Origin of the sequence: Vibrio sp. Of7-15 (assembly GCF_022347565.1) — a bacterium.
Classification (GTDB): Bacteria; Pseudomonadota; Gammaproteobacteria; order Enterobacterales; family Vibrionaceae; genus NORP241.
In genome coordinates this window covers 1-57,671 of record NZ_JAKRGH010000029.1, presented here as the reverse complement: position 1 = coordinate 57,671, position 57,671 = coordinate 1, and the positions used below count along the sequence as shown (strand labels likewise).

The following is a 57,671-nucleotide window of genomic DNA, read 5'->3' as shown; positions in this document are numbered from 1 at the left end:
ACTTGGTAAAGAAGAAACGCCAGAGAGCATTATTCACAAAGTAACAGCCTTTGAACGTCAAGATCGTGGTGAAGCACCAACGTCAGCTAAATGGCAGGGGACTTCCCGTCGTGTTGGCGTGGGCTCACAAATTTTGGCGGATCTGGGCGTAAAAGACATGCGTTTACTTTCTTCTAGCTCAAAGCGTTATCATGCCTTATCGGGGTTTGGCCTCAACGTTGTTGAATACGTTTGCGAATAAGTAAACCACTCATATATGAGAAAGCCGCTCATGCCTTGTTAATGAACGGCTTTTTCGATTTCAAAAAGAAAAGCAAGAAACTTCGGAATCCACTTAGCGATTTTTAACAAAAGTGTGATAGAATCCGTCGGTTTCTCACTCTGGAATAACATAGTTACAGGAAGGACCATGAAAGTAATCGAAGGCGCCATCGCGGCACCAAATGCTAAAATTGCTATCGTTATCTCTCGTTTCAATAGCTTCATCAATGAAAGCCTACTTTCAGGTGCTATTGATACTTTAAAACGCCATGGCCAAGTTGCCGATGAAGACATCACGGTATTTCGTTGCCCAGGCGCTGTAGAGCTTCCGCTTGTAGCTCAACGTGTTGCAAAAACTGGCAAATTTGATGCGATTGTTTCTTTAGGCTCTGTCATTCGTGGCGGAACACCGCATTTTGACTATGTTTGTAGTGAGTGTAACAAAGGTCTTGCTCAGGTTTCATTGGAATATAGCATTCCTGTGGCATTTGGCGTATTGACTGTTGATACCATAGATCAAGCGATCGAGCGCGCGGGTACCAAGGCTGGTAATAAAGGGGCAGAGGCTGCACTAAGCGCGCTTGAAATGATTAATGTACTGTCTCAAATCGAATCCTAATGGGGGTTAGTGTGAAACCAGCCGCGCGTCGTAATGCACGTCAATTCGCTGTACAAGCAATTTATTCATGGCAAATCAGCAAAGATAACATTGCTGATATTGAGCAACATTTCCTATCAGATGAAAAGTACGGTGAAGAAGAACACCATGCTGATGAGCCCCTACTAAAGGCTCCAGAGACTGATGTGGCTTATTTCCGTGATTTGTTCTCTGGTGTGGTATTAAACCACATGGAACTGGATAGCAAAATGCGCCCATATCTATCTCGTCCGTTACAGGACTTAGATCTGATGGAACTGGCTCTACTTCGTTTAGCTATGTATGAAATGACTAAGCGTGAAGATGTTCCTTACAAAGTTGTTATCAATGAAGCCATTGAGTTAGCAAAAGTATTTGCGGCAGAAGATAGCCACAAATTTGTTAATGGTGTACTTGATAAGGCTGCTCCACACGTTCGTAAAAAGTAATCTCGAACCGAGTAGTAGATATTAAGTTATTAGATTAAAGAGGTCAGCAATGCTGGCCTTTTTGTTATTTATCGTCTGAGTATTTAAGTGAGAACTATTATGGCTAACAGTGAATTTAGTCTGATAAGGCAATATTTCTCTCGACAGCAAGTCCAGCGGCGAGATGTTGCTCTTGCCATTGGTGATGATTGTGCGTTAGTGCAAGCGCCAGTGAATAGCCAAATTGCCATCAGCACTGACAGTTTAGTTGCAGGTACCCATTTTCTCGCTGATGCCGATCCTAAAAAAGTGGCGTATAAGGCGCTGGCTTCTAACATCAGTGATTTGGCTGCGATGGGAGCAACCCCAAGCTGGGTCTCTTTAGCGTTAACAATGCCAAAGCCTAATGAAGCTTGGTTAGCACAGTTTTGTGATGGTTTTTTTGAATTAGCGGATCGTCACCAGATTCAGTTAATTGGTGGAGATACAACAAAGGGGCCCCTTAGTATTACTCTAACGATTCAAGGAACCGTGCCACAGGGCAAAGCGTTATTACGTAGCGGCGCTAAGGTTGGAGACTGGCTCTTTGTAACGGGAAACTTGGGGGACAGTGCCGCTGGGTTGGAAGTGATTCTTAGTGAACGTTGCTCTGAATCTGCATTAGAAAAGACATTGGAAAACAGACATTACTTTTCTGAGCCTCGTGTTTTAGTTGGTCAAGCCCTACGTGGCGTTGCTTCTTCGGCATTAGATATTTCAGATGGCTTGATAGCCGACCTGGGTCATATTCTCGAAAGTTCTAACGTCAGTGCGGCCATTGATGTGAATAAGTTGCCTTTATCAGCTGAGCTGCTTGATTTTTGTCATGATAAAGAGACTGCGCAACAGATGGCATTAAGTAGCGGTGAAGAGTACGAATTGTGTTTTACGGTATCTGAAGAGAATAAGCAGCACATTGAAGATGCGTTAGCTCATACCGACACAAAAGTAACATGCATTGGCCAGATCCAAGCAGGAAAAGGGATCACATTATGTGATGGTGACACCGAGCTTGACTGGCATCTTAGTGGTTTTGATCATTTTCGGAGTGGATCATGAGTAATCCTCTGGCTCTTATTAGTTTAAAAAATCCATGGCATTTATTAGCAACAGGCTTTGGTAGTGGATTAGCACCATTTGTTCCCGGTACAATTGGCACATTAGCGTCGGTTCCATTCTATTTTTTATTGGTGCAATTACCTACGCCACTCTATTTATTCGCGGTTTTAGCTGCATGTGTGATTGGAATTAAGATTTGTGATCAAACTTCAAAAGACATGGGGGTGCATGATCATGGCTCTATTGTTTGGGATGAGTTCGCAGGTTTTTGGATCACCATGTCCATTGTACCATTATTGCATTTAGCGCCTTTCGACTGGCGTTGGCCTGTGGCTGGTTTTGTTCTATTTCGTTTTTTTGATATGGTAAAACCTTGGCCGATTAGCTGGCTTGATAAACAGGTACACGGTGGCTTCGGCATTATGCTGGATGATATTGTCGCCGGGCTTATGGCTTTAGGATGCCTATGGGCTTTAGGTTATTATTTAGGCTGGCTTTAAACTAGTTGATATCGGGTAAAGAAAAGGGCCGTTGATAACCATCAACGGCCCTTTAAATTGTTGAGTATTACAAGATTATTTTTCTACATACTCACGGATTTGGCGCTCGATACCTTCTGCATCTAAACCAAGTTCTGCATGCATTTCCGCTTGCGTACCTTGAGAGATAAACTTATCTGGTAGGCCTAAGTTTAAGACAGGTTTAATGATCTTTTCTTGCATCATAAACTCAATCACACCAGCACCGGCACCGCCAGCAATCGCGTTCTCTTCCAGTGTGATCAGTACATTATGAGAGGCTGCTAACTCTTTGATCAGTTCTTCATCAAGTGGCTTAACAAAGCGCATATCAGCCACAGTGGCGTTTAGGTTCTCAGCTGCTGTTAATGCATCTGGTAGGAAAGTACCAAAGTTTAAAATGGCAATCTTCTCACCTTGTCGGCGCACGATACCTTTACCAATTTCAAGTTCAGTCATTGTCTCTTGAATTTCAGCACCACAACCTGAGCCTCTCGGGTAACGAACGGCACTCGGCCCTTGGTGTTTATGGCCAGTGTAGAGCATTTGGCGACACTCATTTTCATCGCTTGGTGCCATGATGGTCATGTTAGGGATACAACGCATGAAGCTTAAATCAAAAGCTCCTTGGTGAGTTTGCCCATCTGCGCCTACAAGGCCACCACGGTCAATGGCAAACATGACTGGCAGATCCATAACAGCTACATCATGGATTAATTGATCGTAACCCCGCTGTAAGAACGTTGAGTAGATCGCAACCACCGGGTTATAGCCCGCAATGGCCATGCCCGTACCGAGAGTCACTGCATGTTGCTCTGCGATGGCGACATCAAAATATTGATCAGGGTATTCTTTCGAAAAACGTACCATACCAGAGCCTTCACGCATGGCAGGAGTGATGGCCAGTAGCTTTTCATCTTGGCTTGCCATGTCACACAGCCAGTCTCCAAAGACGTTAGAGAAAGTGGGCTTTCCACCAGAGCTTTTTGGTAAAGAGGCATGATTTGGATCGAATTTAGGTACACCATGATAACCAATTGGATCTTTTTCAGCTGGCTCGTAGCCTTTGCCTTTTTTGGTCATAATGTGAAGAAATTGCGGGCCTTTTAGGTTACGCATATTCTTCAATGTTTTGACTAGCTCTTCTACATCGTGGCCATCAATAGGGCCAATGTAATTAAAGCCGAGTTCTTCAAACATAGTACCGGGTACAACCATGCCTTTTAGGTGTTCTTCGGCACGTTTTACAAGCTCTTTGATTGGTGGTGCACCGGATAGGACTTTTTTGCCACCTTCGCGGATAGAGGTATATAGGTTGCCAGAAAGAATACGAGCTAAGTGATTATTCAATGCGCCTACATTTTCTGAAATAGACATCTCATTGTCATTTAGAATCACCAGCATGTCTTGGTGAACATCACCTGCGTGGTTCATGGCTTCAAATGCCATGCCTGCTGTAATTGCACCATCACCGATGACGCTCACTACTTTGCGGTTTTTCCCTTCTTTTTCGGCACAAATTGCCATGCCTAAACCGGCACTAATGGAAGTTGAAGAGTGGCCAACAGACAGCACGTCATATTCACTTTCTTCGCGCCATGGGAAAGGGTGTAGCCCATCTTTTTGGCGAATGGTTGGCAACTGTTCACGGCGGCCAGTTAAGATTTTATGTGGGTAGGCTTGGTGGCCAACATCCCAAATTAATTGATCGAAAGGGGTGTTATAAACGTAGTGTAAGGCAACGGTTAGCTCAACAGTACCAAGGCCTGAAGCAAGATGACCACTTGATTTACTTACTGAGTTTAATAGGTAAGTTCGCAGTTCATCACACAGTGTAGAAAGGCTATCTCGTGGTAATAGTCGTAATTCATCAGGCGTGTCAGCCAAAGCCAGTGTTGGGTATTTCGAAATATCAAGTGTCATAGTGGTTCAGCGCTTTTATTCTGTTCTATTTATTGCGCTCGATGACATATCGGGCGAATAGTTCTAACTGAGTAGTATTATATGGGATTGCTTCCAAAGCGAGTAATGCTTCTTGATGCAGTTCTTTCGCTTTTTGTATTGCGCCCTCTAAGCCTAGTAGAGCTGGGTAAGTGCTTTTTTCTAATTCCTGATCCGAGCCTTGGGGCTTTCCTAAGGTTTCAGTATCGCTTATCACATCAAGAATGTCGTCTTGTACTTGGAAAGCAAGGCCAATGGCATCGGCATAGCGATCCAGTTGCGGCATAATCTCAAGGCCTTTTTCACCTGCACTTAATGCACCAAGTCGAATGGCACATTTAATGAGCGCGCCAGTCTTGTGTTTATGAATGGCTTCTAAATGCTCAAGCGTGATGGATTTTCCTTCCGCTTCTAAGTCAAGGGCTTGCCCCATACACATACCAGACGCACCAGAAGCAGCGGCTAACTCTCGGATCATATGAATGCGGTAGGCTTCAGCATGCTTGGAAAGTGGCCCATTTGCTAAAATATCAAATGCTAAGGTTTGTAGTGCATCACCAGTTAGGATTGCACTTGCCTCATCAAATTCGATGTGGCAGGTTGGCTGGCCACGGCGTAAGTTATCATCATCCATGGCGGGCAAATCGTCGTGGATTAAGGAATACGCATGAATACATTCTACTGCGGCCGCTGCTGTATCCATCGCTTGGGGTTCGCTTTGAAGCATCTCACCAGTAATGTAGGTTAGATAAGGTCTGGCTCTTTTTCCACCTAATAATAGGCCGTAACTCATTGCTTGCGTAAGCTTTTGATCTTGATAAGCTATTTTATCAAGCCAAAGTTTTAGTTGCTGGTTGTTACGTTCTTGGTAGGCAGTTAATGTCGCTGCGAGTGAATTAGTCATTATTCTTAGTGTCAAATGAAGTTAATGCGGCGTTATCATCAGCTTGAAGTAAAATTTCTACTCGCTGTTCTGCTTGAGTCAGCTTGTGTTGTCCTGAGCGTGCAAGAGCAATTCCGCGTTCAAACTTTTTCAGGGCGTCTTCGAGAGCTAAGTCGCCACTTTCTAATTGATTGACAAGGGTGTCTAATTCATCTAACGCTGCTTCAAACGTCATGTTATCTGGTTTTTTTGCGGCCATAATTGTCTTGCTTTAGGTAGAATGCTGGAAAAGTTACCCCACGAAAGGGGCTTGGTCAAATTTGCTGGCTATATTATGTGTTACTGGCACTAAATTTAAACTTTTGACTTAAATAATTAAACCTTATGGAGATGATGCCGATAAGGTTTGAGTCCGTTATTATATTGAATACAGAATCAACGCAAACACAAAAGGGGAATGCTCTGTGGATTTGGCAACGTTAATAGGCTTAGTTGGTGGTTTTGCCTTCATAATTATGGCAATGCTGCTGGGTGGAAGCATGAGTATGTTTGTCGATGTGACTTCCGTACTTATTGTAATCGGCGGTTCTTCATTTGTGGTGTTGATGAAGTTTACTATTGGTCAATTTTTTGGTGCCGCAAAAATTGCTGCTAAGGCATTTATTTTTAAAACCGATAACCCAGAAGATCTGATCGCTAAAATTGTTGAAATGGCTGATGCGGCTCGTAAAGGTGGTTTTCTTGCATTAGAAGAGATGGAAATTACCAACTCTTTTATGCGTAAGGGCATTGATTTATTGGTGGATGGCCATGATGCCGAAGTCGTAAAAAGTACGTTGAAAAAAGACATCGTCTTAACCAATGAGCGCCATGATCGCGGCGTAGGTATTTTCAGTGCTTTTGGCGATGTAGCCCCTGCGATGGGTATGATTGGTACACTGATTGGTCTGGTTGCCATGTTGTCAAACATGGATGATCCTAAGTCGATTGGTCCTGCGATGGCGGTAGCACTTTTAACAACTTTGTATGGTGCGATCATTGCGAATATGATCGCCATTCCTATTGCTGATAAGTTGGGTATGCGTAAAGAGCAAGAAAAATTGAACCGCAGTTTAATTCTTGATGGTGTATTGGCAATTCAAGATGGTCAGAATCCACGAGTGATTGATAGCTACTTGAAAAACTACCTGAATGAGAAAAAACGTTCAGTAGATGTTGATGATGAGTAATAGGAGAGTCGATCGTGGATGATCAAGATGAAGAAGAGTGCAAATGCCCTCCTGGTGCCCCCTTGTGGATGGCAACCTTTGCGGATTTGGCAACACTGCTTATGTGTTTTTTCGTATTACTCCTTTCATTCTCGGAAATGGATGTACTGAAATTCAAACAAATCGCAGGTTCAATGAAGTTTGCATTTGGTGTTCAGAATATGTTGGAAGTAAAAGACATACCTAAGGGCACCAGTGTGATAGCACAAGAGTTTCGACCTGGACGACCAGAGCCGACACCAATTGAAGTTATCATGCAACAAACTATTGATATTACCCAAGAAACACTGGATTTTCATGAAGGTGATTCAGATCGAGCTGGTGGTACTAAGCGTGATGCAGGCCAGTTAACGGGTGGGCAATCAACCAGCACATCAACTCGGATGAATCAGAGCTCTGAATCGGAGCAAACTGAAACTCAGCAGAAGTTGATGGAAAGCATACAAAAAGCTCTGGATAAAGAAATTAAAGAAGGGGCAATTGAGGTTGAGAACTTAGGTCAGCAGCTTGTTATTCGAATTAAAGAAAAAGGTGCATTCCCAGCGGGATCTGCGTTTTTACAGCCTAAATTTAGGCCTTTAGTTCGACAAGTAGCAGAGTTGGTGAAAGACGTTCCGGGTATTATTCGAGTGTCAGGCCATACGGACAATCGTAAACTAGATTCGGAGTTATACCGTTCTAATTGGGATTTATCAGCGCAACGTGCTGTGTCTGTGGCTCAAATTATGGAGTCTGTAAAAGGCTTTGAACACACTCGTTTACGGGTTCGTGGTATGGCTGATACTGAACCAAGAGTTGGAAATGCAACTGCGGCTCAACGTTCGGAAAACCGCCGTGTTGAAATCTCTATTATGCAAGGTAAGGCACATTTCAGTGGTGAAGTCAGCGCTGAACCTTCGCCATAGCTGAGTCTGTTCAAATCAATTTTTATACCAAAGGCAGGGTTTTTACTCTGCCTTTTTCACATCTTAGTTTCAGCTCTACTATCATTGATGTATAATTTTGCGCCTTAAGTTTGGCCCAGTGTAGCGAAGTATACCTATGAGATTTATTGTAAAACCCCATCCTGAAATTTTTGTAAAGAGTGACTCTGTACGTAAGCGCTTTACTCGAATTTTAGAATGCAACATCCGCATTATTGTTCAGCGTGTTTCGGAATCTGTTGCTGTATATAATCGCCGTGATCATATCGAAGTGACTGCAAAAACGGATGAATTTCGTGAGCAGGTTCTTGCGGTATTGACTCAAACACCGGGTATTCACCATGTACTTGAGGTTTATCAAACGCCATTTAAAGACATGCACGATATCTATGAGCAATGCTTAGAGTTGAGCCGCGATAAGATTGAAGGAAAGTCTTTTTGTGTGCGTGTTAAGCGCCGCGGTAAACATGATTTTACTTCCATTGAGCTTGAGCGCTATGTTGGTGGTGGTTTAAATCAAGCGGTTGAGTCAGCAAGTGTGAGACTTCGTGACCCGGAAGTGACGGTGAAGTTGGAAGTGGCTAATGAGCTATTGAACCAAGTTCTTGCGCGCCATAAAGGTTTAGGCGGTTTCCCTCTTGGTACTCAAGAAGATGTACTTAGCTTAATCTCTGGTGGTTTTGACTCTGGTGTTTCAAGTTACCTACATATTAAGCGTGGTAGTAAAACACATTACTGCTTCTTTAATTTGGGTGGTCCTGCTCACGAGATTGGTGTTAAGCAAGTTTCTCATTTCTTATGGAATAAATACGGTTCATCTGCCAAGGTGAAGTTTATTTCTGTTGATTTTGAGCCAGTTGTCGCTGAAATCCTAGAAAAAGTGGATGACGGCCAAATGGGTGTGATCTTGAAGCGTATGTTCATGCGTGCAGCAGGTGCGGTTGCTGATAAATTTGGCATTCAAGCGCTTGTAACGGGTGAAGCATTAGGGCAAGTTTCAAGTCAAACGCTAACTAACTTGCGTCATATTGATGGTGTGACGGAATCTTTGATTCTGCGTCCTCTCATTAACTGGGATAAAGAAGACATTATCGATTTAGCGCGTGAAATCGGTACTGAAGATTTCGCGAAAACCATGCCTGAGTTCTGTGGTGTGATTTCGAAAAGTCCAACCGTTAAAGCAGTACGTGAGAAGCTAGAAAAAGAAGAAGCGAAATTCGATTTTGAAATCCTTGATCGCGTTGTAGCTGAAGCTCGTGTGATGGACATTCGTGACATTGAAAAGCAAAGCATGGAACAAGCACCAGAAGTGGAGTTGGTTTCAGAGTTAGACAGCAACAGCGCTATTGTGTTAGATATTCGTAGCCCTGATGAAGAAGATGAAAACCCTCTTGAGATCGAAACGGTAGAAGTGAAGCACATTCCTTTCTACAAGCTAGCGACTCAGTTTGGTGACTTAGATCAGAGCAAAGAATACCTTCTGTACTGTGACCGTGGTGTTATGAGCCGTCTTCAAGCGCTATACCTACAAGAAAACGGCTTTAATAACGTAAAAGTTTACCGTCCGTAGTAATTAATAGTCATCGTAATGTAGGTTAGGCAATACGACCATAGGGGCAGCGACTTTCGCTGCCTTTTCTTTACCTGATAATTGAATCACAATCTCCATAGCAAACTCTAACGCAGAGCCTGGGCCTTGACTGGTGATGAGGTTGTTTAGCACATCGGTAACCACTCGTTTTACTCTACGTTTTTCTTCTGGAATGTTTTCCATAAACGCGGGGTGGCAGGTCATGATGGCTTCTGGGTAAATGTTGTGATGTTGCAATACAAGTGCAGGCGCGGCACAAATAGCGGCAACGAGTTTGCCATCGTATTTTTGTTGTTTCACTGTTTCGACCAGCAGCGGGCTATCACGGAAACATTCAGAACCTTCTAATCCGCCAGGTAAAACAATACAGTCAAACTCATCATCGGCCACGTCAACAAGCTTTTTGTCAGCAGTAAGAATAACGCCTCTTGATGCTTTCATGGTTAATGCACCATCAGAAGCAACGCTGGCTGTGATAACCTCATATCCTGCTCTAACTAGAATATCGATTGCCGTAATTGCTTCCATTTCTTCTGTACCAGGTGCGATACAGACGAGTATTTTATGTGTCATTATGAACTAGCCTTATTGTTCTTGTTGTTTAATTTGCTGAAAAAGCTCGTAGTTTGTTGGTGTCTCAAGCTGGAATTGCTGAGCCTTATTGAGCAAATAACCTGTAATATAGTCTATCTCTGTTTTGCGTTGATAGTGAATGTCTTGGTGCATAGAAGAGTAATTGTTTGCTGTCGATTGAATAACAGCATGCACTGTGGCCTCTAGTTCTTTTAAAGGCCATGTAATCCCCGCATGGTGCATGACTTGATGCACTTCTTGGCAGACTTTTGTAATGGTATGTTGGTATTTTTGCTCTGCTAATGAACCGTTTGAGCATTGATGAATTGCTGTTAAGGGGTTAATGGCACAGTTAATCGCAAGCTTTTTCCAAAGCGCAGTTCGAATCTCTTCTAGCCACTCCACTTGGGGCAAAGCGTGATTCAGTACATCGGTAATGAATTGGCACTGTTGGCCTAAAGGATTGGCCGCCCCAACTACAGTGGTTCCGAGACCTGTGTGTTTTACGTCTGTTTTACTCGGTTTAAAAGCCGCTTGTGTCGTGGTTGAGAGTAAAACGGGGAAAGCTGCAAGTTGATGCTCAAGCTCTTCATAGGCACCCATGCCATTGTGCATTAGCATAATTATGGTGTCCGTATGAAGATTTTTTAACAATGGTGGTAGAGCATCTTTGACTTGCCATGCTTTTACAGTAACCAGAAGCAAATCACAGTGAGCCAATTCGTTTTGGTCATTACTCGGAAAGGAGTACGACTGCTCTGAAAGAGTAAGAGGCTGGATGTCAGATGGTTTTCGTTGCCACAGTGAGACACGATGGCCAGCCTTAGAAAGATGACAAGCCCATAAAGATCCAATGGCTCCAGGGCCAAGAATAGTAATGTTCACCGGATATACTCACGTCATAAATATTGAGGTTATCCTAATCGTATTACCAGAAAAAACAAAGGTGCGATGAAAAGCACCTTTGCTGTATCTGAGATCACTTCTTAAATTAGAAGTTGTATTGTACGCGGTAGATCAGTAGATCGCCGTAGTCGTCACGACCTAGTTTGTTGTGTGTGAAACGGTATAACACACCCGTAGACCAGTCTTCTGTTACGTTCCACATTGCGTTAAAGCTACCGTTTAGGCCTTCTTTGCCACCTTGAGCCGCAGCGTACTCATCGTTGCGGTTGAACTCGTATTCACCCCAAGTCGAGAACGTGAAGTTTTGGCCAGCAAAATCTGTGTTGTAAAAACCAACCCAGCCTAACATGCCGCCATTGCTACCGCTGATGCCGCCAACTGTGTTGATTTGGTGTGCGCCTACAAATGGAGTAAATGCCCAGCCATCACCTTTTAGGCCAGTGTAACCTAAGCCAAGAACACGGTTTTGTTCGTGGAAACCTGAGTCTGTGTCTGTGTTGTAAACTTGTGCGTATAAGCTCACACCAGATTCAGTTAGGTTGTAGTGGATAGTACCTTTGGTTGATGCACCGCGATCATCACCTGAGCGATCCACACCTTCGTAGTCGTAGAAGCCGTAGATTTGTCCCCAATCAAAGCCTGCACCACCTTCAATACCTAGTACAAGCTGGTTACGGTCAGAAATACTTTTACCGTTCTCGAAACCTTGATCCCACATTTGTTGGTCTACATACATGCTACCAAAACCGTATAGGTATTCAGCTTGTGCTGGGATTGCTGTCGCAGCGGTTAAAACGCTCAGTGCTAAAAGTGATTTGCGCATTTGGAGGCTCTCTTATCTAAAGTAAAACTGGATCTATAAAATAAGCGGTGTTTATGAATTGAGCGCAGTCTACGCTTTTAAATCACAGCTGTGAATGCAAGGTATGTAATCGAAATGTTTCTATTTGATCTTGATCTCCAAAAAGTTCAATTAACTATCCCTAAAGGTGATCTAAATCACTAATGGTAAACGTTTGCGCTGTAGTGTTTTATCAATTAAAGGTGATGCGCATCCCAAATTTTGAGATACGCACTGTATGGAAAGTCAGTTCCTCTTGACTATTTATTTAGAATGTTACGAAAGTGGTTTCTTAAGGAGTAAAGCATCAGTAAGCTTGGAATTACCATCACTGATGTCAATATAAAGAAGATAGGCCAGCTGTTGAGTACATCTGCTAATTCACCACTGAATGAGGCGAGTGTCGTGCGTCCGAAGTTGCCTAAAGAAGCGAGTAGGGCATATTGTGTTGCAGAAAAAGCTTGCCCGGTTAATACCGTTAAGAAAGACACAAAGGCAACCGTAGAGAAGGCCGTAGTAAAGTTATCAACCAAAATTGTGGCGAGGAAGAGGTCTTCGTTGGGACCAACAGCTGCTATCCATGCAAACATTAAGTTACTTCCAGCCATTGCTATGCCACCAATCATTAGGCCGCGTACAATGCCAAATTTCACATTAAACATACTACCAACAAGAGTGAAGAACACGGTTGCTCCCCAACCAATAAGCTTGGAGTAGTAGCCTATTTGTTCATTAGAAAAGCCAACTTCTTTGTAGAAGATAATCGACATACGGCCAAGAAAGGCTTCACCAATTTTAAACAAGAAAACAAACAGTAAGAGAGTCAGTGCCGTTTTTACGCCATTACGTTTAAAGAAGTCCCAGAATGGTTCAATAATGGTAACTGTAAACCAAGCGGCAACTTTAGATCTTACGACTTTTGAGTGGCGCTCTTCAGCTTGGTGTTGGAGTTCATCTCGGTTTGTCTGTGGTTCGCCTACTAATAAGGTGAATACCATTAATAAAGCAACAATGGCGGCCATGCCATAATAAACGCCATTCCATCCGATGCTGTCGGCATTGATAAAGGCCAAATAGCCAGGTAATGAATAACCTGTCCACCAACCTACGACAGCCATGGCTGAGCCTTGTGGCATTTTATGAGATTCGGCTTTACTGAATGTATCGATACGAAAGGCGTCAATCGCAATATCTTGTGTTGCTGAAGCGATTGCGATTAAGAGAGCAAACATGGAAGTCAGCATTAGATTTTGAGTCGGATCTAACCCTGCAATTTTCAAGGTACACAGCAAAACGAGGGATTGACATAATAAGATCCAACTTCGTCGCTGGCCTAGTGCTTTCCCCAGCAGAGGGAGTTTGACACGATCGACTAAAGGTGCCCATAAAAAGTTAATAGCATAGACAGCAAAAACTGAACCAAAGTAGCCAATTGCAGCACGGGTTAGGCCTGCGTCTTTTAGCCAGCCAGACATGTTAGAGCCGATTAAAACCCACGGAAAGCCACTAGAGCAGCCAAGCATGAAAACCCACAGCAAGCGTTTATCAAGGTAACTTTGGAATGTGTGTTTCCATGACATACCATTAGTCATATCAACACTCCTTGTTTATTTTTATTAGGAAATAGAGAGAGGGAAAAGAAAGGCTAAGTTGATTACTTAGCCTTTAATACGAAGGTATTTTATTGTTCTAATGTGACGCTGTTGATCACGATCGGCGTTTTAGGCACATCACGCATACCTTGTTTTACCACGGTAGGTTTTGTTGCCATTGCTTTGATCACATCAAAACCACTAGTAACTTTACCAAATACGGCATAACCCGGTGGGCGCTGTGCTGCATCAAGAAAGTTATTGTCTTTTAGGTTGATGAAAAATTGACGAGTGGCAGAGTTTGGGTCGTTCGTTCTTGCCATAGCAATGGTCGCGGTATTATTGGGCAGCCCGTTTGATGCTTCGTTTTTAATTGGAGCATAGCTTGGTAAGCGAGTCATTTTTTCATCAAAGCCACCACCTTGTGCCATAAATCCAGGGATAACACGGTGAAATTGAGCACCCTTGTAGCTACCATCTTTTACATAACGCAAGAAGTTTTCGACAGTTACTGGCGCTTTTTCTTCGTTTAACTCAACCGTAAAAGCACCAAGAGTGGTGTCGATTGTCACTGTTGGTGCAGCAAAAGCCGATACAGAGGTCAGCATCGCCAGTGCTAAAGTGAACTTACGCATTCACGTTCTCCTTAAGGTAGGTTAGTAGCTCTTCGTCAGCGGCAATGTCAGCCAGTACTGCTGTCATTAGGTCGTTTAGCACGAGTTCCATATCTGTTGCTGAAGCGCTCATTGAACCTGTTTTTTTCGATTTACCTGTGTAGCGTTTAACAAACTTACCTTTTGGCGTTTCAGCAACCAGTTGGAATTGAACTTTACCGTTCATTTCATTGCTCATGATGCTGTGTTGAACGTTAACAATCGCTTCTAAAATGTCTAAACGCAGAGTACTTTCACTATCAACTGTTAAGTTAAAGCCTTGAGAACGAAGCTGGGTTGAAATCGCTTTTTCCAACGTCACACGTAAATTTTGTTTTGCGTGTAAAGGTTGAACGCTTTGGCGGCCACTATCAACAACAGCCACGTATTGTGCTGTGCGTAGATCGCGACTTTCCAATGTTAGTGCTAAGCCATTTACCGACATTTGTGAGCTGGTGGAGGCTTGAGGGGCTAGATTTAATTGAGGTTCAGACGGCGCAGAACAAGCAGCTAATACCAAAACGGAAGCAGCCAACAATGCTTTTTTCATCATATTAATATCCTTTTTTCTTTCGATCCGAATCTTTAGTTGCCTGTAAAATAACAAATTTGGAGTTCCTAGCAACTGTCTTAACGTTTTCTTCACCAAATAAGCGACGTAGCTTATGGTGGTAGCCTAAATGCGAGTTACCCACCACCATTAAATGCCCGCCATGACCTAACGCGTCTTTCGCGTCACAGAACATTTGCCAAGCGATGTGATCCGTAATGGCTTGTTGCTGATGGAAAGGAGGGTTGCAGAGCACAAGGAAGCTACTGGTGTCTTTGAAACCATCTAAGCAATTATTAGCGATGCATTGAACATTACGATCTGGACCTAGGTTTTCGGCTAGGTTCATCTTGGCTGACTCAACGGCCATGAAACTTTCATCAACACAGGTTAATCGTGCCTGTGGGTTTAATTGACCAGCCTTAATTGCTAATACGCCATTACCACATCCTAAATCGATGATGTGTCTTAATTCATCATCCTGTGGAATGTGCTTGAGCATAAAGCGCGAACCTTGGTCTAAGCTTTCTCCAGAATATACGTTCGCGTGATTTTTTAGGGTGATGTTTTCATCATCAACCTGCCACTCTTTGACAGTATCTACATTATGTATGTGCTCTGAATCTGGCGTAGAGAAAACCAGTCGATGCTTTTTCCACGCGAGGGAAGTTGTCGTTGTCCCTAAGAACTTTTCAAATAGGTTCAGAGTCGATGTATGGATCTCTTTGGCTTTATTCACACCAATAACGCGACAGCCTTTAGGCAGCTTTTTTCTTAGCAGGGTGAGCTGCCAAGTTAAAAGGCGATTACTTTTTGGCAGCTGTAGTAACACAATATCTATGTCGTCTGGCAATTCATCTAAGCAATTAAGGAAAGTGATTTGCTCACATTTGTTACGTTGTAGGTTTTTTAACGTACCGCGATGAGAAATATAGGAGTCACTCATCATCGTGACCTGGTGACGAGCAGAAAACCAACATGACAACGCACCAAAGCTGTCATTTAGAATTAAAATATTCTGGTTATCAGGTAGATCAAGTTCTTCGAGATGGTTGATAAGGTATTCATCTCCGGCATCCCAAGCTTGCAGTGTTTCTTGGTTTCTTCTTGGGTAGCGCAGCAGGGTAAGCGAACGATCGAATAAAGATAATTCTGTTTTCATTGCTATGTAAGCTCTGTGTTTATGAATGGTGGTCAACTGTCCATTGTCTCAAAAGGCGTATAAACTGGGAACTAGAATATAGACTTCCAAGACGATTATTGCGAAAAGCAGTTATTTGGTTCTAAATTGTCTTTATATGGGTGAATGAATTTCTATTTAAGTATGCAGTGCAGGAGCTAGGATAGGGCATATGATACAAGAAACAATTGAACAAAAATTACATAATGAGTTAGCGCCTGTTCACTTACAGGTGATTAATGAAAGTTACATGCATAATGTTCCTGCGGGGGCGGAGAGCCACTTTAAGGTTATTGTGGTTAGTGAGCTGTTTGAGGGAAAACGACTGCTTGCTCGACATCGATTGGTAAATACGGCATTGGCAGATGAACTGAGTAATATGATTCATGCATTGGCAATTCATACTTACACAGAAACAGAGTGGCGTAGTCAGCATGCTGGTGCCCCAACATCTCCTCCTTGCCGTGGAGGTAGTGTGGCATAGCTTCCAAAATATGAAAATTCAAACGACAATAGGCCGAAATATTCGGCCTATTGTCGTATGAAGTGTCAAAAAATAAAAAATATTAAGTTAAATGAAAGAAATTGCTCTAGCTTATATTAAGAGTGCGAGATTACTGGGTAAACATTGGCGTAATTTATACAAGATTCGTTAAACCGAACAACAATACAGCAACATTTTAAACACGAGGATGTTAAAAACACTGCTTATGAGCTTAAAGTCATTAGAAGTGGTTGTTAAATATCCAATCTGTATTGTAAATGTGCGTCACTTCAAACTTATCCATGTCGGCGTGCTAAATGTGCGTAAAGATAACAAAAATAAGATCGGATTCCGGCGAATGGTCATAGTAACCGGACTGGAAAAAATGCTAGAATCTCGGCCTTAAAAATTACTCCTACTGTTTTTATGTAACGAGTAGATTAATAGGATGTTGCGGTGTTGGCTACGGATGATGTCAGCACCGGACACAGGACTGTCGTGTCTTAATTGCGTAAGATTAAATCTTTTTCCCATTAATGTAGTGCAAGTGCGTATGATTACAATAAAAAAGGGTCTGGATCTTCCTATAGCTGGAGTTCCAACTCAGGTGATTAATGATGGTAAATCCATCACTAAAGTCGCCTTGCTTGGCGAAGAGTACGTGGGCATGCGCCCAACAATGCATGTTCGTGTAGATGACGTAGTGAAAAAAGGCCAAGTTCTTTTTGAAGATAAAAAGAACCCAGGTGTTAAATTCACTGCGCCTGCAAGTGGTAAAGTCGTTGAAATTAACCGTGGTGCAAAACGTGTACTTCAATCTGTAGTAATTGCAGTTGAAGGCAATGAGCAAGTTACTTTCAATAACTACAGTGCCGAAGAACTAACAAACCTTGATCGTGCTACGATTAAGCAGCAGTTAGTGGATTCTGGTGCGTGGACTGCTTTGCGTACTCGTCCGTTTAGCAAGGTTCCAGCTATTGATTCAGAAACAAAGGCTATCTTTGTTACCGCTATCGATACTAACCCTCTAGCCGCTGAACCAGAAGTGGTTATTAACGAGCAATCTGAAGCATTTGTTGCAGGCTTAGACTTACTGTCAAAATTAACTGACGGTAAAGTGTTTGTTTGTAAGAAAGGTGAAAGCTTACCTCGTTCTTCAGCTAAAAACGTTGAAGAACATGTGTTTGATGGTCCGCACCCAGCTGGTTTAGTGGGTACTCACATGCATTTATTATACCCTGTGAGCCTAGACCACGTTGCTTGGAACATTAACTACCAAGACGTTATTGCTTTTGGCAAGCTATTCCAAACAGGTGAAGTGTATTCTGATCGTGTTGTTTCTTTAGCTGGCCCAGTGGTAAATAACCCGCGTTTAGTTCGTACTGTTGTTGGTGCTAGCTTAACTGAGCTGACTGACAGTGAACTAATGCCAGGTGAAGTGCGTGTACTTTCTGGCTCTGTATTGAGTGGTACTCAAGCTTCTGGCCCTCACGCTTACCTAGGTCGTTATCACCTACAGGTTTCTGCATTGCGTGAAGGTCGCGAGAAAGAACTTTTTGGTTGGATCTCTCCAGGTAAGAACAAATTCTCAGTAACTCGTGCCTTCTTAAGCCATGTTTTCTCTGGCCAATTATTCAACATGACAACAACTACCAATGGTAGTGACCGTTCAATGGTGCCAATTGGTAACTATGAGAAAGTAATGCCTTTAGACATGGAACCTACCATGCTACTTCGTGATCTATGTGCTGGTGATGTGGAAAGTGCTCAAGCACTTGGCGCACTAGAATTAGATGAAGAAGATTTAGCACTGTGTACTTATGTATGTCCAGGCAAATATGAGTATGGTCCAATGCTGCGCCAGTGTTTGGACACAATCGAGAAGGAAGGGTAATTCCATGGGACTTAAACAGTTTCTTGAGAAAATCGAACCTGATTTTGAACCAGGCGGTAAGCATGAGAAGTGGTTTGCTTTATACGAAGCATTCGCAACTCTTATGTACACACCAGGTACAGTAACTAAGAAAGGTTCTCACGTACGTGACAGCATTGATTTAAAGCGCATCATGATCATGGTGTGGTTTGCTGTTTTCCCTGCAGTATTCTGGGGTATGTACAACACTGGTCATCAATCAATCATTGCTCTAAACCACATGTACAGTGGCGAGCAGCTTGCAGCAATTATTGGTGGCAATTGGCATTACTGGCTAACAGAAATGTTAGGTGGATCTCTGGCGGCTGATGCTGGCTGGGGAAGTAAGATGCTACTTGGTGCAACGTTCTTCCTACCTATCTACGCAACAGTTTTTGTTGTTGGTGGTTTTTGGGAAGTGCTGTTCTGTATGGTTCGTAAGCACGAAGTTAATGAAGGCTTCTTTGTTACTTCTATCTTATTTGCTCTTATCGTTCCACCAACACTTCCTTTATGGCAAGCGGCACTAGGTATTACCTTTGGTGTTGTTGTTGCTAAAGAAATCTTTGGTGGTACAGGCCGTAACTTCCTAAACCCAGCACTTGCTGGTCGTGCGTTCCTATTCTTCGCATACCCAGCACAAATCTCTGGTGATACGGTTTGGGTTGCTGCTGATGGCTTCTCTGGCGCTACTGCTCTAAGTCAGTGGTCTCAAGGCGGTCAAGCTGGTCTTGTAAACAACGTTACAGGTGAAGCAATCTCTTGGATGGACGCGTTCATCGGTAACATGCCAGGCTCTATGGGTGAAGTATCTACACTTGCTCTGATCCTAGGTGGTTTGATGATTGTTTACATGGGCATCGCTTCATGGCGCATCATTGCAGGTGTAATGATCGGTATGGTTGCTGTTTCAACTCTGTTTAACCTAATTGGTTCTGATACTAACGCGTTGTTTAGCATGCCGTGGCACTGGCACCTAGTTCTAGGTGGTTTTGCATTTGGTATGATCTTCATGGCAACAGACCCAGTATCTGCTGCATTTACAGACAGAGCGAAGTGGGGCTACGGTATCTTAATCGGTGCTATGGCTGTGATGATCCGTGTTGTTAACCCGGCATACCCAGAAGGTATGATGTTAGCAATCTTATTTGCAAACCTGTTTGCTCCTCTGTTCGACAACTTAGTTGTTCAAGGCAACATCAAACGGAGACTAGCGCGTTATGGCAAGTAATAACGATAGCATTAAAAAAACGCTAACTGTTGTTGTCGCGTTGAGCCTTGTGTGCTCTGTCGTGGTATCAGTTGCAGCGGTTGCTCTTCGTCCATTGCAACAAGACAACGCTGTTTTAGATAAGCAAAAGAACATTGTGGCTGTTGCTGGCTTTGAAGCCCAAAGTGCCAATGATATTCGTGAGCTATACAAAGCAAACATCGAACCTCGTCTAGTTGATCTAGATACGGGTGATTTTGTTGATGGTGATGCAGCGGCTTTTGACCAGCGTAAAGCTGCTAAAGATCCAGCGCAGTCTATTAAACTAACTGCTGAGCAAGATAAAGCAAAAATCTTACGCCGTTCAAACACGGGTCTGATTTATCTTGTGAAAGATGGCGACGCGATTTCTCGTATCATTCTTCCTGTTCACGGTAACGGCCTATGGTCAATGATGTACGCATTTGTAGCTATCGAAACGGATGGTAATACTATTGCTGGCATTACTTACTACGAGCAAGGTGAAACTCCGGGACTTGGTGGTGAAGTTGAGAACCCGACATGGCGTAATCAATTTGTTGGCAAAAAACTGTTTGATGCTAACAACCTGCCTGCAATTAAAATTGTCAAGGGTGGTGCTCCTGAAGGTACTGAACACGGTATTGATGGCCTATCTGGTGCAACGCTGACAGGTAACGGTGTTCAACACACCTTCGACTTCTGGTTAGGTGATATGGGCTTTGGTCCTTTCCTTGCTAAAGTTCGTGCGGGAGACCTTAACTAATGTCTAATATGAAAGAAATGAAAAAGAGCGTTTTAGCGCCAGTATTGGATAACAACCCAATCGCGCTTCAAGTTCTTGGCGTATGTTCTGCGTTAGCGGTAACGACTAAGTTAGAAACTGCGTTTGTTATGACGCTAGCTGTAATTTTTGTTACGGCGCTTTCTAACTTCTTCGTATCTTTAGTTCGTAACCAGATCCCTAACAGTGTACGTATCATCGCTCAGATGGCGATCATTGCATCGTTAGTAATCGTGGTAGACCAAGTATTGAAAGCTTATGTTTATGAGATCTCTAAGCAGCTTTCTGTATTCGTTGGTCTGATCATTACAAACTGTATTGTAATGGGTCGTGCTGAAGCGTTTGCTATGAAGTCTAAGCCACTACCTTCATTCATTGATGGTATTGGTAATGGTCTTGGTTACGGTTTTGTTCTTATCACTGTTGGTTTCTTCCGTGAGCTATTAGGTTCAGGTAAGTTATTCGGTGTTGAAGTTCTACCTTTAGTTTCTGATGGTGGTTGGTACCAGCCAAACGGCTTGATGCTTCTTGCACCATCAGCATTCTTCTTGATTGGTTTTATGATCTGGGCTATCCGTACCTTTAAACCAGCACAAATCGAAGCGAAGGAGTAAGGCAGCTATGGAACATTATATTAGTCTGCTAGTGAAATCGATTTTTATCGAGAACATGGCACTGTCTTTCTTCTTAGGTATGTGTACTTTCCTAGCAGTTTCTAAGAAAGTAAAAACTTCGTTTGGTCTTGGTGTTGCAGTAATTGTTGTACTAACAATCGCTGTACCAGTAAACAACTTAGTTTATAACCTAGTATTGAAAGAAAATGCATTGGTTCAAGGGGTTGATCTTAGCTTCCTGAACTTTATTACCTTTATCGGTGTAATCGCAGCATTGGTTCAGATCCTAGAAATGGTTCTAGACCGCTTTTTCCCACCTCTGTACAACGCACTGGGTATTTTCCTACCGTTAATCACGGTTAACTGTGCAATCTTTGGTGGTGTATCTTTCATGGTACAGCGTGATTATAACTTTGCTGAATCTGTTGTTTACGGCTTCGGCTCCGGTGTAGGTTGGATGCTAGCCATCGTTGCTCTTGCGGGTATCCGTGAGAAGATGAAGTATTCAGACGTACCTCCAGGTCTTCGTGGTCTAGGTATTACTTTCATCACTGTTGGTTTGATGGCGTTAGGCTTTATGTCTTTCTCTGGTGTTCAACTGTAAGTCGGGTAAACCGCGCAATAAAGGAATAGTCAATGGACATTATTCTTGGTGTAGTCATGTTTACCTTGATCATACTAGCCCTAGTTTTAGTGATTCTTTTCGCTAAATCTAAGTTAGTACCAACAGGTGACATTACAATTTCTGTAAACGGTGATCCGGAAAAAGCGATTACTACTGGTGCTGGCAGCAAGCTGCTTGGCGCACTAGCTGGTTCTGGTATTTTCGTATCATCAGCTTGTGGTGGCGGTGGCTCTTGTGGTCAGTGTCGCGTAAAAGTTAAGTCGGGCGGTGGTGATATTCTACCAACTGAGCTTGACCACATTTCTAAAGGTGAAGCTCGCGAAGGTGAGCGTCTGGCCTGTCAGGTTAACATTAAAACTGACATGGACATTGAGCTACCTGAAGAAATCTTTGGTGTTAAAAAGTGGGAATGTACGGTTATCTCTAACGATAACAAAGCTACTTTCATCAAAGAGCTTAAGCTGCAAATCCCTGATGGCGAATCAGTACCTTTCCGTGCTGGTGGTTACATTCAGATTGAAGCGCCGGCTCACCACATTAAATATTCTGATTTCGATGTTCCTGAAGAGTATCGTGAAGATTGGGATAAATTTAATCTGTTCCGCTATGAGTCTAAAGTTGATGAAGATATCATCCGTGCTTACTCAATGGCGAACTACCCGGAAGAAGAAGGCATTATTATGTTGAACGTGCGTGTTGCTGCGCCGCCACCTAATAATCCTGATGTACCACCAGGTCAGATGTCATCGTTTATTTGGTCACTAAAAGAAGGTGATAAAGTAACGATTTCAGGTCCATTCGGTGAGTTCTTTGCTAAAGATACTGACAATGAAATGGTCTTCATTGGTGGTGGTGCAGGTATGGCGCCAATGCGTTCCCATATCTTCGACCAACTTAAGCGTCTTAACTCTACTCGTAAGATGTCTTACTGGTACGGTGCTCGTTCTAAGCGTGAAATGTTCTATGTTGAAGATTTCGACATGCTACAAGCTGAGAATGATAACTTCGTATGGCACTGTGCTCTGTCGGATCCATTACCAGAAGATAACTGGGATGGTTACACAGGCTTCATTCACAACGTGATTTATGAAAACTACTTGAAAGATCATGAATCACCAGAAGATTGTGAGTACTACATGTGTGGTCCACCAATGATGAACGCAGCTGTTATCGGCATGCTGAAAGATCTTGGTGTTGAAGATGAAAACATCTTGCTTGATGACTTTGGTGGTTAATCACTAAAGGCTGAATAGATTGGCTGGCTCTTTTTGAGTCAGCCTTTTTTCGTCTTAGGTCGTAGATTTATAATGTATTGATTTAAGGAGTTGGTCGATGAAGCTGTTTTTTTGTCACCTAACCCAAAATATTAAGCGCCTTGTTGTTACATCTGTTTTATTACTTGCTGTTACGGCATGTGGTGCTTCTCGTGAACAAGTGCATCTTACTGGCTCTACTATGGGCACCTATTATTCCGTTAAGTTGATTAAGCAGGATGGTTTACCTGAGCAAGTTGCTATTCAGGCAGAGATAGATCGTGTGCTTGAATTAGTGAATGATCAAATGTCGACTTACCGTAAACATTCTGAGCTTAGTCAATTTAATCAATATCAAGGTTCAGATGGCTTTGAAGTATCAGCCGATACCGCTGCGGTGGTTAAAGAATCTATTCGTTTAAATCAATTAACAAGTGGTGCTTTGGATGTGACTGTTGGGCCTTTGGTTAATTTATGGGGCTTTGGTCCTGAAGGGAGACCAGAAGTTGTTCCTACAGAAGCAGAGCTTGCTGCTCGTCGTTCTGTTATTGGGATTGAGCACCTTAGCTTAGATGGCAATAAGTTGATCAAAGACATTCCTGAGTTGTATGTTGATTTATCTACCATTGCAAAAGGATGGGGTGTTGATAAAGTTGCAGATTATCTCGATAGTATTGGGGTTCAAGACTACCTTGTTGAAATCGGTGGTGAGCTACGCTTGAAGGGCAAAAATAAAGACGACATAGCGTGGCGTATCGCCATTGAAAAGCCCGTTGATAATGAACGGAGCATTCAGGAAATTGTTGAACCAGGCGATATGGCGGTAGCGACTTCTGGAGATTATCGAAACTATTTTGAAAGAGATGGTGTTCGTTATTCACACATCATTAACCCGCAAACTGGCCAGCCAATTAAGCATAAAGTGGTTTCTGTTACGGTCATTGCACCGACTTCGATGACTGCCGATGGTCTATCAACTGGTATGATGGTATTGGGTTCTGAGAAAGCGTTAGAGTTAGCGAATAAAGAAGACATTGCAGTGTTTATGGTTGTAAAAACGGCAGATGGCTACGATGAAATCGCTTCTGAAGCCTTTAAACCTTATTTGAAAAATAGGAGCTAAGATGACTACTTTTTTAGTTACTTTTGCTGCTTTCCTATTAGTGATTGCGGCAATGGCAGTGGGGTATATTTTCCAACGTAAAGTTGTGAAAGGGAGCTGTGGTGGTTTAGGTGCAGTAGGCATTGAAAAAGAATGCAACTGCCCAGAGCCATGTGATGCTCGTTTAAAACGAGAGGCACGCGAAGCAAGACAAGAACAATGGAAGAAAGATCGTATTGTCTAATATGTTTGAGTATCAGGTGAAGTGAGCGGGATGCTTATTGGCGCTGGTATGTGAGTATAAAGAGGAGCATATAGTTGGCTATACGCTCCTTTTTTATAGGCTGTTAGAAATCAATCGTGAATTTAAGCTACCATGCATTGATTTCGGCCACTGTTTTTGGCCGTATACAGGTTTTGGTCCGCTTTTTTTAGTAAGTGCTCGATACAGCCAACCCCTTCAGTAACACCGATACTGATAGTGACACAAATTTGATCACTGCCGTGAATGATGGAGTGGTTTTCTAATTTTTCGCGCATTCTCTCAAGTTGTTCAGTGAAGTTGTTCAATGGCATTTCACTTTGAATGACAAACTCCTCTCCACCGAGTCGAGCGACTAAGTCTTTAGGAAAAAAATCTTTAAGTAACTTTCCCATTTCTTGTAATACCGTATCACCCCCATCGTGACCATAGGTATCATTGACCTGTTTAAAAAAATCAATATCTAACATGGCGTAACAGTGACGTATGCTTTGTGCTTTTTTCGTGGCAAAATCGAAAAAGTGATGGCGGTTCCACAGACCTGTTAATGAGTCTCGATGTGCCAAAGCATAGAGCTTGTCGCCTGTGTCTTTCATATTCAACATATGATGAATACGGCAATAAAACTCTTCCTGGTTGAATGGCTTTTTCACGTAATCGTTAGCCCCTGCTTTTAAAAATCGAGCTGTTAGGCTGTCATCACAGGTTCCAGAAACGCCTAAAATAACGAGTTGGTTTCTGTTTTGATGGCGACGAATTTCCCGAATCATAGAAATGCCATCCATATTCGGCATGTCATGATCGGTAATCACCATAGTAATGTTATGGCGTTCTAGCTCAGCCAGCCCCTGTAAGCCATCATTTGCTGTAACGACATTGAGGTATTGCTGTGTAAGAAGAGATGATAGGTAATTACGAATCGTCAGGGAGTCATCGACAACTAAGACCGTGTGTTTTTTATTAGCGCTGAGGCGTTTTAATAACGGACTAATATACGCGACGGAGGCAGGGCTATCTTTAGGGATATAATCAATGACACCTTTGTCCAAGACTTGTTGACGAATATCGTCTTCCATGTGTGCAGTTAGAACAATGGACTTAATTTTATGGGAGAGAACCAAGTCAATTATCTCTCCATCTTGGCCATCGGGCAGGCAATAATCTAAGATAGCACAGAGGAAATCCATTCCTTGAGAAAGGTATTCTTTTGCTTCACTTATGCATGTTGTTAATACAGGCTCAAACCCATCTCGGGTTAGTTGTGATTCAAGTAAATGTCTGATTGTTCGGCTGTCTTCGACAACAAGTACCTTCTCTGCCACCTACAACTCCTTAATGGCGAACTACAATATCAGCCGGAAGAAATTGAACCTCCGTTGTACCAATCTCTATAATATTTGTTCGTATTTTATATAAGTGCAAGTTTTGATTTTAAAATAATCCATTGCTATTATGTTGTGGTTACTGGTTAAATAAACAGTGGTTGGAATTAGGTGTGCAGAAAATTATTCACATAGATATGGATTGTTTTTTTGCGGCAGTGGAGATGAGAGATAATCCGCAATGGAGAGATATTCCACTTGCTGTTGGGGGCCGAGAATCTCAGCGAGGCGTTATTTCAACTTGTAATTATTTAGCTCGTAAATATGGCGTTCGTTCAGCGATGTCGACAGCAAAAGCACTGCAATTGTGTCCTACTTTACACGTCGTTCCTGGACGAATGAGTGTGTATAAAGAAGTTTCACAGCATATTCGGCAAATTTTTCAGCGGTATACTTCTATTATTGAGCCCCTTTCCTTAGATGAAGCGTATCTGGATGTAAGTAACTGCTTATTACATAGAGGATCTGCGACTTTGATTGCAGAAAGCATTCGAGCTGATATTTGGAATGAATTGAATTTAACCGCTTCGGCAGGTATTGCGCCTTTAAAGTTTTTAGCCAAAATTGCTTCGGATTTGAATAAGCCAAATGGTCAATTTGTTATTCCGCCACAAGATGTAGCATCGATAATTTCAGAGTTGCCTCTTGAGAAAATTCCAGGCGTTGGCAAGGTCACGATTCAAAAATTACATAGTGCAAATTTGTACACGTGTAGAGATGTACAACAGCGTACTCAGCGGGAGCTTATTGTTGAATTTGGTAAGCTTGGGGCCATGTTGTGGAACCGTTCACAGGGTATTGATGAGCGTAAAATAGTGGTAGAGCGAGTAAGAAAATCGGTCGGTGTTGAAAGAACTTTTAGCCAAAATATAAGCAGTTTTGATGAGTGTTGGCAGATCATTAAAGAGCGTTTGTACCCAGAGTTAGAGAAACGTTTATTAAAAGCGTCCCCTGAAAAAAAAATTGCCAAGCAGGGAATAAAGCTGAAATTTGATGATTTTCAGCTCACCACCATTGAACATATTCAACCTTGTCTGGATTTAGAGCAATTTAAGCCATTATTAAAAGATATCCTGTGCAGACAAAAAGGCAGAGAAATTCGACTGCTTGGGTTAAATGTGATGTTGGAAAATAAAGATAAAGCTCAACAGCTCTCTTTAGCTTTATAGAAAAAGGCCAGTGGAATGGTATTCACTGGCCTTGTTATTTATCGATATCAGTCGTACTTCTGGTTATGCTTTTTCAGGGATGTTTTCTAAAATCGCCTGCATTTGCTGCCAGAATAGTTCAACGGTTTTAATTTCGACCTTCTCATCAGGAGAATGAGGGAATTTGATGGTTGGACCAAAAGAGATCATATCCATGTTTGGGTATGGCTTTTTAAACAGGCCACACTCAAGACCAGCATGGATGACCATGATGTTTGGTTTATTGCCATAAATGCCTTCGTAAACATCACGGAATACATGCATGATTTCAGAATCTGCATCTGGTTTCCAGCCAGGGTATGCACCCGAAAATTCACATGAAGCACCAGCAAGCTCTGCAACCGAAGACAGCATGCCTTCAACCATTGAGCGGCCTGAATCCATTAACGAACGGATTAAGCATAAGATCTCAACGCTGTTTTCAGCTGTTGTGATCACTCCAACGTTCAGTGAAGTTTCCACGACACCTTCAATGTCATCACTCATGCGGATCACACCATTCGGGCACGCATTCAGAGTCGCTAAGAAGGTAGCTTGAGGCGCACTTGCAAAGACTTGAGCATCTGTCGTAATTTCTTCAGTGAAAGTTACCACGTCTGTTTCTATGCGGCCCAGCTCTTCACTTAATAGCGTATTGTAGAAGCTGAATAGCTCGGCAAGCTTATCTGCATTTTCAGCAGGCACAGCGACTACAGCAAATGCTTCGCGAGGAATGGCGTTACGTAGGCTACCACCGCAGAATTCAACTAAACGCAGATCCAGTTCAGTGGCATGGCCATATAGGAAACGACCAAGTAGTTTGTTGGCATTACCACGACCAGTGTGAATATCACAACCCGAGTGGCCACCTTTCAACCCTTTTAAGATGATTTTGCGCGTTACGTAACCCGCTGGAATTGCTTCACGTGTAATGTCTAGTGTGATAGCACCGTCTACACCGCCAGCACAACCCATGTAAATTTCACCGTGTTGCTCAGAATCGGTATTCAGAAGAATATCACCTTCTAACCAGCCGGCTTCAAGGCCAAATGCACCTGTCATGCCCGCTTCTTCATCGATGGTTAATAGTACTTCTAAAGGACCATGTTTGATGTTTTTTGAGGCTAATACAGCTAAACATGAAGCCATGCCCATGCCGTTATCCGCACCTAGTGTCGTACCTTTAGCTGTTACCCAGTCGCCATCAATGTAAGGTTGAATAGGATCTTTTGTGAAGTCGTGAACAGTGTCTTCGTTTTTCTGTGGAACCATGTCGATGTGGGCTTGTAATACCACACCTTTACGGTTTTCCATGCCTGCTGTCGCGGGTTTCTTAATGAATACGTTACCGATTTCATCACGACGAACCGCTAGCCCTTCAGACTGAGCCCACTCAATGATGTACTGAGCAAGCGCTTCTTCATGCTTTGATGGGTGAGGGATTGAACAGATTTTATCAAAGAACTGCCATACAGGCTGTGGTGATAGTTGACTGATTTCAGACACGGATTTCTCCTTTAAAAAACTAAAGAAATGTTATGAAACAGGATAATGTTTGCTTCATTAACATATTTTCTTATGAGATCTATTACGATAACTCGTCTTTCTGAAGCATACCACTCAAGTAGGATAGAGGAATAGAGAAAAGCGTTTTTTGAGTGAGGAATTATTGTAAATGTGACTATGAAGAAATTGTGTTTATGAAAAAAGCCCCTGCAATGTTGCAGAGGCAAATTATGTTATTAAAGTATCACTACCACGTTGCTGCTGTGTGGATAAAAAGCGCCTTAAACTTTGAAGTGGGAGATCAATTGTTGTAGCCGTTGGCCACTTGTAAGCAGTTGCTCACTAGCTGCGGCAATTTGCTCACCTTGTAAAATGGAGTTATGGCTGTGCTCGGTGAGGTGATTTAAGTTTTGATTTATTTCACCAGTTGCATCGGTTTGTTGAGAGCATGCCTCGGCAATTTGATGGTTTAAAGAGGTAATGAGGTTGACTTGCTCTCCGATTTCATCGAGCACCACGCCAGCTTGTTGAGCGTGTTGTGCTGTGTTGGCGGATTGCTCTCTTGTTTGAACAATAGCCCCAGTTACGTCTTTGGCTTTGGATTGTAAGCTACGAATAATTTGCTCGATTTCATCGGTGCTGGTTTGTGTTCGTGTGGCTAAGGTTCGCACTTCATCAGCAACAACAGCAAATCCACGTCCTTGTTCGCCAGCCCGTGCCGCTTCGATGGCTGCATTTAGGGCTAATAAATTGGTTTGTTCAGCAATACCCCGAATCACATCTAATACAGAGCCAATGGTTTGTGAATCGGCGGCCAGTGCGTCAGCCCCTTTTGCTGTTTCTTCTAATAAACTAGACAGTGACGCCATTTCATTAGAGGCTTGTTTTACGACAATCATGCCTTGCTGACTTTTGTTATTGGCTTCTTCTGCTGCGATAGCTGCTTGTTGGGCTGAAGAGGCAACTTCTTGGTTACTGGCTAAAAGCTGATTCATGGCTGCTGCTACACTATCGACACCATGATGCTGTTGGTTTGCGCTTTCTGCGGTTTCTGAAGCGACGCCATTTAACTGTGTAGCTGCCGCGCTGATATGCGCACTTACTGGTGTCATTTCTCGGATCATATCGGCGAGTTTACTGGCAAAGGTATTAAAGGCGGTGGATATTTTACTGAGCTCGTCATTGCCTTTTTGAGAAAGGCGGTGGGTTAAATCGCCATCCCCTTGGGCGATGTCTTCCATTGCAAGCAGCGCTTCTTCACTTGGTTTGACGATAGTGCGGCCTAATGCCCAAGCGATGGTCAGCATGATGATCAAACAAATACTCAGTATAAAGGCAATTTGTTTGACTTCTTGTTGGTAGATCTTTTCTACATCATCAACATAGATCCCTGAGCCGACGATCCAGTCCCAAGGCTGAAAGCCAATCACATACGAGATCTTAGCAACGGGATCTTCGTGTCCAGGTTTGGCCCAAAAATAATTCACAAACCCACGGCCTTGTTGTTGAACCACTTTGGCCATGTCGCTAAATAAGAAGTTACCCGCTTTGTCTTTTATTTCACCAAGGTGTGTCCCATCAAGTTGAGGTTTGATGGGGTGCATGATCATGTCCGGCTTAGAGTTGTTGATCCAAAAATAATCTTGGCCTTCATAGCGTAGGGCTTTAATTGCATTTTTGGCTTGCAGTTGTGCTTCTTCTTTGGATAAAGCGTTTGATGTTTCTAAAGAGTGGTAATGGGCGAGGAGTGTGTGAGCAGTTTCAACCAGATTCTTGGTTTTTAAACGTTTCTCTTCCATTAAGCCAATCTTAAAATCATTCATCACCAGAAAAAGGGGGATTAGGGTCAGTAGTGTCACAACAAACGTTAGCAAATATAAACGTTTACTGATTGACAAGGCTCTAAGCTGTAACAACGTCATGGTCTATCCTTAGTTATTCTTTTTTATTAGTTCATAAATCGCATGTTAATGTCTTTTGTATAAGACTTAACCTCATCTTAACATGGTTGTTTATAAAAACGCCTGCGCAGTGGCTCATACTTTATGCTTATTGATTGAAATAAAATTACGGAATAATAGTGATTGATATCTCATAACTCACCTATATGTGATGTGGTTCAAAAAAATGTTGTAATTTTATTTCTTGGTGGTATAGTGACCACATCTTCAAGAGAAGAATGAAATGCTCAAAGGATGAGTCCGTAATTCGCCTCCAAGGAACTGAGATCAACTGAACATTATGTTCAACCAAAAAGACAATTGATTTAGAAGGTGATATCTATGAAAGGTTTAATTTCTGCGAAGTTTTGGAATGTACGCTCTGTTTATACTTCAGATTTCCGTTACCCAACTTGCTTCGGTTACTAATTTCGAAAGACAGCTTTAGTTGTGTTTCTGAACAATGATTTGTTCACCCCCTATGATTAGAATTCTTTTATAACCATTTGGGTTATCTATATTCTGCCGCCACTCACCATTGAGTGGCGTTTTTTTATCTTTTACCTGACATGTATTCGATTACATTGTCCAGCCTCTGTTTTCTACATCTAAGTTCACAATAATCTTACCTGCATTTGGTTGAATATTTTTTGGTTGTTTGTTTTATACACACTGAATTTAATTTAAAAATAGTCCTAACTTACTGTTATCTAATCATTAGTGATTTAGAAGCTTGACTCTAAAGGTTCAAAAATAGTTGGTGAATAGGTTTATTGATATAACCAGCGCTAATTTACTGGAATTTACATTTTGTAATCCTTATACTTGCCGCCGTAAACGATTACGCAATCGTTTAATTGTGTTGAAGCCACCTCATCTATTTCTCTAGGAACCGAGAACAATGCTTGAAAAGTTATTTCAACTGAAAGCCAATAATACTGACTTTCGTACTGAATTTATTGCCGGGGTTACGACCTTCTTAACCATGGCTTACATCATTTTTGTTAACCCTGCGATTTTGGCTGATGCTGGCATGGACAGAGGAGCTGTTTTTGTTGCAACGTGTTTAGCAGCAGCAATTGGCTGTTTCATTATGGGTTTTGTTGCCAACTACCCAATTGCTCAAGCTCCAGGCATGGGGCTCAATGCCTTTTTTACATATACGGTCGTATTAGGGATGGGGCATACATGGCAAGTTGCATTAGCTGCAGTCTTTATGTCGGGTGTCCTGTTTATTTTACTGAGTATTTTTAAGATCAGAGAGTTGATCATCAACGCGATCCCACTTGCCCTTCGTACTGGTATTTCGGCAGGTATTGGTTTATTCCTAGCTTTGATCGCATTGAAAAACTCAGGCATTGTGGTTGATAACCCTGCGACGTTAGTATCAATGGGTGATATTACTCAGTTTCCAGCAGTGATGGCTGCACTGGGCTTTTTTCTAACTATTGCGTTAGTTCACCGTGGTTATAAAGCCGCTGTAATGATTGCCATCTTAGCTGTTACGGTACTCGGTTTGATTTTTGGTGATATCCAATACGCGGGCATTGTTTCTACGCCACCAAGTCTAGCGCCTACTTTTATGCAGTTGGATTTTTCTGGTGCACTTGAAGTTGGTTTGTTATCCGTTGTTTTTGCATTCCTTTTTGTCGATCTTTTTGATACTGCAGGTACATTGGTCGGTGTTGCACAGCGTGCCGATTTGATGGGTAAAGATGGCAAAATACCGCGTTTGAACCGCGCACTACTTGCGGATAGTACGGCGACATCAGTCGGTGCTGTGTTAGGTACTTCAAGTACAACGTCGTACATTGAAAGTGTTTCAGGTGTGTCTGCTGGTGGTCGTACGGGCTTAACAGCAGTTGTGGTTGGCTTTTTATTCTTACTTGCTCTATTCTTCTCGCCATTAGCAGGAATGGTCCCAGCTTATGCGACAGCAGGTGCGCTTTTCTACGTTGCTATTTTGATGATGTCTGGTCTCGTTAATATTGATTGGCGTGATTTAACAGAAGCAGCTCCTGTTGTTGTGGTTTGTTTGTTAATGCCACTCACGTTCTCTATTGCGCATGGCATTGCGCTTGGTTTTATTTCTTTTGCTGCAATTAAATTGTTCAGTGGTAAAGGCCGTGATGTACACATCAGCGTATGGATTCTTGCTGCTCTGTTTATCTTAAAGTTTGTTTTCATGGTTTAATTTATAGTAGAGCATTCAATGCTTTAGAGGTTTGTCAGAATATGAGTAATAAGTTTGTAATCACTTGGGATAATATTCAAATGTACACGCGCCAGCTTGCGGAGCGTCAACTTCCTGCTGAGCAGTGGAAAGGTATTATTGCGGTGAGTCGTGGTGGTTTGGTTCCTGCTGCAATTCTGGCTCGTGAATTGGGTATTCGTTACGTAGATACAGTGTGCATTGTCAGTTACGATCATGATCATCAGCATGAACTGAGTGTCGTTAAAGCGGCTGAGGGTGACGGCGAAGGCTTCTTGATTGTTGATGATTTGGTTGATACAGGCGGGACTGCTGAGAAGATCCGTGAAATGTATCCGAAAGGAAAATTTGTTACGGTATGTGCAAAGCCTGCTGGCAAACACCTAGTTGATGATTATGTTGTCGATATCCCTCAAGACACATGGATTGAACAACCATGGGATATGGCAGTGACATTTGTTGACCCAGTACATAAAGCAAAATAAGTTTATTATCTTGCAGAACCTTTGAATAAATGGCCCTAATTTGGGCCATTTATTTTTTAAGGTTATTTCTAAACTCTTTGACTCTCACCTAATTGTCATAAAGCCATACTTGGTATCTTTGTAAACAGATTAAGAGGTCATTTACCAAATTCGATTGGTATAATGGACTTAACGTTGAGCATTGGAGCCAAACATGACGGAATCTCAAGAGCAAAACCTTTCAATCACTCTGTTTAAAAGCCATAAGCAGGCTAAAGAAACCTCGACGTTAGTTCACTATATGTCTAGCCCTCCTCGTGCAGATGGAGGTTGTGGCCAGCTTGATGAAGACAACAGTTCTTGGTATCGGGTTCTTCGTCGTACGCAATGGATCTGGCAAGGTGTCGACCCAATCGAGATGGAAGAGATCTTAGCGAATATGGCACACTCTTCCCATCATCGCAGTTCATCAGCATTACTGGATACTGTGATTGGTTATCGACCGGGGAACTGGGCTTATGAGTGGACGGCAGCAGGTATGCAGCATCAAAAAAGAGCCAAAGAGCTAGAGGGAGAAAAAGCAGCCCATGCGCTATACATGGCCAGCTTGTATTACAGTATTGCAGGCTACCCGCACTTAAAAGGGGACTCATTGGCAGTTCAGGCACAAGTGTTGGCGAACAAAGCATATCAAGAAGCGAACCAACACTCTTCGTACACTGTAAAAACCATTGAAGTGCCTTATAAAGGAAAAACCATTAAGGCTTTTTTACATCTACCTCATACTCAGAACCCTCTCCCGGTTGTTATGGTCAGTGCGGGGTTGGATACATTGCAATCAGACATGTGGCGTTTATTTCAAGATTACCTAGTGCCTGAAAATTTCGCCATGTTAACTCTAGATATGCCGTCGTTAGGACACAGTTTACATTGGTCACTGACGGAAGATTCAAGTTGTTTACATCAAGCGATTTTGGATGAGTTACCTAATGTACCGTGGGTCGATCATCATAAAGTGTCGTTACTTGGCTTTCGCTTAGGCGGGCACGCTGCGGTTCGGTTGTCTTTTCTTGAACCTAATAAGATTAAGGCTTGTGTTGCTCTTGGCGCGCCAGTTCATAGTATCTTGTCCGATCCTTCTCGATTGGCAACCATGCCCAAAATGTACTTGGATACTATTGCTTCACGGCTGGGGAAAAAAACGGTGGATGTACGAAGCATGACGACACAAATGCAAGCGTGGTCGTTGAAGATGCAGGGCTTTTTAGTAGGGCGTCGAACATCGGTTCCAATTTTAGCCTTAGGTTTGGAAGGGGATCCAATATCGTCAGTGTCAGATAACAATTTGGTAGCCATGTACAGCCAAAGCGGTAAAGCGATGATCATTCCATCGAAGCCTTTATACGATGGTTATCACAAATCTTTAGTCAGTGCGATTAAATGGATAAAAAATGAGCTAGGTTAGAAAGAGAAAATTTAAACGTTACTTTTTCTTGGCTTTTTGTTGTTAAGTTGTTAAAAAATAGAAAGTCACTACGGATGGGAGACCAATTATGACAACGACAACAGTAGCACCATCACACAACCGTTTATTGACTCGTTTTGCTGCAATTGGGCCATATTTAAGAAATAAGAAATCAAGTGAAGGTAAGTACTTTTTTGATAGCTTATCTGTTTGTGTTGACGCGAAAAAATCACCAGAAGAGCGGGAGTTTTGGGGCTGGTGGTTAGAGCTTACTTCTCATGAAGACGGCTTTTTGTATGTGTATCACTTTGGGCGCTATGATGAGTCAGGTGAATGGGTTTCTGAGGCTGTTCCCACAAAGCATCAAGAAGAAGTGGTGAGCACATTAAATAGTTTTTATGCCAAGCTCACTACATTACTGACCACTGATTTTTCTTTATCAGTCATGGCACATCAAGACTTACAAGAAACCATTCTTGAGTAAAATAGCTGTTTTATACGAAATTAATAATAAAAGGCGTCTAATGATGCCTTTTTTCTTGTGATTTTGCGCTTAGATTGATAAAAAAAAGACATACCGTTATTACTTCAAAGTTAAGTTAATTCATGGCAAATATAAAAGAAGCAGAACAATCGGTGGCAAGTGAGAAAAGCCAGACGATTGTGGTTAAGTTAGGGACAAGTGTTCTGACTGGCGGCACTTTACAGCTAGACAGAGCACATATGGTTGAATTGGTTCGTCAATGTGCAGAACTAAAGAAACAAGGACATCAAGTTATCGTTGTTACTTCTGGAGCGATAGCAGCTGGCCGTGAACACCTTAACTACCCCGAATTGCCCAACACCATGGCGAGCAAACAAATGCTGGCTGCAGTGGGGCAAAGCTGTCTGATTCAGGCGTGGGAAAGCCTGTTTAATATTTATGGTATCCATGTAGGACAAATGCTACTAACGCGAGCTGATCTTGATGATCGCGAACGCTACTTAAATGCTCGCGATATGTTAAAAGCTCTACTTGATAATAATATTGTGCCTGTTGTAAATGAAAATGATGCCGTGGCAACGACTGAGATCAAAGTCGGTGATAATGATAATTTATCTGCCTTAGTTGGTATTCTTGCCGGAGCCGATAAGTTATTGCTCTTGACCGATCAGCCTGGCTTATTTAGCGCTGACCCACGTAAAGACCCAAATGCAGAGCTTATCCGTGAAGTTCATACCATTGATGAAACGTTACGAAAAATCGCTGGCGGTAGCGGTACCACGTTAGGTACGGGTGGTATGGCAACAAAACTTCAGGCGGCAGACGTCGCGCGCCGTGCGGGCATTGAAGTGATCATTGCTGCAGGCAGTAGCCATAATGTGATTCTGGAGGCTGTAGAGTCTCAACCTCAAGGAACGCGTTTCTTACCTTTAGAATCACCATTAGAGAGCCGTAAGCGTTGGATTTTAGCCGGGCCTCCACCTGCGGGCGACGTTATTATTGATGATGGTGCTGTGGCTGCAGTGCAAGAGCGAGGTAGCAGCTTGTTATCTAAAGGCATTATCTCTGTGAAAGGGGAATTCCATCGCGGTGAAGTGGCTCGAATTTGTGATAAGAAAGGTACCCTTATCGCAAGAGGTTTGTCTCGTTATTCAAGTCAAGACCTGACGAAAGTGTTAGGTAAACACAGCCAAGATATTCACCAGGTATTAGGTTATGAATATGGGCCTGTTGCCATTCATCGAGACGATTTAGTATTGATTTAAAAGGATTAATTTTGAACTTAACATCTATGGGGCAACAAGCCCAACAAGCAGCATTTGAACTTGCAACAGCAGCGACAGCACAAAAGAACCAAGCTCTTGCCATTATTGCCGACGAGCTGGAAGCCAACCAAGCGGCTATTCTAGCTGCCAATGCAAAAGACATTAATGCTGCACAAGAAGCAGGCTTACCTGCCGCAATGCAAGATCGCTTGTTATTGAACGAAGAACGTTTAGCTGGTATTGCTAATGATGTTCGCAATGTGATCAGTTTGAACGATCCTGTTGGCAGTGAAGTTGATAGTAAAGTATTAGAAAACGGCATGTCTTTATCTCGTCGCCGTGTGCCAATTGGTGTGATTGGGGTTATTTATGAAGCGCGCCCGAATGTCACTATTGATATTGCAGCACTGTGTCTAAAAACAGGCAATGCAAGTATTTTGCGTGGCGGCAAAGAAACATTCCATTCGAACATGGAGTTGGTAAAAGTTATTCAAGTTGCGTTAGAAAAAGCAGGCTTGCCAGCAGCTTCAGTTCAATACATTGAAAAACCAGATCGTGAATTGGTTTCTGAGTTACTGAAAATGGATGACTACGTGGACATGATCATTCCTCGTGGTGGTGCTGGTTTGCATAAAATGTGCAAAGAGAACAGTAATATTCCGGTGATCATTGGTGGTTTTGGTATCAGCCATGTGTTTGTGGATCAAAGTGCTGATTTAGTAAAAGCACTGGATGTGGTAGAAAACTCAAAAGTACAGCGTCCATCAGCGTGTAATGCGTTGGATACTTTATTGATCCACGAAGCGATTGCTGCGGAATTTATTCCTATGCTAGCAGAGCGTGTAAGCCAGAAAGTATCTTTGGTTGCTGAGCAAAAAGCGCATGATATTTTAACGTCAACAGGTATAAAAGATCTGAAAGCGGCAGAGCAAGGCGATTTTGATACTGAATGGTTAAGTTTCACGTTAGGCGTTAAAGTGGTTTCCGATGTGAATGAAGCCATTGAACACATGCGTGTGCATAACGCGAGTCATTCTGATGCGATTATGACCAATGACATTGCTTCTGCTGAGAAGTTTATTAACTCAGCGGGATCGGCGGCTGTGTATGTTAATGCTTCAACGCGTTTTACAGATGGTGCACAATTTGGTTTAGGTGCTGAGGTGGCAGTGTCTACTCAGAAATTGCACGCTCGTGGCCCTATGGGGTTAGAGGAGCTCACTAGCTATAAATGGGTTGGTAAAGCGGATTACCTGATTCGAACCTAGTAGGTGCATCTTTTGAATGGGATAAGGTAAAGTAAAAGGGGGGATAACGAATATGTTCGTTATCCCCCCTTTTTTGTTTTTCGGCCTAGAGAAGTTCGTTTATTTAACTTCGATGCCTTGTGCTTGCATGTCTGCATGGTACGAAGAACGGACAAATGGTCCACAAGCTGCGTGAGTAAAGCCAAGTTCTAGAGCGATTTCTTTTAGTTCATCAAACTCTTCTGGCGGTACGTAACGTTCAACCGGTAAATGGTGACGACTTGGTGCTAAGTATTGCCCCAGTGTCAGCATGGTCACGCCGTGTTCACGTAGGTCTTTGAGAACTTGGATAATCTCTTCTTTGGTCTCACCAAGACCCATCATTACACCCGATTTTGTTGGTACATTTGGGTGCATTTCTTTGAACTTCTTCAGTAGATCCAGTGACCACTTATAGTTTGCTCCTGGGCGAGCCTTACGGTAAAGGCGAGGCGCAGTTTCAAGGTTGTGGTTGAACACATCTGGTGGATTGTCTTTTAGTAATTCCAGTGCTGTGTCCATACGGCCACGGAAGTCAGGGACCAGTGTTTCAATGTGAATTGAAGGGTTCATTGCTCGAATTTCACGGTTACAGTCCGCAAAGTGCTGAGCGCCACCATCACGTAAGTCATCACGGTCAACAGAAGTAATTACGACATACTTAAGCTTCATGTCTTTGATGGTTTTGGCCAATTTTTTTGGCTCGTTCTCATCAGGTGTAATTGGTCGGCCATGAGCAACATCACAGAATGGGCAACGACGAGTACAGATAGCACCAAGAATCATGAAGGTAGCTGTACCGTGGTTAAAACACTCTGCTAAGTTCGGGCACGATGCTTCTTCACAAACAGAGTGCAGATTGTTTTTACGCAATGCAGACTTAATTTCTTTAATTCGCTTGCTGTCAGAAGGAAGCTTGATTTTCATCCAGTCAGGTTTGCGCAGCATCTCTTTTTGCTCGGTCGGCATGTTTTTTACCGGGATCAGAGCCATTTTGTCTGCGTCACGGTATTTGACGCCTTTTTCCATTTGGATTGGTTTACTCATGATTCATTGCTTTCCGTTGTGTATTCGATGTGCTCATAGCCAAGTAACTTCGTTAATTCGGCTACTAGAACTGATTGAACGGTTGATAGTTGTTCTGGGCCGCCTTGCTGGCTCACTTGCGTCATCTCCATTCCCGCATAACCACATGGATTAATACGTAGAAAAGGAGTTAGGTCCATATCTACATTCAGCGCTAGTCCGTGGAACGAACAGCCTTTACGGATGCGAAGCCCAAGAGAGCAGATTTTTTTATTATTAACATAAACGCCAGGGGCATCCGGCCTTGCAGCGGACTCAATATCAAACTGGCTGAGCGTATTAATAACCGTGTTTTCAATGTGAGTAACTAAATCTCTCACACCTAGCTTTTGTCTACGTAGATTAATTAAGACATAAGCTACAAGCTGTCCCGGGCCATGGTAGGTAACCTGGCCACCACGATCACTTTGTACAACAGGAATATCTCCTGGTGTGAGAACGTGCTCTGCTTTTCCTGCTTGCCCTTGAGTAAAAACTGGGTTGTGTTCAACAAGCCAGATTTCGTCGAGGGTATCTTCAGTTCGAGAGTCTGTGAAGTCATGCATAGCTTGCCATACTGGCAGGTAGTCACGACGACCGAGATCTTTAATGATTAGTTGGTTCTGCAAGGATGTAACACCCATATGACAAGTTTATGGGGCATTATAATATCAATCTGAGTCAAGAGAAGCACTATTCGCGCCTCTCTTTAAAACTTCTCTATTATGATTCTGTAATCATATGAAAAGTAGGGATATTACTCGGTATCTGGTTATTAAAGAACCATGCGTACGATGTCGATTTCGCCTAACTCTTTATACAGAGTTTCCACTTGCTCAATAGACGTAGCGGTAATCGTAACAGATACTGCGTGATACGTGCCTTTACCACTTGGCTTAACTGTTGGACTATAGTCGCCTGGTGCGTGGCGCTGGATTACTTCCAATACAAGTTCAGGAAGCTCAGGCTTAGCGTATCCCATAACTTTGTAGCTAAATTTACATGGGAACTCTAATAAATCTTTTAGCTTTGGCTGCTCTTGCATACTAACTCCGAGAATGGTGTGTAATTCTAAAAGAGGGGATATTACTTCGTGAGATTAGTGAACACAAGCTTTGAGGGGATCAAAAAAGGCGGTCAGAAACCGCCTTTTGTTTGTATTGGGTGTCTACTATCCTAACCAGCTTTTGAATAGCATAACCACATAGTCAATTAAACGACTGAATAAGCTGCCTTCTTTTACATCATTAAGAGCAAGCAGTGGGTATTCAGCAATGTCTTCACCGTCAACTTGGTAGAACAGTTTACCTACTACATCACCTTTACTGATCGGTGCTTGTAGCTCTTTTTCTAGTACAAAGTTAGCGGTTAGCTTTTTCGTTTGGCCGCGTGGTAGTGTTACAAACGTATCTTCAGCAACACCTAGAGAAATCTCATCGGTATCACCCATCCATACTTTCTCTTTTACGAAGGTATCGTTGGCTTTGTGTGGAGATAATGTTTCAAAAAAACGGAAGCCGTAATTAAGCAGCTTTTTGCTTTCTGCTTTACGTGAGTTAGCGTTTTTTGCTCCCATTACAACAGCAATTAGGCGCATTTTACCTTCAGTGGCTGAGCTTACTAAGCTGTAGCCTGCTTTGTCTGTATGGCCAGTTTTCATGCCATCGACATTCATGCTCTTGTCCCAAAGTAAACCGTTACGGTTGTATTGGGTAATATCATTGTAAGTGAATGATTTTTCAGAGTAGATGGCGTATTCATCTGGTACATCACGAATTAACGCTTGTCCCAGAATTGCCATGTCATATGGTGTTGTGTATAGATTATCGTTGTCTAAACCGTGAACGTTGGCAAAATGGGTTTTTGTCATGCCAATGGTTTTAGCCCAAGCGTTCATGAGATCAACGAAAGCATCTTCAGAGCCTGCAACATGTTCAGCCATAGCAACACAGGCATCGTTACCTGATTGGATAATGACACCTCGGTTTAGGTCGGCCACCTTAACGGTGGTGCCAACTTCAATGAACATCTTAGATGAGCCAGGGAAGTTTTTTGCCCACGCATTTTTACTAATAACCACATCGTCATCAAGTGAGATGTTACCACGTTCAAGTTCTTGGCCGATGACGTAGCTTGTCATCATTTTGGTTAAACTTGCTGGGTGAAGTTGTTTATCTATATTATTTTCAGCTAGGATTTTTCCTGAGTGGTAATCCATCAAAACGTAGCCTTTAGCGGCAATTTGAGGGGCATCAGGAACAACAGCCGGAGCTGCAGAGACGGAAGCAGTTGCTGCCATCAATGAAGAAAAGATCAGAGTCTTGAAGTATTTAACAGAATTTTTCATGATGATGTTTACTTGTACTCTTTTTTATATCGCGAAAACTGTGCCCATCATAGCAGATTGAAAAGATTGAGCTAGATGCGCATGACATTGTTTATCTATTAACAAGGTTATTTATCTGGTAACTGCCTTTTTTCTTGGCTGATAAATGCAGATCTGTATTGTGATGCTTTGACTTTATTAAGTAGTTCCATAGCTACATCACGATCGATAAATGGGCCTAGTCGAACACGCAGCACAGAATTAGCGGCTTTGATGTCGGTAGGGGCTGAGAACTTTTGACTCAAAGTTTGACTTAAAGTTCGCGCGGTGTCTGAATTTTTTACTGCTGCCATCTGAATGAAGTAGAGGTTTGGGTTAGCAGAGTACCATTCATTTGGATCGCTTGGCTTTTTTGTTGTGATGACTTCTATTTTTACATTGGCAGTGCCAGTTTTTATGACATCCAGCTTTTTGGCCGCAGAAAAACTCAGATCAATAATTCGGCCAGTATGAAAAGGGCCACGATCATTGATTCTAACGATCGCGGTTTTACCATTGTCTTTGTTGATCACTTTTACAAAGCTTGGTAGTGGCAAGGTTTTATGGGCCGCTGACATGGAGTACATGTCGTACACTTCACCGTTTGACGTTTTATGGCCATGGAACTTCTCACCATACCAAGAGGCAATACCTTCTTGTGTAAAGCCTTCTGGCTTTTCCACAATGGTGTAGTTAACCCCTCTGAGAGTGTAATCTTTGTTGCCAGCTAAGCTGTAGGCTTCATAGCGAGGCTGAGCATCTTCTAAGTGGTGCACCGAAATAGGAGTGTCTGGGGCAATATCGCTGTCAATTTGGTAGCGCTCAGTGGTCGGAGTGGAACCACACGCTGCTAAGAGCAGAGATATCGCAATAAAAAACAGATAACGCATTATTAATTAGCCTTAGAGAGCATTTTTCTATGGGTGTGAATCGACATTAGAATGCCAAATCCAGCCATCAAGGTGACCATGGATGTACCGCCATAGCTGACGAGTGGTAATGGTACGCCAACCACAGGTAAAATACCGCTTACCATTCCGATATTTACGAAAATATATACAAAAAAGCTGAGAACAATACTGCCAGCCATCATTCGGCCAAATGCAGTTTGGGCTCGACTGGCAAGAATGAGACCTCTAGCAATAATGAAAAGGTACAAGGCCAGTAAAGCCAGAACCCCAACGAGCCCCCATTCTTCAGCGATCACCGCAAAAATAAAGTCGGTGTGTCGTTCGGGTAAAAACTCAAGTTGTGACTGAGTACCCTGTAACCAGCCTTTTCCTAAAATACCGCCTGAGCCGATGGCTATCTTGGATTGGATGATGTGATAGCCTGCACCAAGAGGATCTGATTCTGGGTTAAACAGTGTCATGACTCGGGTTTTTTGGTATTCACGCATTAAGAAAAACCACAAGATGGGGATAAAGCCCCCCACAGCAATGGCTGCCATGAAAATGATTTTCCAACTGATCCCAGCAAGAAAGATCACAAAAATACCAGAGGCGGCGATCAAAATAGAGGTGCCTAAATCAGGCTGTTTTGCAATTAAAATGGTAGGAACAAACACCATAATAAGAGCAATAAACAGGGTTTTTAACTTTGGTGGGAGAGGCTGGTTACCAATAAAGCGAGCGACCATGAGTGGCACGGCGAGCTTTAAAAGTTCGGAAGGCTGGAAACGTACAAAGCCAAGATCGAGCCAGCGCTGAGCTCCTTTTGAGGTTTCTCCTACCAGTAATACGGCAACCAACAGTAAAACCCCCACGCAGTATAGGTAGGGTGCCCAACCTTCATACTGTCTGGGTGGGATTTGTGCCAAAATAAACATGACGCCAAGGGATAACACCATGCGCATGGCTTGTCGGTCCATCATCGCCATGCTTTTACCGCTGGCGCTGTACATGACCATTAAGGCAAATCCCATTAGTACTAGGATGCCCATGAGCAACGGAAGATCGATATGAATACGATCGAAAAAAGATTTTCTCTGCCCAGAGGTTTCAGCTATTTTCATTGCTTGTCCTTGGATTGTTCTTGCTTGTCTTTGAGCAGAATATGATCAAAGACTCTTCTTACGACTGGGCCACCATTCGATGAACCACCACCAGCATTTTCTAATACCATCGAGATAATGACTTGAGGATCTTCCACTGGAGCAAAGCCCGTAAATAAAGCGTGATCTCGTAAGTGCTCAGCAAGTTCTTCTGCGTTGTACTTTTCATTCTCTTTTAAGCCAAAGACTTGGGCAGTACCTGATTTCCCTGCTGATACGTAAGGCGTATTCATAAACGCGCGTCGGGCGGTTCCTTTTCTGCCATGGTTAACTAAACGCATGCCATCAATGGCCAGCTCCCAATATTTCTCATTGACCCCCATGATGGGTGGGTAAAGTTCAGGTTGAATTAGTTCTTGTTTTCCTTCGCTTTCTTCCATACTGCGAAGTAAATGAGGCGCAATGACTTGACCATGATTGACAAGCACTGAGGTAGCTTTTGCGATTTGCATTGGTGTTGCTGTCCAGTAACCTTGTCCGATGCCGACGGGAATGGTGTCTCCTTGATACCAAGGAGTACGGTGGCGGGACATTTTCCAGTCTCGGGTTGGCATGTTCGCTCGACTTTCTTCACGAATATCAATGCCAGTGTAATCACCAAAACCAAACTTCATCATCCAGCTTGAGAGGCGATCGATGCCCATATCAAAAGCAATTTGATAAAAGAAAGTATCGACAGATTCTTCAATGGATTGTTTTAAGTTAACTCGGCCGTGGCCCCAACGTTTCCAATCTCTAAATGGCTTGGTTTTTGAATTAGGCAGTTTCCAGTACCCAGGGTCATTACGAGTGGTATAGGGCGTGGCAACTCCTTCTTCCAATGCAGCAACGGCAATAAAGGGTTTAATGGTTGAGGCTGGTGGGTAAATGCCCAACGTGGCTCGGTTGACCAGTGGCCGATCATTGTCGTTGAGCAGGTCTTTATAAGCTTTACTTGAGATTCCGTGTACAAATAGGTTTGGATCGTAACTCGGGCTAGACACCATGGCGAGGACACCATTGTCTTTTGGATCGAGAATAACGGCTGCACCACGTCGATTATCGAGCAGCTTAGTGACATACAGTTGCAGCTCAATATCTAGGTTTAAGGTGATGTCTTTGCCTGGAATCGGTGGTACGTATTTTAAAGTACGGATCACTCGTCCACGGTTGTTGACTTCCACCTCTTGATAGCCTGCTGTGCCATGAAGCAAATCTTCATAGAAGCGTTCAATACCAAGCTTACCAATGTCGCGAGTTGCTTGATAATTAGCGGATTTTTCTTCACGGGCAAGACGCTGAAGATCGCGGTCATTAATTTTAGCAACGTAGCCTAATACATGAGTTAAGGCGGAGTTGTAAGGGTAATAACGCTTTAAGTAGGCTTTAACTTCAACGCCTGGAAATTTGTATTGATTAACGGAAAAAGCGGCGACTTGTTCTTGGGTCAGCTGAGTAAGAAGAGGAACAGATTTGAAGCGTCGAGTTCTACGTCTCTCTCTTTGAAAGCTCTCAACATTTGCGTCAGTGATCGGTAATATGTCCTTAAGACGAAGGATCGTATCATCGAGTTTTTTTACTTTTTCAGGGGTGATTTCTAAATTGAAAACAGGGCGGTTTTCAGCCAGTAATACGCCATTGCGATCGTAGATTAAACCGCGGTTTGGCGCGATAGGAACCACCTTGATGCGGTTGTCGTTCGAGCGGGTTTTATAGTCTTGAAAGTTATTAATTTGAAGATTGTAAAGGTTAACAATCAATATGCTAACCAATACGATAATACCTGCAAAAGAGACTATAGCGCGCCGAGCGAACAGTCTAGACTCCGCATTATAATCACGGATTTGGGTACGCTTGTGTCTCATTGCGGTTTATTCTCTGTGGTACGGGTGGTTGGCGGTAATACTCCATGCTCGATATAAGCTCTCAGCCATCACAACACGAACCAGAGGGTGAGGTAGCGTGAGTGGCGACAAAGACCAACTCTGCTCTGCTGCTGCTTTACAGGCTGGTGCTAACCCTTCTGGGCCACCAATTAAAATGGATACGTCACGTGCATCTAACTTCCAACTTTCCAGTTGCTGAGCCAGTTGTTCGGTATCCCAGCGCTTACCTGGAATATCCAGCGTCACAATACGGTTACCTTTAGGCACCGCCGCCAGCATGGCTTCCCCTTCTTTTTGAAGAATACGAGCAATATCGGCATTCTTGCCGCGCTTACCCGCAGGGATTTCGATCAGTTCTAGTGGCATGTCTTTTGGAAAGCGACGGCTATATTCTTTATAGCCTTCTTCAATCCATTTCGGCATCTTGTTACCAACGGCGATGAGCTGTAATTTCACGCGTTAGCTCCACAGTTTTTCAAGCTGGTACAGTTCTCGGTATTCTTCCTGCATAACATGGACCATGACATCCCCCATATCGAGTACAACCCATTCACCTTCGGCTTCACCGTTAATGCCGTAAGGTTCAATGCCCGCTTCTTTAGATTCACTTGCTACGTTTTCTGCAATAGAAGCGACGTGTCGTTTGGAATTACCAGTACAAACAATCATGTAATCAGTAATGCTGGATTTATCACGTACATCGACAGTAACAATATCTTCTGCTTTCATGTCATCGACTTTGTCGATCAGGAAATCATGTAATTCTTGCTGTTGCAAAGTATTCACCTTTGAATCGTTTTGGTTAAGGAGTACGTACCCCTTTTCCTTATGTAGCTAATCAGTATATCACGGCAGTTCTGGTGTGAGGCAAGCTTGGATCAGTGTGTTGGCAGCGTTAATGGTTGAATACTGCACATATCAATACCCAATAGCGTCAACATTGGCCAGCCTTGGCTGTCAAAGTCAGTTTTTGAACTGATTTCAATCTGGCTGAGTTGACCTATTAATTGTCTGACTCTGTGAATGGACAATCGTTGCAGAGCTAATGTGTATATTTCTCGCTTGTTTTGCCAAATTCGATGCTTATCAAACACTTGGTGGTAACGTTGACCTTGATGTAATTCCTCATGCATTTTATAAAGAAGCATCAGTTCTTTTTGAATGGTTCTTAACAAGATGATGATTTCAGTACCTTCGGAGTTTAACTGGCGCAAAATGCGTTGCACTCGTTTGGCTTGGCCTGCAAGCAAGGCATCCACCAATTGGAAAGGTGTGAAGTGGTTATTACGGCTGAGTGCCTCTTCAATTCGAATTAGTGTCAGTTTGCCATCGGGGTAAAGTAAAGAGAGTTTTTCTAGACTTTGAGCCAGAGCCAATAGATTACCTTCGTGCCATTGCGCTAACATTTGTACCGCTTCTGGATCTGGAGATAACTTGAGCTGAGCACAGCGCATTTGCACAAAGTGAGGCAAACGTTGATTATCGGGTGTATTACAGGGCACGTATAGCCCTTGCTGTGTAAGCAACTTAAACCATTGAGTATTCTCTTGAGCCTTATTTAAGCGAGGTCCTATCAGAATGAGCAGAACATCACTGTGCAGCATGGGTTGCAGCTGTTTAAGCTGATTAATATGCGTGGTAGATAAACCAGTATCAGGGACATCTAGTTCAATAATCTGGCGAGAGGAAAATAAGCTCAGTGCTTGGCAACAGTCAAAGACTAAGTTCCAGTCAAGCTGGTTGTCGATCGTGAAGCGATGCTTTTCGTCAAAGCCAGCATTACCGGCTGCCTGACGAATTTGATCGTGAGTCTCTTGCTTTAACAGTGGTTCATTACCACAAAGAAGGTAAGTTTGGTGCAACCCTTTATTCAGTTGTTGCACCAATTGTTCGGGAAATACACGCATTATTGAGCTGAAGTATCTATATTTTGGCCAGCTTTTGCATCATCAACAGTTTCAGTGGTGATGTTAAAGTCGTTGTTTTCTTCTTCTAAAGGGGCTTTTAGGCGAGCCATTTGACGAAGAATTTGACGGGCAGCTTGCTCACGCATTTCACTGGTGATGAGATCCCTTTCTACTGACTTTGCTAGTGCTGTTAACGGGTTATCTAGGTAGCTACGGTTTACCGATGTTGTATAAGTTTGATTTTCTTTCTCTGGAACAACCACTCGGTACCTTGCTGTATACGTTAACTCATATTCCGCAGCACGACTGTTTTGGTATAAAGATAACGTTTGTGAGCTAGTACTTTCACTGATTAAGTGGAGGTTAGGTGTGGTTGGAGAGGGAGGCACTTCATTAATTCCATGAAGGCGAAATTGGTCGCGCACATCACGGGTAAGATCACCGTATTGGTCAAAGCTTGTTAAAGAAAGCTCGGTAAGTTCTTCGGGAAGAAGGTAGTTACCGCGTAGGTGGAATCCGCAAGAAGCGGTTGTCATGATAACAGCCGCAACAAGCAGGGTTCGGAGTGCTGTTTTAATGGAAAACATGCTGTTCACCGAGTCTGCTCCTTTTGATTAGGTCGATATTTTTATGCGTTTGAGGGTGAAAAAATAGGGCTCATGCATGATAAGCCCTACTGTGTGTTTGCTCAATGCACTAAATTAGTTCGCTACAATGTTGAGTAGTTTACCTGGAACGTAAATCACTTTACGGATTGTTTTGCCGTCTGTGAATTTAGTTACGTTTTCATCAGAAAGACCAAGCTCTTCAACTTGCTCTTTTGATGCGTCAGCAGCCACAGTCAGTTTGGCACGAAGTTTACCGTTCACCTGAACAATGATCAGCTTCTCGTCTTCAACCAGTGCTTTTTCGTCAACCGTAGGCCAGTCAGCGCTATCTACGTTAGTACCGCCTAGCGCTTCCCACATTTCAAAACTTGCATGAGGAGTCATCGGGTACAGCATAGTCACAACAGCTTTTAACGCTTCATCAAGAATTGCACGATCTTGTACTGATTCTTGAGGTGCTTTCGCTAGCTTGTTCATCAGTTCCATGATAGCCGCGATTGCGGTGTTGAACGTTTGGCGACGACCAATATCGTCCGTTACTTTCGCGATAGTCTTGTGGATATCACGACGCAGCGCTTTTTGGTCACCAGACAGAGCAGAAGCATCAACAGATTCAGCAGCACCTTTAGAAGAGTGAGTATGAACCAGTTTCCAAACACGCTTAAGGAAACGGTTAGCTCCTTCAACACCAGACTCTTGCCATTCAAGAGTCATGTCTGCTGGAGACGCGAACATCATGAATAGACGTACTGTGTCAGCGCCGTACTTGTCTACCATTTCTTGTGGATCGATACCATTGTTCTTCGACTTAGACATTTTGATCATGCCTGAGTGGGTAACGTCACGGCCTTGGTTGTCTGTTGCTGAAGCTATACGACCTTTTGCGTCACGCTCTAGAGTCACATCAGACGGAGCGATCCACTCTTTTGTGCCTTTGTCGTTAGTGTGGAAGAACGCATCAGACAGTACCATGCCTTGACATAGAAGCTGTTTGAATGGCTCGTCAGATGTTACGTAGCCAGCATCACGAAGCAGTTTGTGGAAGAAGCGAGAGTACAATAAGTGCATACATGCATGCTCAATACCACCAACGTATTGGTCTACAGGTAGCCAGTAGTTTGCTTTTTCTGGATCTAGGATGTCATCTGCTTGTGGTGAACAGTAACGTGCGTAGTACCAAGATGATTCCATGAAAGTATCAAACGTATCGGTTTCACGTAGAGCTGGTTCGCCATTAAATGTGGTCTTCGCCCACTCTTTGTCAGCTTTGATTGGACTAGTCACGCCATCCATTACTACATCTTCAGGAAGAATAACAGGCAGTTGATCCGCTGGTACTGGGTGAACTTCACCGTCTTCCGTCGTTACCATTGGAATAGGTGCGCCCCAGTAGCGCTGACGAGATACACCCCAGTCACGTAGACGGAAGTTTACTGTCTTCTTACCTTTACCTTCTGCTTCTAGCTTCGCAGCGATTGCGTCGAATGCCTCTTGGAAAGCAAGGCCATCAAATTCACCAGAATCGAACAGTACACCTTTCTCAGTGTAAGCCGCTTCAGAAATATCTAACTCAGAACCGTCTTCTGGCTTGATTACTGGAATGATATCGATGCCGTACTTCGTTGCGAACTCGTAGTCACGTTGATCGTGAGCAGGAACCGCCATTACCGCACCTGTGCCGTAATCCATAAGAACGAAGTTTGCTACGTAAACAGGAACAACACGACCGTTAAGAGGGTGGATAGCCGTTAAGCCAGTATCCATGCCTTTCTTTTCCATCGTTGCTAGTTCTGCTTCAGCAACTTTAGTGTTACGACATTCCTCAACGAATGCAGCAAGCTCTGGGTTGTTCTTTGAGGCTTTCTCTGCAAGTGGGTGACCTGCGGCGATACCAACGTAAGAAACACCCATTAGCGTGTCAGGGCGAGTTGTGTACACTTCTAATGGAGCGTCTTCACCATTAACAGCAAAAGACAGCTCAACACCTTCAGAGCGGCCAATCCAGTTGCGCTGCATGGTCTTAACCATTTCAGGCCAACCGTCTAGGTTGTCTAGATCGTCTAGAAGCTCTTGAGCGTATTCAGTGATTTTAATGAACCACTGTGGGATTTCTTTTTGTTCAACAGGTGTGTCACAGCGCCAGCAGCAGCCATCTTCAACCTGCTCATTAGCCAGAACGGTTTGGTCGTTTGGACACCAGTTTACAGAAGAGGTTTTTTTGTACACTAAACCTTTGTTGTACAGTTTAGTGAAGAACTCTTGCTCCCAGCGGTAGTACTCAGGAGTACAAGTTGCGAATTCACGATTCCAGTCGTAGCCAAAACCAAGTAATTTTAATTGGTTTTTCATGTACTCAATGTTTTCGTAAGTCCATGGTGCTGGTGCAGTGTTGTTTTTTACTGCTGCGTTTTCTGCAGGTAAACCAAATGCATCCCAACCGATTGGTTGCATTACATTTTTACCTTGCAGACGCTGGTAACGAGAGATCACATCACCGATGGTGTAGTTACGAACGTGTCCCATGTGCAGTCGGCCACTTGGGTATGGGAACATGGAGAGACAGTAGAATTTTTCTTTGTTTGAGTCTTCACTAACAATAAAGGTTTTATTGTCGTCCCAATGTTTTTGAACTTTTTGTTCAATATCCTGCGGATTGTATTGTTCTTGCATCGATGATACCCGGCTGTGTAGTAGATCCAGAGACTTTTCACTCTAGATTTGTGAGATCGGTTAGATCAGATAGTAATTGATCCGCATAGAATAACCAAAGGGAAGAGACTCAACAATAGAGAATATTAGGAGGTCGCCTATGTCTAAGCAAAAAGAGGGTTATGAAGCCCTATTTGAGCAAGTAACTGAGAACTTAAAGCACAGCCCTGATGAAGTGAAAAACTGGGTTGAAACATCGGAAAACTATTTAGATGCTGCTAGTGACATGACTAAAGATGAGTGGGCATTGATTGCGGTGTACCTAAAGCGCGATCTCAAAGAGTTTTCTGATAATTATGAGCAGAGTAAAGAAACTTTTCCTGATAGCCCATTTTATCGCTTGATTGCCGATTCTATTTGGCAGGGCTTAGCTGAGATCACGGATAAAACTCGTATTGAATGGTTTGAAACGTTTGAAGAGTTAGATCATCAAGGGATTTTTCAGGCAGGAGAAGTGATTGGCCTTGGCATATTAGAGTGTGAAAAGTGCGCGAATAAAACAGAGTATAATCATGCTTGCATTATTACGCCTTGCACGAAATGCGGGCATGATCAGTTTACTCGCCAGTCTTTGCGTCCATAAAAAGAAACAGAAGAGGTGGTGTGCCTCTTCTGTTTAGTTAGCGATAAAACTACTGCTTTGTTCTTTGTCGAACGATGGCCACTACTAGGCCAAGAATTGCAAAGATATACAGTGGCCAAGACCCGTATTGTCGGTAGGGCGTCATGCCGTTGGTTGGGGTCACGCTACCACGTAAAACCGCCGTTTCAAATTGTGGTATCTGTGCCGTGATTTTTCCGAAATGGTCGGTGATGGCGGTCACCCCATTATTGGTAGAACGGATCAAAGGCTTACCAAGCTCCAGTGCACGCATTTGAGCTATCTCCATATGCTGTAGCGGCCCGATGGAGTCACCAAACCAAGCGTCGTTAGAGAGAGTCAAAATAAAGTCCGTTTGCTCGTTAATGCTTTGACGTACTTGTTCACTAAAGGCGACTTCATAACATAATGCAGGTGCAAGCTGCGTATTATTGGCATCTAAATTAGGTTGAACAAAGTCACCACGGCTAAATGAAGACATGGGCAGATTAAACAGTGGTGCTAGTGGGCGAAGCAGATCTTCAAAAGGGACAAATTCACCAAACGGCAGTAAGTGGTGTTTACTGTAGCGACTTTTGTCTTGATACAGGTATTCACCATCTTGGTTGATACCAAGAGCAATAATGTTATTGAAATACTCGCCATTGTCTTTTTGATCTATGATGCCTGTAATAATGGCTGAATTGTTCATTCGTGCGGCATTATCAAGGTTATTCAAAAAGCTTGGGATTTCGTCTTCAAGGGCTGGAATTGCTGCTTCTGGCCAAATGATTAAGTCTGCATCCCAGTTCTCACGGCTTAAATCCGTGTATTTCATGATGGTTGGCCAGCGCTGACTTGGAATCCACTTTAATTCTTGAGGAATGTTGCCTTGAATGAGAGCGAATTCTGTTGTGCGCTCTTTAATTGGGGTTACCCAAGTTTGTGACATTAAGCCCCAGTTTGAGAGGGCGATAACGATGGGAAGCATTAAAGGCAAACGCTGCTTTGTGAGAAGCGTGAGGGCAACAGAGCCAGCACTTAGCACCATCATCAGTGTTATGCCTTCAACACCTAATACTGGGCCAAAAGCTGCAAGGGGACTATTAATTTGGCTGTACCCCAGCCATAGCCACGGAAAGCCCGTGAATAACCAGCCGCGAAGCCAATCAATAACTAGCCATAAAATAGGCGCAGCCAAGACTAGGCGTGAATACGATGCTGTGGGGAAGAAGCGGTTAAGCAATCCTGCAAATAGGGCTGGAAACAGTGAAAGGTAGCTTATTAAGGACAGCATTAAGAATAAGCCAGCAACTTTAGGCATGCCACCAAAGTTGTCAATGCTAACGTGTACCCAGCTTACTCCGCTACCAAATAGACCTAAGCCCCAAGCAAAGCCAATGTATGCGGCTTTTTTTGTGCTTTGTTTATTAAGCAGTAGAAAAAATAATAGGGGAGAAATAATGGCAAGAGGCCAAATACTAAATGGAGCAAAAGCCAGTGTTGTGCTTGCTCCAACAAAAGCGGCCAATAAAGGCCGCTTGAAAGTCAATAATTTAGAATGGTTCATTAATTATGTAGTCGCAGATACAGGAACATTTTGATCAGGGACGGTGACTTGTAGTTGCACTACCCGACGATTGTCTGCTGCGGTTACCTTAAAGCTATAGCCTTCGATTTCAACGGTTTCACCTCGGCTTGGTAAGTGGCCAAAGCTGGTCATTACCATTCCGCCTACTGTGTCGACTTCATCATCACTGAAGCGAGTCGAGAACGTTTCATTAAACTCTTCAATGGTGGTCAGTGCTTTCACAGCAAAGGTGTGTTTACTGAGCTGACGAATATCTTCTTCTTCTTCGTCATCGAATTCATCTTCAATTTCCCCAACAATTTGTTCGAGAATATCTTCAATGGTGATTAAGCCAGAGACACCGCCAAACTCATCAACCACAATGGCCATGTGATAGCGCTCTTCTCTGAATTCTTTTAGAAGTTTGTCGACACGCTTGCTTTCTGGAACAACCACAGCAGGACGTATGACTTCTTCTATATCGAATGGTTCACTATTGGAGCCTAAATACCGGATTAAGTCCTTCGCTAGTAGAATGCCTTCCACATGGTCTTTGTCTTCGCTAATTACTGGGTAGCGAGAGTGAGAAGCATCAATAATGATGTCAATCAGCGCATCCAGCTCTTGTGAGCGTTCGACTGTAACCATTTGCGAGCGAGGGATCATGATGTCTCTTACTCGCATTTCGGCGATTGCCATAACACCTTCAAGCATGTCGCGGGTGTCGTGGTTAATCAGGTCATTTTCTTCTGAGTCTCTAAAAACATCCACCAACTCTTGGCGGTCTTTAGGGTCTCCTTGAAATAGTTGACCTAGGCGTTCAAAGAAGGACTTTCTACTCGGACCTTCAGAATTTTGAGAATTATCGTCGTTCATCGTTTTCTATATTAAATGATTGAAATCAAACTATTGGCTATGAGCGAAATAGCTTGTATTAGTATGCTTTGTCATCCGCATATGGGTCTGGAAAGTCCATGCCCATCATGATTTCGGTTTCCAAAGCTTCCATCTCTTCTGCTTCAGCATCATCGATATGATCATAACCTAGCAGATGGAGACTTCCATGTACAACCATATGAGCCCAATGTGCTAATAAGGTTTTATTTTGCTCTTTAGCTTCTTGCTCTACTACTTGTCGGCAAATAATTAAATCACCTAGTAAATCGAGCTCAATGCCTGGTGGTGCTTCAAATGGAAAAGACAACACGTTGGTTGGCTTATCTTTACCACGGTATTCATTGTTTAGCTGGTGGCTTTCTTCGACATCGACAATACGAACCGTCACTTCTGCTTGCGGCTGAAACTGTGTAATGGTTGTATTTAGCCAGTGTTGAAATTGTTGCTCAGTTGGTAAGCCTTCAGTGCTTTCGCTTACCAGCTGTAAATCGAGCTCGATACTCATTTATTTACCTTCATTACTTTCGACTACATTAGACTGCAAAAGTTTTGCTTCTTGTTGCTCTCGTCGACGTTGTTCTGCTAATTTTTTCTCTTTTTGATCTTTTACTTCCCATTTCTCATAGGCATTCACGATTCGTGCAACCACCGGGTGGCGAACAACATCGTCAGCAATGAAGAAATTAAAGCTGATTTCATCCACCTCAGACAGCACTTCAATGGCATGACGTAAGCCTGATTTCGTATGACGAGGTAAATCTATTTGGGTTACGTCCCCGGTGATCACTGCTCGTGAGTTAAAGCCAATCCGAGTGAGGAACATTTTCATTTGTTCAACCGTGGTGTTTTGGCTTTCATCCAGAATAATAAATGCATCATTTAATGTTCGGCCACGCATATAGGCAAGTGGGGCCACTTCAATCACATTACGTTCAATCAGCTTTTCAACACGTTCAAAGCCCAGCATTTCAAATAGAGCATCGTAAAGAGGACGTAAATACGGGTCGACTTTTTGGCTTAAATCACCAGGTAGGAAACCTAACTTTTCACCGGCCTCAACGGCTGGGCGAGTCAGTAAAATGCGACGAATTTCTTGGCGCTCTAAGGCATCTACAGCGGCCGCAACAGCAAGGTATGTTTTACCAGTACCCGCTGGACCAATACCAAAGCTAATATCATGAGTGACCATGTTGGAGACGTACTGAGCTTGGTTTTCAGTACGGGGCTTGATGACGCCCTTTTTGGTTTTGATAAAAATTTCTTTACCGTAACCAATCGTGCTGCTGTCGTGGTTTTGCTCTAGTACACCAGATTCTTTGATAGCAAGGTGAACTTGTTCAGGCTCAAGATCTGGGAACTGATTTTTTACTGGCGCGGTTTCAACATACAGTCTTTTTAAAATATCGGCAGCTGCAGATACAGTATGAGGTTTGCCAACAACACTGAACTTATTATCTCGGTGGTTAATCTCAACACCTAAACGGCGTTCAAGGAGTTTAATGTTGTCATCGAAAGGGCCACAAAGGGTAGAAAGGCGACGATTATCTGCGGGTTCGAGAGTAACGTCTAATGTTGTGATTTTTGTGCTCAAGGGTGCCTCACAGTATTGCCGCCTGTGGAAATAAACCACAAGCGGCATAGGTTATTGAGCGTTAAGGTGTAAAGGTAGCTACACCTAGCTCATCTTCTTTTCGAGTTTTCTCAATAACTTCAGCAGGCGACATCGCCACACGCAGGTTCATTTCTGCTTCTGTGCGGATCAGTTCACCACGAAGTGAATTAGGGAAAACTTCCGTAATTTTCACATCAACAAATTGACCAATAAGATCCGCTGAGCCTTCGAAGTTAACGACACGGCTATTTTCAGTACGGCCTCGAAGTTCCATTAGGTTTTTCTTCGATGGGCCTTCAACAAGAATACGTTGCTCAGTATCTAGCATTTGACGAGAGTAGCGCATTGCTTGCGAGTTTACTTGTTGCTGTAGCTCAGATAGACGATCTTTCTTCACTTGCTCTGGCAAATCACATGGGTAATCCGCTGCTGGCGTACCAGGGCGTGCTGAGAAGATAAAGCTAAAGCTCATATCAAAATCAACGTCGCGGATTAATTTCATCGTTGCTTGGAAGTCTTGATCAGATTCACCAGGGAATGCAACAATAAAGTCTGAACTGATTTGAATATCAGGACGTGCTTTACGCAGTTTACGAATAATCGACTTATATTCGATGGCCGTGTGCGGGCGCTTCATCATGGTTAGAATACGGTCTGAACCACTTTGCACTGGTAAGTGAAGGAAGCTAACTAATTCTGGAGTGTCTTCATAAACCGCAACGATGTCATCAGTAAACTCCAGTGGGTGACTGGTTGTAAAACGAATACGGTCGATACCGTCAATCGCTGCAACTAGGCGTAATAATTCTGCAAAAGTACAGATGTCGCCGTCGTGCATGTCGCCACGATATGCGTTTACGTTCTGACCAAGAAGATTTACTTCACGTACGCCTTGCTCTGCAAGTTGAGCAACTTCAAATAGTACATCATCCATTGGGCGACTCACTTCTTCACCACGAGTGTATGGTACTACGCAGTAAGTACAGTATTTAGAGCAGCCTTCCATGATGGATACGAATGCGGTAGGGCCTTCAGCACGTGGCTCAGGTAGGCGATCAAATTTTTCAATCTCAGGGAAAGAGATATCCATGATCGGCGCATCATCGTTTTGCGATTGCTTGATCATTTCAGGCAAGCGGTGCAAGGTTTGCGGGCCAAAAATTACATCAACGTAAGGAGCACGTTGGCGAATGTGAGCACCTTCTTGGGTTGCCACACAGCCACCAACACCGATTACAAGGCCTGGCTTCTTATCTTTTAAGTTTTTCCAACGGCCTAGCTGGTGGAATACTTTTTCTTGTGCTTTTTCACGGATCGAACAGGTGTTAAGCAGCAGAACATCTGCTTCCTCTGGTTCTTCCGTTAGCTCATAACCATTTGCGGCATTAAGCAGATCGGCCATTTTAGATGAATCGTATTCGTTCATCTGGCAGCCCCAGGTTCTAATTAGCAGTTTCTTAGCCATTTAACTCTTCGCTCGTAATTTAAAATTGGTTCTGTCTAACATGCTTTATCATTTAATAGAGTTGTTGTCAGAACTATAAATGATAGCAAGCCGCGTATTGTACTGCTTTCAAGCGTATCTGACTAGTTGTTCACCACCACGAATATTATGTGGTTTTTCTGAATTTGGCGAACTCGATATCGCAATAATTTACAGTCGGAGTAAACTACAAGGCAGAATGATTCGTAAAACAACGAGATAGTATTACAGGCGAAATATGGAACAGTTTGATATTGTGATTATTGGTGGTGGCATGGTTGGTGCAGCTGCTGCGATTGGTTTTGCCAAACAAGGAAAAAGCGTTGCGGTTGTTGAAGGCCATGCTCCAGTTGATTATGACGTTAATCAAGCTATGGATTTGCGTGTCTCAGCCATTTCTCAAGCATCAGTAAATTTGTTACAAAGTTTAGGCGCATGGTCAGAGATTGAAGCGATGAGAGTATGCCCATATCGCCGTTTGGAAACGTGGGAGCATCCTGAATGTCGGACGCGCTTTCATTCCGACGCATTGGATATGCAGCAGTTGGGTTTTATTGTTGAAAATCGTTTGATTCAACTGGGGCTGTGGAAGCAGTTTGAGCAATTTCCTAATCTATCTTTGTTTTGTCCTTCTCGTCTTAAAAGGATTAATTTGGGTCATGGATATAATGTTGTTGAGTTGGATGATGGCCAAAAGCTAAAAGCTAGTTGGGTCGTTGGAGCCGATGGGGCGAACTCTCAAGTTCGTCAGCAAGCAGGAATAGGCATTACCGCTTGGGATTATCGTCAGCATTGTATGTTGATTAATATTACAACGGAATCCGAACAACAAGATATAACATGGCAGTGGTTTACCCCGACTGGACCACGATCTTTTCTTCCATTAACGGGGAAAAAAGGATCATTAGTGTGGTACGACAGTCCTGAGCGAATTAAGCAGTTAAGCCAAATGAGCAAAGGGCAGTTGCATGATGAGATCCAGAGTTATTTTCCTGATGAGTTAGGAGAATTTTCAGTCGAACAGTGGGGCAGTTTTCCTTTAACCCGCCGCCACGCACAACAGTATTTTTCTCATCGCTGCATTTTATTAGGGGATGCTGCTCATACTATTAACCCATTAGCGGGTCAGGGGGTTAACCTAGGCTTTAAAGACGTGAGTGCATTGTTAGATATTGTTGCAGATAAAGGCAGTGAATGGGCCTTAGAAGCGTCATTGGTTGAGTATCAGCGTGCAAGAAGAAAAGATAATTTATTGATGCAGTCAGGAATGGATTTTTTCTATACCACGTTCAGTAATGACATTTTACCGTTAAAGATAATGCGAAACGCTGCGCTGAAATTGGCAGAGTCATCTGGTCCGCTAAAACATCAAGTACTGAAGTATGCGATGGGGTTATAATTAACCGGAAATATTCATAAATGAATAAGGTCACTTCGGTGGCCTTTTTTATATTTCAAGGAAAATGGGAAAACAGCAGATTAAAGAGGTGATAAGGTTTATGGTTATATTGAATGGTGTGAATAGCAGATAAAAGAAAACCCACTAAAGAGTGGGTTTCTAATATGGTGCGGAAGGAGAGACTTGAACTCTCACACCTTGCGGCGCCAGAACCTAAATCTGGTGCGTCTACCAATTCCGCCACTTCCGCATTTGTTTCG

56 protein-coding genes and 1 tRNA gene (1 of these 57 running past the window's edge) are annotated in these 57,671 nt (G+C 43.1%); 26 read left to right on the top strand and 31 right to left on the bottom strand.

What is annotated here, in order from left to right; genetic code table 11:
- From ribBA to pgpA, 5 genes are all read left to right on the top strand, one after another.
- A protein-coding gene (ribBA, locus tag MHO82_RS21840) for a bifunctional 3,4-dihydroxy-2-butanone-4-phosphate synthase/GTP cyclohydrolase II (protein ID WP_239187858.1) crosses the window boundary here: on the top strand, positions 1-241 show its final stretch. Its footprint begins 872 nt before the window's first position; only the last 241 of its 1,113 coding nucleotides appear in the window; its start codon lies off the left edge, out of view; the stop codon is at positions 239-241.
- Between the two features lie 168 nt (positions 242-409).
- On the top strand, positions 410-880 hold the full coding sequence (ribE, locus tag MHO82_RS21835; protein ID WP_239187855.1) for a 6,7-dimethyl-8-ribityllumazine synthase: 471 nt from the start codon (positions 410-412) through the stop codon (positions 878-880).
- Positions 880-1,347 carry a transcription antitermination factor NusB gene (gene nusB / locus MHO82_RS21830; protein WP_239187852.1) on the top strand — a complete coding sequence of 156 codons (468 nt, stop codon included), beginning with the start codon at positions 880-882 and terminating at the stop codon, positions 1,345-1,347. Before ribE ends, nusB begins: the two co-directional genes overlap by 1 nt.
- A 99-nt stretch (positions 1,348-1,446) precedes the next feature.
- Positions 1,447-2,424: a thiamine-phosphate kinase gene (gene thiL / locus MHO82_RS21825; RefSeq protein ID WP_239187848.1), complete on the top strand. Its 978-nt coding sequence runs from the start codon at positions 1,447-1,449 to the stop codon at positions 2,422-2,424.
- Complete coding sequence (gene pgpA / locus MHO82_RS21820) at positions 2,421-2,924, top strand: phosphatidylglycerophosphatase A (protein WP_239187845.1); 504 nt, start codon at positions 2,421-2,423, stop codon at positions 2,922-2,924. The genes thiL and pgpA overlap by 4 nt, the downstream gene beginning before the upstream one ends.
- A gap of 75 nt (positions 2,925-2,999) precedes the next feature.
- Here pgpA and dxs read toward each other — a convergent pair whose 3' ends face one another.
- Genes dxs through xseB form a run of 3 tightly spaced genes read right to left on the bottom strand, consistent with a single transcriptional unit; the run spans position 3,000 to position 6,025 of the window.
- Complete coding sequence (dxs, locus tag MHO82_RS21815; RefSeq protein ID WP_239187842.1) at positions 3,000-4,865, bottom strand: 1-deoxy-D-xylulose-5-phosphate synthase; 1,866 nt, start codon at positions 4,863-4,865, stop codon at positions 3,000-3,002.
- A 25-nt stretch (positions 4,866-4,890) separates the two neighbouring features.
- On the bottom strand, positions 4,891-5,787 hold the full coding sequence (gene ispA / locus MHO82_RS21810) for a (2E,6E)-farnesyl diphosphate synthase (RefSeq protein ID WP_239187839.1): 897 nt from the start codon (positions 5,785-5,787) through the stop codon (positions 4,891-4,893).
- Positions 5,780-6,025, bottom strand: a complete 246-nt coding sequence (xseB, locus tag MHO82_RS21805; RefSeq protein WP_239187836.1) for an exodeoxyribonuclease VII small subunit — start codon at positions 6,023-6,025, stop codon at positions 5,780-5,782. Before xseB ends, ispA begins: the two co-directional genes overlap by 8 nt.
- 205 nt (positions 6,026-6,230) lie before the next feature.
- On the opposite strand from xseB, the gene pomA reads away from it, so the two are divergent.
- The 3 genes from pomA (at position 6,231) to thiI (ending at position 9,527) form a co-directional block, all read left to right on the top strand.
- Positions 6,231-6,995, top strand: a complete 765-nt coding sequence (gene pomA / locus MHO82_RS21800; protein WP_239187833.1) for a flagellar motor protein PomA — start codon at positions 6,231-6,233, stop codon at positions 6,993-6,995.
- Positions 6,996-7,009: 14 nt separating this feature from the next.
- Positions 7,010-7,939, top strand: a complete 930-nt coding sequence (locus tag MHO82_RS21795) for a flagellar motor protein MotB (RefSeq protein ID WP_343299978.1) — start codon at positions 7,010-7,012, stop codon at positions 7,937-7,939.
- 136 nt (positions 7,940-8,075) lie between these two features.
- A complete protein-coding gene (gene thiI / locus MHO82_RS21790) occupies positions 8,076-9,527 on the top strand; it encodes a tRNA uracil 4-sulfurtransferase ThiI (protein ID WP_239187830.1) in 1,452 nt (483 codons plus the stop codon).
- A gap of 3 nt (positions 9,528-9,530) precedes the next feature.
- Here thiI and yajL read toward each other — a convergent pair whose 3' ends face one another.
- The 7 genes from yajL to MHO82_RS21755 all read right to left on the bottom strand — a co-directional run bounded on the left by yajL (position 9,531) and on the right by MHO82_RS21755 (position 15,825).
- Positions 9,531-10,121 (bottom strand): protein deglycase YajL, encoded by a 591-nt coding sequence (gene yajL / locus MHO82_RS21785; RefSeq protein ID WP_239187828.1) that lies wholly within the window; start codon positions 10,119-10,121, stop codon positions 9,531-9,533.
- 12 nt (positions 10,122-10,133) lie between these two features.
- On the bottom strand, positions 10,134-11,006 hold the full coding sequence (gene panE / locus MHO82_RS21780; RefSeq protein ID WP_239187826.1) for a 2-dehydropantoate 2-reductase: 873 nt from the start codon (positions 11,004-11,006) through the stop codon (positions 10,134-10,136).
- Positions 11,007-11,112: 106 nt separating this feature from the next.
- A complete protein-coding gene (locus MHO82_RS21775; RefSeq protein WP_239187824.1) occupies positions 11,113-11,850 on the bottom strand; it encodes an outer membrane protein OmpK in 738 nt (245 codons plus the stop codon).
- A 278-nt stretch (positions 11,851-12,128) separates the two neighbouring features.
- Positions 12,129-13,460, bottom strand: coding sequence for an MFS transporter (locus MHO82_RS21770; protein WP_239187822.1), 1,332 nt, complete (start codon positions 13,458-13,460; stop codon positions 12,129-12,131).
- Between the two features lie 89 nt (positions 13,461-13,549).
- A complete protein-coding gene (locus tag MHO82_RS21765) occupies positions 13,550-14,095 on the bottom strand; it encodes a peptidylprolyl isomerase (protein WP_239187820.1) in 546 nt (181 codons plus the stop codon).
- Entirely contained in the window at positions 14,088-14,663 is a 576-nt protein-coding gene (locus tag MHO82_RS21760) for a YajG family lipoprotein (protein WP_239187872.1), read from the bottom strand. Before MHO82_RS21760 ends, MHO82_RS21765 begins: the two co-directional genes overlap by 8 nt.
- Before the next feature lie 4 nt (positions 14,664-14,667).
- Entirely contained in the window at positions 14,668-15,825 is a 1,158-nt protein-coding gene (locus tag MHO82_RS21755; protein WP_239187817.1) for a methyltransferase, read from the bottom strand.
- 190 nt (positions 15,826-16,015) lie between these two features.
- On the opposite strand from MHO82_RS21755, the gene bolA reads away from it, so the two are divergent.
- The 9 genes from bolA to nqrM all read left to right on the top strand — a co-directional run bounded on the left by bolA (position 16,016) and on the right by nqrM (position 24,089).
- Positions 16,016-16,327 (top strand): transcriptional regulator BolA, encoded by a 312-nt coding sequence (bolA, locus tag MHO82_RS21750; protein ID WP_239187814.1) that lies wholly within the window; start codon positions 16,016-16,018, stop codon positions 16,325-16,327.
- A gap of 553 nt (positions 16,328-16,880) precedes the next feature.
- Positions 16,881-18,221, top strand: a complete 1,341-nt coding sequence (locus tag MHO82_RS21745; RefSeq protein WP_239187811.1) for a Na(+)-translocating NADH-quinone reductase subunit A — start codon at positions 16,881-16,883, stop codon at positions 18,219-18,221.
- A gap of 4 nt (positions 18,222-18,225) precedes the next feature.
- Positions 18,226-19,470, top strand: a complete 1,245-nt coding sequence (locus tag MHO82_RS21740) for an NADH:ubiquinone reductase (Na(+)-transporting) subunit B (protein ID WP_239187808.1) — start codon at positions 18,226-18,228, stop codon at positions 19,468-19,470.
- Complete coding sequence (locus tag MHO82_RS21735) at positions 19,460-20,233, top strand: Na(+)-translocating NADH-quinone reductase subunit C (RefSeq protein WP_239187805.1); 774 nt, start codon at positions 19,460-19,462, stop codon at positions 20,231-20,233. Before MHO82_RS21740 ends, MHO82_RS21735 begins: the two co-directional genes overlap by 11 nt.
- Positions 20,233-20,865 carry an NADH:ubiquinone reductase (Na(+)-transporting) subunit D gene (locus tag MHO82_RS21730; protein ID WP_239187803.1) on the top strand — a complete coding sequence of 211 codons (633 nt, stop codon included), beginning with the start codon at positions 20,233-20,235 and terminating at the stop codon, positions 20,863-20,865. The genes MHO82_RS21735 and MHO82_RS21730 overlap by 1 nt, the downstream gene beginning before the upstream one ends.
- Positions 20,866-20,872: 7 nt before the next feature.
- Positions 20,873-21,469, top strand: a complete 597-nt coding sequence (gene nqrE / locus MHO82_RS21725) for an NADH:ubiquinone reductase (Na(+)-transporting) subunit E (protein WP_239187801.1) — start codon at positions 20,873-20,875, stop codon at positions 21,467-21,469.
- A 32-nt stretch (positions 21,470-21,501) separates the two neighbouring features.
- Positions 21,502-22,725, top strand: coding sequence for an NADH:ubiquinone reductase (Na(+)-transporting) subunit F (gene nqrF / locus MHO82_RS21720; protein ID WP_239187799.1), 1,224 nt, complete (start codon positions 21,502-21,504; stop codon positions 22,723-22,725).
- 97 nt (positions 22,726-22,822) lie between these two features.
- Positions 22,823-23,866 carry an FAD:protein FMN transferase gene (locus MHO82_RS21715; protein WP_239187797.1) on the top strand — a complete coding sequence of 348 codons (1,044 nt, stop codon included), beginning with the start codon at positions 22,823-22,825 and terminating at the stop codon, positions 23,864-23,866.
- A gap of 1 nt (position 23,867) precedes the next feature.
- Positions 23,868-24,089, top strand: coding sequence for a (Na+)-NQR maturation NqrM (gene nqrM, locus MHO82_RS21710; protein ID WP_239187795.1), 222 nt, complete (start codon positions 23,868-23,870; stop codon positions 24,087-24,089).
- A 122-nt stretch (positions 24,090-24,211) separates the two neighbouring features.
- Here nqrM and MHO82_RS21705 read toward each other — a convergent pair whose 3' ends face one another.
- Entirely contained in the window at positions 24,212-25,429 is a 1,218-nt protein-coding gene (locus MHO82_RS21705; protein ID WP_239187793.1) for a response regulator, read from the bottom strand.
- A 161-nt stretch (positions 25,430-25,590) separates the two neighbouring features.
- Here MHO82_RS21705 and dinB point away from each other — a divergent pair, with 161 nt between their 5' ends.
- Entirely contained in the window at positions 25,591-26,658 is a 1,068-nt protein-coding gene (dinB, locus tag MHO82_RS21700) for a DNA polymerase IV (protein WP_275440729.1), read from the top strand.
- A gap of 63 nt (positions 26,659-26,721) precedes the next feature.
- Here the strand turns inward: dinB and MHO82_RS21695 are convergent, their stop codons facing one another.
- Positions 26,722-28,182, bottom strand: a complete 1,461-nt coding sequence (locus MHO82_RS21695) for an aminoacyl-histidine dipeptidase (protein ID WP_239187791.1) — start codon at positions 28,180-28,182, stop codon at positions 26,722-26,724.
- A 281-nt stretch (positions 28,183-28,463) separates the two neighbouring features.
- The gene (locus tag MHO82_RS21690) at positions 28,464-30,104 is read right to left on the bottom strand and encodes a methyl-accepting chemotaxis protein (RefSeq protein WP_239187789.1); all 1,641 of its coding nucleotides are present in this window, start codon (positions 30,102-30,104) and stop codon (positions 28,464-28,466) included.
- A 919-nt stretch (positions 30,105-31,023) separates the two neighbouring features.
- On the opposite strand from MHO82_RS21690, the gene MHO82_RS21685 reads away from it, so the two are divergent.
- The 6 genes from MHO82_RS21685 (at position 31,024) to MHO82_RS21660 (ending at position 37,280) form a co-directional block, all read left to right on the top strand.
- Entirely contained in the window at positions 31,024-32,316 is a 1,293-nt protein-coding gene (locus tag MHO82_RS21685) for an NCS2 family permease (protein WP_239187786.1), read from the top strand.
- 41 nt (positions 32,317-32,357) lie between these two features.
- Positions 32,358-32,819 (top strand): xanthine phosphoribosyltransferase, encoded by a 462-nt coding sequence (gene gpt, locus MHO82_RS21680; protein ID WP_239187783.1) that lies wholly within the window; start codon positions 32,358-32,360, stop codon positions 32,817-32,819.
- Between the two features lie 193 nt (positions 32,820-33,012).
- Positions 33,013-34,263, top strand: coding sequence for an esterase FrsA (gene frsA / locus MHO82_RS21675; protein ID WP_239187780.1), 1,251 nt, complete (start codon positions 33,013-33,015; stop codon positions 34,261-34,263).
- 88 nt (positions 34,264-34,351) lie between these two features.
- Positions 34,352-34,747, top strand: a complete 396-nt coding sequence (gene crl, locus MHO82_RS21670) for a sigma factor-binding protein Crl (protein ID WP_239187777.1) — start codon at positions 34,352-34,354, stop codon at positions 34,745-34,747.
- A 122-nt stretch (positions 34,748-34,869) separates the two neighbouring features.
- A complete protein-coding gene (proB, locus tag MHO82_RS21665; RefSeq protein ID WP_239187774.1) occupies positions 34,870-36,012 on the top strand; it encodes a glutamate 5-kinase in 1,143 nt (380 codons plus the stop codon).
- Between the two features lie 11 nt (positions 36,013-36,023).
- Positions 36,024-37,280: a glutamate-5-semialdehyde dehydrogenase gene (locus MHO82_RS21660; RefSeq protein ID WP_239187771.1), complete on the top strand. Its 1,257-nt coding sequence runs from the start codon at positions 36,024-36,026 to the stop codon at positions 37,278-37,280.
- Between the two features lie 99 nt (positions 37,281-37,379).
- Here the strand turns inward: MHO82_RS21660 and lipA are convergent, their stop codons facing one another.
- From lipA to leuS, 12 genes are all read right to left on the bottom strand, one after another.
- Positions 37,380-38,345, bottom strand: coding sequence for a lipoyl synthase (gene lipA, locus MHO82_RS21655; RefSeq protein ID WP_239187768.1), 966 nt, complete (start codon positions 38,343-38,345; stop codon positions 37,380-37,382).
- Complete coding sequence (gene lipB / locus MHO82_RS21650; protein WP_239187765.1) at positions 38,342-38,992, bottom strand: lipoyl(octanoyl) transferase LipB; 651 nt, start codon at positions 38,990-38,992, stop codon at positions 38,342-38,344. The genes lipA and lipB overlap by 4 nt, the downstream gene beginning before the upstream one ends.
- Before the next feature lie 146 nt (positions 38,993-39,138).
- On the bottom strand, positions 39,139-39,408 hold the full coding sequence (gene ybeD / locus MHO82_RS21645; protein ID WP_239187762.1) for a DUF493 family protein YbeD: 270 nt from the start codon (positions 39,406-39,408) through the stop codon (positions 39,139-39,141).
- A gap of 126 nt (positions 39,409-39,534) precedes the next feature.
- Positions 39,535-40,710, bottom strand: coding sequence for a serine hydrolase (locus MHO82_RS21640; protein ID WP_239187758.1), 1,176 nt, complete (start codon positions 40,708-40,710; stop codon positions 39,535-39,537).
- 107 nt (positions 40,711-40,817) lie between these two features.
- Positions 40,818-41,618 (bottom strand): septal ring lytic transglycosylase RlpA family protein, encoded by an 801-nt coding sequence (locus MHO82_RS21635; RefSeq protein ID WP_239187756.1) that lies wholly within the window; start codon positions 41,616-41,618, stop codon positions 40,818-40,820.
- A 2-nt stretch (positions 41,619-41,620) separates the two neighbouring features.
- Complete coding sequence (gene mrdB / locus MHO82_RS21630) at positions 41,621-42,742, bottom strand: peptidoglycan glycosyltransferase MrdB (RefSeq protein WP_239187754.1); 1,122 nt, start codon at positions 42,740-42,742, stop codon at positions 41,621-41,623.
- Positions 42,739-44,625, bottom strand: a complete 1,887-nt coding sequence (gene mrdA / locus MHO82_RS21625) for a penicillin-binding protein 2 (RefSeq protein WP_239187752.1) — start codon at positions 44,623-44,625, stop codon at positions 42,739-42,741. Before mrdA ends, mrdB begins: the two co-directional genes overlap by 4 nt.
- Positions 44,626-44,631: 6 nt before the next feature.
- Positions 44,632-45,102 carry a 23S rRNA (pseudouridine(1915)-N(3))-methyltransferase RlmH gene (gene rlmH / locus MHO82_RS21620; RefSeq protein WP_239187750.1) on the bottom strand — a complete coding sequence of 157 codons (471 nt, stop codon included), beginning with the start codon at positions 45,100-45,102 and terminating at the stop codon, positions 44,632-44,634.
- 3 nt (positions 45,103-45,105) lie between these two features.
- Positions 45,106-45,423 carry a ribosome silencing factor gene (gene rsfS, locus MHO82_RS21615; protein WP_239187748.1) on the bottom strand — a complete coding sequence of 106 codons (318 nt, stop codon included), beginning with the start codon at positions 45,421-45,423 and terminating at the stop codon, positions 45,106-45,108.
- Between the two features lie 101 nt (positions 45,424-45,524).
- Positions 45,525-46,553, bottom strand: a complete 1,029-nt coding sequence (gene holA, locus MHO82_RS21610; protein WP_239187746.1) for a DNA polymerase III subunit delta — start codon at positions 46,551-46,553, stop codon at positions 45,525-45,527.
- On the bottom strand, positions 46,553-47,140 hold the full coding sequence (lptE, locus tag MHO82_RS21605; protein WP_239187868.1) for an LPS assembly lipoprotein LptE: 588 nt from the start codon (positions 47,138-47,140) through the stop codon (positions 46,553-46,555). The genes holA and lptE overlap by 1 nt, the downstream gene beginning before the upstream one ends.
- Before the next feature lie 114 nt (positions 47,141-47,254).
- Positions 47,255-49,831, bottom strand: a complete 2,577-nt coding sequence (gene leuS, locus MHO82_RS21600; RefSeq protein WP_239187744.1) for a leucine--tRNA ligase — start codon at positions 49,829-49,831, stop codon at positions 47,255-47,257.
- Between the two features lie 139 nt (positions 49,832-49,970).
- Here leuS and MHO82_RS21595 point away from each other — a divergent pair, with 139 nt between their 5' ends.
- On the top strand, positions 49,971-50,453 hold the full coding sequence (locus MHO82_RS21595; protein ID WP_239187742.1) for a zinc ribbon-containing protein: 483 nt from the start codon (positions 49,971-49,973) through the stop codon (positions 50,451-50,453).
- A 49-nt stretch (positions 50,454-50,502) separates the two neighbouring features.
- On the opposite strand, the gene lnt is transcribed toward MHO82_RS21595, so the two are convergent.
- The 5 genes from lnt to miaB all read right to left on the bottom strand — a co-directional run bounded on the left by lnt (position 50,503) and on the right by miaB (position 55,994).
- Positions 50,503-52,020, bottom strand: a complete 1,518-nt coding sequence (gene lnt / locus MHO82_RS21590; protein ID WP_239187740.1) for an apolipoprotein N-acyltransferase — start codon at positions 52,018-52,020, stop codon at positions 50,503-50,505.
- A 3-nt stretch (positions 52,021-52,023) separates the two neighbouring features.
- Entirely contained in the window at positions 52,024-52,896 is an 873-nt protein-coding gene (corC, locus tag MHO82_RS21585; protein ID WP_239187738.1) for a CNNM family magnesium/cobalt transport protein CorC, read from the bottom strand.
- Positions 52,897-52,954: 58 nt separating this feature from the next.
- Entirely contained in the window at positions 52,955-53,422 is a 468-nt protein-coding gene (ybeY, locus tag MHO82_RS21580; protein ID WP_239187735.1) for an rRNA maturation RNase YbeY, read from the bottom strand.
- A complete protein-coding gene (locus tag MHO82_RS21575; protein WP_239187733.1) occupies positions 53,423-54,508 on the bottom strand; it encodes a PhoH family protein in 1,086 nt (361 codons plus the stop codon).
- 61 nt (positions 54,509-54,569) lie between these two features.
- Positions 54,570-55,994, bottom strand: coding sequence for a tRNA (N6-isopentenyl adenosine(37)-C2)-methylthiotransferase MiaB (gene miaB / locus MHO82_RS21570; protein WP_239187731.1), 1,425 nt, complete (start codon positions 55,992-55,994; stop codon positions 54,570-54,572).
- A gap of 256 nt (positions 55,995-56,250) precedes the next feature.
- Between miaB and MHO82_RS21565 the strand changes: the two genes are divergently transcribed.
- Positions 56,251-57,411, top strand: coding sequence for a 2-octaprenyl-3-methyl-6-methoxy-1,4-benzoquinol hydroxylase (locus MHO82_RS21565; RefSeq protein WP_239187729.1), 1,161 nt, complete (start codon positions 56,251-56,253; stop codon positions 57,409-57,411).
- 165 nt (positions 57,412-57,576) lie between these two features.
- Here MHO82_RS21565 and MHO82_RS21560 read toward each other — a convergent pair.
- Positions 57,577-57,661, bottom strand: a tRNA-Leu gene (locus tag MHO82_RS21560).
- Between the last annotated feature and the right edge of the window lie 10 nt (positions 57,662-57,671).

Coding starts and splice junctions, on each gene's coding strand:
- holA (WP_239187746.1), bottom strand. CDS start 46,553: ATGCGTGTATTTCCCGAACAATTGGTGCAACAACTGAATAAAGGGTTG.
- MHO82_RS21740 (WP_239187808.1), top strand. CDS start 18,226: ATGGGACTTAAACAGTTTCTTGAGAAAATCGAACCTGATTTTGAACCA.
- MHO82_RS21635 (WP_239187756.1), bottom strand. CDS start 41,618: ATGCGTTATCTGTTTTTTATTGCGATATCTCTGCTCTTAGCAGCGTGT.
- miaB (WP_239187731.1), bottom strand. CDS start 55,994: ATGGCTAAGAAACTGCTAATTAGAACCTGGGGCTGCCAGATGAACGAA.
- xseB (WP_239187836.1), bottom strand. CDS start 6,025: ATGGCCGCAAAAAAACCAGATAACATGACGTTTGAAGCAGCGTTAGAT.
- dxs (WP_239187842.1), bottom strand. CDS start 4,865: ATGACACTTGATATTTCGAAATACCCAACACTGGCTTTGGCTGACACG.
- corC (WP_239187738.1), bottom strand. CDS start 52,896: ATGAACGACGATAATTCTCAAAATTCTGAAGGTCCGAGTAGAAAGTCC.
- MHO82_RS21760 (WP_239187872.1), bottom strand. CDS start 14,663: ATGAAAAAAGCATTGTTGGCTGCTTCCGTTTTGGTATTAGCTGCTTGT.
- mrdB (WP_239187754.1), bottom strand. CDS start 42,742: ATGAAAATAGCTGAAACCTCTGGGCAGAGAAAATCTTTTTTCGATCGT.
- proB (WP_239187774.1), top strand. CDS start 34,870: ATGGCAAATATAAAAGAAGCAGAACAATCGGTGGCAAGTGAGAAAAGC.
- mrdA (WP_239187752.1), bottom strand. CDS start 44,625: ATGAGACACAAGCGTACCCAAATCCGTGATTATAATGCGGAGTCTAGA.
- lnt (WP_239187740.1), bottom strand. CDS start 52,020: ATGAACCATTCTAAATTATTGACTTTCAAGCGGCCTTTATTGGCCGCT.
- pgpA (WP_239187845.1), top strand. CDS start 2,421: ATGAGTAATCCTCTGGCTCTTATTAGTTTAAAAAATCCATGGCATTTA.
- MHO82_RS21730 (WP_239187803.1), top strand. CDS start 20,233: ATGTCTAATATGAAAGAAATGAAAAAGAGCGTTTTAGCGCCAGTATTG.
- ispA (WP_239187839.1), bottom strand. CDS start 5,787: ATGACTAATTCACTCGCAGCGACATTAACTGCCTACCAAGAACGTAAC.
- leuS (WP_239187744.1), bottom strand. CDS start 49,831: ATGCAAGAACAATACAATCCGCAGGATATTGAACAAAAAGTTCAAAAA.
- MHO82_RS21765 (WP_239187820.1), bottom strand. CDS start 14,095: ATGCGTAAGTTCACTTTAGCACTGGCGATGCTGACCTCTGTATCGGCT.
- nqrM (WP_239187795.1), top strand. CDS start 23,868: ATGACTACTTTTTTAGTTACTTTTGCTGCTTTCCTATTAGTGATTGCG.
- MHO82_RS21715 (WP_239187797.1), top strand. CDS start 22,823: ATGAAGCTGTTTTTTTGTCACCTAACCCAAAATATTAAGCGCCTTGTT.
- MHO82_RS21595 (WP_239187742.1), top strand. CDS start 49,971: ATGTCTAAGCAAAAAGAGGGTTATGAAGCCCTATTTGAGCAAGTAACT.
- MHO82_RS21685 (WP_239187786.1), top strand. CDS start 31,024: ATGCTTGAAAAGTTATTTCAACTGAAAGCCAATAATACTGACTTTCGT.
- MHO82_RS21690 (WP_239187789.1), bottom strand. CDS start 30,104: ATGACGTTGTTACAGCTTAGAGCCTTGTCAATCAGTAAACGTTTATAT.
- MHO82_RS21775 (WP_239187824.1), bottom strand. CDS start 11,850: ATGCGCAAATCACTTTTAGCACTGAGCGTTTTAACCGCTGCGACAGCA.
- gpt (WP_239187783.1), top strand. CDS start 32,358: ATGAGTAATAAGTTTGTAATCACTTGGGATAATATTCAAATGTACACG.
- MHO82_RS21745 (WP_239187811.1), top strand. CDS start 16,881: ATGATTACAATAAAAAAGGGTCTGGATCTTCCTATAGCTGGAGTTCCA.
- MHO82_RS21565 (WP_239187729.1), top strand. CDS start 56,251: ATGGAACAGTTTGATATTGTGATTATTGGTGGTGGCATGGTTGGTGCA.
- MHO82_RS21735 (WP_239187805.1), top strand. CDS start 19,460: ATGGCAAGTAATAACGATAGCATTAAAAAAACGCTAACTGTTGTTGTC.
- thiI (WP_239187830.1), top strand. CDS start 8,076: ATGAGATTTATTGTAAAACCCCATCCTGAAATTTTTGTAAAGAGTGAC.
- ybeY (WP_239187735.1), bottom strand. CDS start 53,422: ATGAGTATCGAGCTCGATTTACAGCTGGTAAGCGAAAGCACTGAAGGC.
- lptE (WP_239187868.1), bottom strand. CDS start 47,140: ATGTTTTCCATTAAAACAGCACTCCGAACCCTGCTTGTTGCGGCTGTT.
- yajL (WP_239187828.1), bottom strand. CDS start 10,121: ATGACACATAAAATACTCGTCTGTATCGCACCTGGTACAGAAGAAATG.
- nusB (WP_239187852.1), top strand. CDS start 880: ATGGGGGTTAGTGTGAAACCAGCCGCGCGTCGTAATGCACGTCAATTC.
- thiL (WP_239187848.1), top strand. CDS start 1,447: ATGGCTAACAGTGAATTTAGTCTGATAAGGCAATATTTCTCTCGACAG.
- MHO82_RS21770 (WP_239187822.1), bottom strand. CDS start 13,460: ATGACTAATGGTATGTCATGGAAACACACATTCCAAAGTTACCTTGAT.
- nqrF (WP_239187799.1), top strand. CDS start 21,502: ATGGACATTATTCTTGGTGTAGTCATGTTTACCTTGATCATACTAGCC.
- lipA (WP_239187768.1), bottom strand. CDS start 38,345: ATGAGTAAACCAATCCAAATGGAAAAAGGCGTCAAATACCGTGACGCA.
- bolA (WP_239187814.1), top strand. CDS start 16,016: ATGATACAAGAAACAATTGAACAAAAATTACATAATGAGTTAGCGCCT.
- frsA (WP_239187780.1), top strand. CDS start 33,013: ATGACGGAATCTCAAGAGCAAAACCTTTCAATCACTCTGTTTAAAAGC.
- MHO82_RS21755 (WP_239187817.1), bottom strand. CDS start 15,825: ATGAAAACAGAATTATCTTTATTCGATCGTTCGCTTACCCTGCTGCGC.
- crl (WP_239187777.1), top strand. CDS start 34,352: ATGACAACGACAACAGTAGCACCATCACACAACCGTTTATTGACTCGT.
- ribE (WP_239187855.1), top strand. CDS start 410: ATGAAAGTAATCGAAGGCGCCATCGCGGCACCAAATGCTAAAATTGCT.
- nqrE (WP_239187801.1), top strand. CDS start 20,873: ATGGAACATTATATTAGTCTGCTAGTGAAATCGATTTTTATCGAGAAC.
- MHO82_RS21640 (WP_239187758.1), bottom strand. CDS start 40,710: ATGAAAAATTCTGTTAAATACTTCAAGACTCTGATCTTTTCTTCATTG.
- ybeD (WP_239187762.1), bottom strand. CDS start 39,408: ATGCAAGAGCAGCCAAAGCTAAAAGATTTATTAGAGTTCCCATGTAAA.